General features: G+C 64.1%; 51 protein-coding genes, 1 tRNA gene and 1 pseudogene (1 of these 53 running past the window's edge). 30 read left to right on the forward strand and 23 right to left on the reverse strand.

The window, feature by feature from the left end; genetic code table 11:
* Nucleotides 1-287: 287 nt before the first annotated feature.
* The 3 genes and pseudogenes from ACYVHH_RS16750 to ACYVHH_RS16760 all read right to left on the reverse strand — a co-directional run.
* Nucleotides 288-404 (reverse strand): annotated as a pseudogene (locus tag ACYVHH_RS16750) (pilin); the annotation flags it as partial.
* 150 nt (nucleotides 405-554) lie between these two features.
* A complete protein-coding gene (locus ACYVHH_RS16755; RefSeq protein ID WP_460566317.1) occupies nucleotides 555-989 on the reverse strand; it encodes an AAA-type ATPase lid domain-containing protein in 435 nt (144 codons plus the stop codon).
* A 4-nt stretch (nucleotides 990-993) separates the two neighbouring features.
* Nucleotides 994-1,947 (reverse strand): sigma-54-dependent transcriptional regulator, encoded by a 954-nt coding sequence (locus ACYVHH_RS16760; protein ID WP_460566318.1) that lies wholly within the window; start codon nucleotides 1,945-1,947, stop codon nucleotides 994-996.
* 120 nt (nucleotides 1,948-2,067) lie between these two features.
* Between ACYVHH_RS16760 and ACYVHH_RS16765 the strand changes: the two genes are divergently transcribed.
* From ACYVHH_RS16765 to ACYVHH_RS16815, 11 genes are all read left to right on the forward strand, one after another.
* Complete coding sequence (locus ACYVHH_RS16765) at nucleotides 2,068-2,448, forward strand: type IV pilin protein (RefSeq protein WP_460566319.1); 381 nt, start codon at nucleotides 2,068-2,070, stop codon at nucleotides 2,446-2,448.
* A 20-nt stretch (nucleotides 2,449-2,468) separates the two neighbouring features.
* Nucleotides 2,469-2,987 carry a pilus assembly FimT family protein gene (locus ACYVHH_RS16770; RefSeq protein WP_460566320.1) on the forward strand — a complete coding sequence of 173 codons (519 nt, stop codon included), beginning with the start codon at nucleotides 2,469-2,471 and terminating at the stop codon, nucleotides 2,985-2,987.
* The gene (locus ACYVHH_RS16775; RefSeq protein WP_460566321.1) at nucleotides 2,981-3,727 is read left to right on the forward strand and encodes a prepilin-type N-terminal cleavage/methylation domain-containing protein; all 747 of its coding nucleotides are present in this window, start codon (nucleotides 2,981-2,983) and stop codon (nucleotides 3,725-3,727) included. The genes ACYVHH_RS16770 and ACYVHH_RS16775 overlap by 7 nt, the downstream gene beginning before the upstream one ends.
* 60 nt (nucleotides 3,728-3,787) lie before the next feature.
* Nucleotides 3,788-4,948 carry a pilus assembly PilX family protein gene (locus ACYVHH_RS16780; protein WP_460566322.1) on the forward strand — a complete coding sequence of 387 codons (1,161 nt, stop codon included), beginning with the start codon at nucleotides 3,788-3,790 and terminating at the stop codon, nucleotides 4,946-4,948.
* 42 nt (nucleotides 4,949-4,990) lie between these two features.
* Entirely contained in the window at nucleotides 4,991-5,593 is a 603-nt protein-coding gene (locus tag ACYVHH_RS16785) for a type IV pilus modification PilV family protein (protein WP_460566323.1), read from the forward strand.
* Between the two features lie 143 nt (nucleotides 5,594-5,736).
* Nucleotides 5,737-7,092: a hypothetical protein gene (locus ACYVHH_RS16790; RefSeq protein WP_460566324.1), complete on the forward strand. Its 1,356-nt coding sequence runs from the start codon at nucleotides 5,737-5,739 to the stop codon at nucleotides 7,090-7,092.
* Between the two features lie 84 nt (nucleotides 7,093-7,176).
* Nucleotides 7,177-7,746 (forward strand): 1,6-anhydro-N-acetylmuramyl-L-alanine amidase AmpD, encoded by a 570-nt coding sequence (gene ampD / locus ACYVHH_RS16795; protein WP_460566325.1) that lies wholly within the window; start codon nucleotides 7,177-7,179, stop codon nucleotides 7,744-7,746.
* Nucleotides 7,747-7,950: 204 nt separating this feature from the next.
* Nucleotides 7,951-10,851, forward strand: coding sequence for a ribonucleoside-diphosphate reductase subunit alpha (locus tag ACYVHH_RS16800; protein ID WP_460566326.1), 2,901 nt, complete (start codon nucleotides 7,951-7,953; stop codon nucleotides 10,849-10,851).
* Nucleotides 10,852-10,992: 141 nt separating this feature from the next.
* Nucleotides 10,993-12,159, forward strand: a complete 1,167-nt coding sequence (locus tag ACYVHH_RS16805; protein WP_460566327.1) for a ribonucleotide-diphosphate reductase subunit beta — start codon at nucleotides 10,993-10,995, stop codon at nucleotides 12,157-12,159.
* Between the two features lie 214 nt (nucleotides 12,160-12,373).
* Nucleotides 12,374-12,979: a histone gene (locus ACYVHH_RS16810; protein WP_460566328.1), complete on the forward strand. Its 606-nt coding sequence runs from the start codon at nucleotides 12,374-12,376 to the stop codon at nucleotides 12,977-12,979.
* Nucleotides 12,980-13,058: 79 nt separating this feature from the next.
* Nucleotides 13,059-14,003, forward strand: a complete 945-nt coding sequence (locus ACYVHH_RS16815) for a pseudouridine-5'-phosphate glycosidase (protein ID WP_460566329.1) — start codon at nucleotides 13,059-13,061, stop codon at nucleotides 14,001-14,003.
* On the opposite strand, the gene ACYVHH_RS16820 is transcribed toward ACYVHH_RS16815, so the two are convergent.
* The 4 genes from ACYVHH_RS16820 to accB are packed head-to-tail and all read right to left on the reverse strand — an operon-like array spanning nucleotide 13,994 to nucleotide 17,780.
* Nucleotides 13,994-15,025: a DUF3426 domain-containing protein gene (locus ACYVHH_RS16820; RefSeq protein ID WP_460566331.1), complete on the reverse strand. Its 1,032-nt coding sequence runs from the start codon at nucleotides 15,023-15,025 to the stop codon at nucleotides 13,994-13,996. The two genes, ACYVHH_RS16815 and ACYVHH_RS16820, sit on opposite strands and share 10 nt — an antisense overlap.
* A 22-nt stretch (nucleotides 15,026-15,047) precedes the next feature.
* Nucleotides 15,048-15,932, reverse strand: a complete 885-nt coding sequence (prmA, locus tag ACYVHH_RS16825; protein WP_460566446.1) for a 50S ribosomal protein L11 methyltransferase — start codon at nucleotides 15,930-15,932, stop codon at nucleotides 15,048-15,050.
* A gap of 19 nt (nucleotides 15,933-15,951) precedes the next feature.
* The gene (accC, locus tag ACYVHH_RS16830) at nucleotides 15,952-17,301 is read right to left on the reverse strand and encodes an acetyl-CoA carboxylase biotin carboxylase subunit (protein ID WP_460566333.1); all 1,350 of its coding nucleotides are present in this window, start codon (nucleotides 17,299-17,301) and stop codon (nucleotides 15,952-15,954) included.
* Nucleotides 17,302-17,315: 14 nt separating this feature from the next.
* Nucleotides 17,316-17,780 carry an acetyl-CoA carboxylase biotin carboxyl carrier protein gene (gene accB, locus ACYVHH_RS16835; protein WP_460566335.1) on the reverse strand — a complete coding sequence of 155 codons (465 nt, stop codon included), beginning with the start codon at nucleotides 17,778-17,780 and terminating at the stop codon, nucleotides 17,316-17,318.
* 151 nt (nucleotides 17,781-17,931) lie between these two features.
* Between accB and pilB the strand changes: the two genes are divergently transcribed.
* Genes pilB through ACYVHH_RS16865 form a run of 6 tightly spaced genes read left to right on the forward strand, consistent with a single transcriptional unit; the run spans nucleotide 17,932 to nucleotide 23,428 of the window.
* Nucleotides 17,932-19,659, forward strand: a complete 1,728-nt coding sequence (gene pilB, locus ACYVHH_RS16840) for a type IV-A pilus assembly ATPase PilB (protein ID WP_460566337.1) — start codon at nucleotides 17,932-17,934, stop codon at nucleotides 19,657-19,659.
* 50 nt (nucleotides 19,660-19,709) lie between these two features.
* Nucleotides 19,710-20,927, forward strand: a complete 1,218-nt coding sequence (locus ACYVHH_RS16845; protein ID WP_460566339.1) for a type II secretion system F family protein — start codon at nucleotides 19,710-19,712, stop codon at nucleotides 20,925-20,927.
* A gap of 16 nt (nucleotides 20,928-20,943) precedes the next feature.
* Nucleotides 20,944-21,795 (forward strand): prepilin peptidase, encoded by an 852-nt coding sequence (locus ACYVHH_RS16850; protein WP_460566341.1) that lies wholly within the window; start codon nucleotides 20,944-20,946, stop codon nucleotides 21,793-21,795.
* Entirely contained in the window at nucleotides 21,780-22,415 is a 636-nt protein-coding gene (coaE, locus tag ACYVHH_RS16855) for a dephospho-CoA kinase (protein WP_460566343.1), read from the forward strand. Before ACYVHH_RS16850 ends, coaE begins: the two co-directional genes overlap by 16 nt.
* Nucleotides 22,416-22,422: 7 nt before the next feature.
* On the forward strand, nucleotides 22,423-23,181 hold the full coding sequence (gene zapD, locus ACYVHH_RS16860; RefSeq protein ID WP_460566345.1) for a cell division protein ZapD: 759 nt from the start codon (nucleotides 22,423-22,425) through the stop codon (nucleotides 23,179-23,181).
* 22 nt (nucleotides 23,182-23,203) lie between these two features.
* Complete coding sequence (locus tag ACYVHH_RS16865; protein WP_460566347.1) at nucleotides 23,204-23,428, forward strand: DNA gyrase inhibitor YacG; 225 nt, start codon at nucleotides 23,204-23,206, stop codon at nucleotides 23,426-23,428.
* Between the two features lie 28 nt (nucleotides 23,429-23,456).
* On the opposite strand, the gene ACYVHH_RS16870 is transcribed toward ACYVHH_RS16865, so the two are convergent.
* The 5 genes from ACYVHH_RS16870 to ACYVHH_RS16890 all read right to left on the reverse strand — a co-directional run bounded on the left by ACYVHH_RS16870 (nucleotide 23,457) and on the right by ACYVHH_RS16890 (nucleotide 29,744).
* Complete coding sequence (locus ACYVHH_RS16870; RefSeq protein WP_460566349.1) at nucleotides 23,457-23,909, reverse strand: NUDIX domain-containing protein; 453 nt, start codon at nucleotides 23,907-23,909, stop codon at nucleotides 23,457-23,459.
* A complete protein-coding gene (locus tag ACYVHH_RS16875) occupies nucleotides 23,906-24,784 on the reverse strand; it encodes an ATP-binding protein (RefSeq protein WP_460566351.1) in 879 nt (292 codons plus the stop codon). The genes ACYVHH_RS16870 and ACYVHH_RS16875 overlap by 4 nt, the downstream gene beginning before the upstream one ends.
* A gap of 6 nt (nucleotides 24,785-24,790) precedes the next feature.
* Complete coding sequence (argJ, locus tag ACYVHH_RS16880) at nucleotides 24,791-26,020, reverse strand: bifunctional glutamate N-acetyltransferase/amino-acid acetyltransferase ArgJ (protein ID WP_460566353.1); 1,230 nt, start codon at nucleotides 26,018-26,020, stop codon at nucleotides 24,791-24,793.
* 49 nt (nucleotides 26,021-26,069) lie between these two features.
* Nucleotides 26,070-28,823: a preprotein translocase subunit SecA gene (gene secA, locus ACYVHH_RS16885; protein ID WP_460566355.1), complete on the reverse strand. Its 2,754-nt coding sequence runs from the start codon at nucleotides 28,821-28,823 to the stop codon at nucleotides 26,070-26,072.
* Nucleotides 28,824-28,973: 150 nt separating this feature from the next.
* Nucleotides 28,974-29,744, reverse strand: a complete 771-nt coding sequence (locus ACYVHH_RS16890; protein WP_460566357.1) for a LytR/AlgR family response regulator transcription factor — start codon at nucleotides 29,742-29,744, stop codon at nucleotides 28,974-28,976.
* Nucleotides 29,745-29,854: 110 nt separating this feature from the next.
* On the opposite strand from ACYVHH_RS16890, the gene argH reads away from it, so the two are divergent.
* A complete protein-coding gene (gene argH / locus ACYVHH_RS16895; RefSeq protein ID WP_460566359.1) occupies nucleotides 29,855-31,306 on the forward strand; it encodes an argininosuccinate lyase in 1,452 nt (483 codons plus the stop codon).
* A 33-nt stretch (nucleotides 31,307-31,339) separates the two neighbouring features.
* On the opposite strand, the gene ACYVHH_RS16900 is transcribed toward argH, so the two are convergent.
* From ACYVHH_RS16900 to ACYVHH_RS16915, 4 genes are all read right to left on the reverse strand, one after another.
* Complete coding sequence (locus tag ACYVHH_RS16900; protein WP_460566361.1) at nucleotides 31,340-32,656, reverse strand: GGDEF domain-containing protein; 1,317 nt, start codon at nucleotides 32,654-32,656, stop codon at nucleotides 31,340-31,342.
* On the reverse strand, nucleotides 32,653-33,585 hold the full coding sequence (locus ACYVHH_RS16905; protein WP_460566363.1) for an ABC transporter substrate-binding protein: 933 nt from the start codon (nucleotides 33,583-33,585) through the stop codon (nucleotides 32,653-32,655). The genes ACYVHH_RS16900 and ACYVHH_RS16905 overlap by 4 nt, the downstream gene beginning before the upstream one ends.
* A gap of 28 nt (nucleotides 33,586-33,613) precedes the next feature.
* Complete coding sequence (locus ACYVHH_RS16910) at nucleotides 33,614-35,575, reverse strand: TonB-dependent receptor plug domain-containing protein (RefSeq protein ID WP_460566365.1); 1,962 nt, start codon at nucleotides 35,573-35,575, stop codon at nucleotides 33,614-33,616.
* A 113-nt stretch (nucleotides 35,576-35,688) separates the two neighbouring features.
* Nucleotides 35,689-36,348, reverse strand: a complete 660-nt coding sequence (locus ACYVHH_RS16915; RefSeq protein WP_460566367.1) for a c-type cytochrome — start codon at nucleotides 36,346-36,348, stop codon at nucleotides 35,689-35,691.
* Between the two features lie 124 nt (nucleotides 36,349-36,472).
* On the opposite strand from ACYVHH_RS16915, the gene ACYVHH_RS16920 reads away from it, so the two are divergent.
* The 6 genes from ACYVHH_RS16920 (at nucleotide 36,473) to ACYVHH_RS16945 (ending at nucleotide 45,013) form a co-directional block, all read left to right on the forward strand.
* A complete protein-coding gene (locus ACYVHH_RS16920; RefSeq protein ID WP_460566369.1) occupies nucleotides 36,473-37,315 on the forward strand; it encodes an AAA family ATPase in 843 nt (280 codons plus the stop codon).
* Nucleotides 37,316-37,339: 24 nt separating this feature from the next.
* Complete coding sequence (locus ACYVHH_RS16925; RefSeq protein ID WP_460566371.1) at nucleotides 37,340-37,942, forward strand: GNAT family N-acetyltransferase; 603 nt, start codon at nucleotides 37,340-37,342, stop codon at nucleotides 37,940-37,942.
* Between the two features lie 15 nt (nucleotides 37,943-37,957).
* Nucleotides 37,958-39,145: a vWA domain-containing protein gene (locus tag ACYVHH_RS16930; protein WP_460566373.1), complete on the forward strand. Its 1,188-nt coding sequence runs from the start codon at nucleotides 37,958-37,960 to the stop codon at nucleotides 39,143-39,145.
* Nucleotides 39,142-40,965 carry an autotransporter assembly complex protein TamA gene (locus ACYVHH_RS16935; RefSeq protein ID WP_460566375.1) on the forward strand — a complete coding sequence of 608 codons (1,824 nt, stop codon included), beginning with the start codon at nucleotides 39,142-39,144 and terminating at the stop codon, nucleotides 40,963-40,965. Before ACYVHH_RS16930 ends, ACYVHH_RS16935 begins: the two co-directional genes overlap by 4 nt.
* Nucleotides 40,966-41,027: 62 nt before the next feature.
* Nucleotides 41,028-44,903 carry a translocation/assembly module TamB domain-containing protein gene (locus ACYVHH_RS16940; protein ID WP_460566377.1) on the forward strand — a complete coding sequence of 1,292 codons (3,876 nt, stop codon included), beginning with the start codon at nucleotides 41,028-41,030 and terminating at the stop codon, nucleotides 44,901-44,903.
* Nucleotides 44,904-44,938: 35 nt separating this feature from the next.
* Nucleotides 44,939-45,013: transfer RNA gene (locus ACYVHH_RS16945), tRNA-Arg, on the forward strand.
* Between the two features lie 9 nt (nucleotides 45,014-45,022).
* On the opposite strand, the gene ACYVHH_RS16950 is transcribed toward ACYVHH_RS16945, so the two are convergent.
* Nucleotides 45,023-46,654 (reverse strand): ABC transporter permease, encoded by a 1,632-nt coding sequence (locus ACYVHH_RS16950; protein ID WP_460566379.1) that lies wholly within the window; start codon nucleotides 46,652-46,654, stop codon nucleotides 45,023-45,025.
* Between the two features lie 41 nt (nucleotides 46,655-46,695).
* On the opposite strand from ACYVHH_RS16950, the gene ACYVHH_RS16955 reads away from it, so the two are divergent.
* Entirely contained in the window at nucleotides 46,696-47,802 is a 1,107-nt protein-coding gene (locus ACYVHH_RS16955; protein WP_460566381.1) for an ABC transporter ATP-binding protein, read from the forward strand.
* Nucleotides 47,803-47,820: 18 nt separating this feature from the next.
* Here ACYVHH_RS16955 and ACYVHH_RS16960 read toward each other — a convergent pair whose 3' ends face one another.
* The 5 genes from ACYVHH_RS16960 to ACYVHH_RS16980 all read right to left on the reverse strand — a co-directional run bounded on the left by ACYVHH_RS16960 (nucleotide 47,821) and on the right by ACYVHH_RS16980 (nucleotide 50,564).
* Entirely contained in the window at nucleotides 47,821-48,360 is a 540-nt protein-coding gene (locus ACYVHH_RS16960) for a YcnI family copper-binding membrane protein (RefSeq protein WP_460566383.1), read from the reverse strand.
* Nucleotides 48,361-48,392: 32 nt separating this feature from the next.
* Nucleotides 48,393-48,998, reverse strand: a complete 606-nt coding sequence (locus ACYVHH_RS16965; protein WP_460566385.1) for a cyclic nucleotide-binding domain-containing protein — start codon at nucleotides 48,996-48,998, stop codon at nucleotides 48,393-48,395.
* Between the two features lie 103 nt (nucleotides 48,999-49,101).
* A complete protein-coding gene (locus ACYVHH_RS16970; protein ID WP_460566387.1) occupies nucleotides 49,102-49,518 on the reverse strand; it encodes a DUF2946 family protein in 417 nt (138 codons plus the stop codon).
* 43 nt (nucleotides 49,519-49,561) lie between these two features.
* Entirely contained in the window at nucleotides 49,562-50,044 is a 483-nt protein-coding gene (locus tag ACYVHH_RS16975; RefSeq protein WP_460566389.1) for a copper chaperone PCu(A)C, read from the reverse strand.
* A 130-nt stretch (nucleotides 50,045-50,174) separates the two neighbouring features.
* Complete coding sequence (locus ACYVHH_RS16980; RefSeq protein WP_460566391.1) at nucleotides 50,175-50,564, reverse strand: DUF2946 domain-containing protein; 390 nt, start codon at nucleotides 50,562-50,564, stop codon at nucleotides 50,175-50,177.
* Nucleotides 50,565-50,702: 138 nt separating this feature from the next.
* Between ACYVHH_RS16980 and ACYVHH_RS16985 the strand changes: the two genes are divergently transcribed.
* The gene (locus tag ACYVHH_RS16985) at nucleotides 50,703-53,009 is read left to right on the forward strand and encodes an NADP-dependent malic enzyme (protein ID WP_460566393.1); all 2,307 of its coding nucleotides are present in this window, start codon (nucleotides 50,703-50,705) and stop codon (nucleotides 53,007-53,009) included.
* 31 nt (nucleotides 53,010-53,040) lie between these two features.
* Here ACYVHH_RS16985 and ACYVHH_RS16990 read toward each other — a convergent pair whose 3' ends face one another.
* On the reverse strand, nucleotides 53,041-53,721 hold the full coding sequence (locus ACYVHH_RS16990) for a hypothetical protein (protein WP_460566395.1): 681 nt from the start codon (nucleotides 53,719-53,721) through the stop codon (nucleotides 53,041-53,043).
* 74 nt (nucleotides 53,722-53,795) lie between these two features.
* Between ACYVHH_RS16990 and ACYVHH_RS16995 the strand changes: the two genes are divergently transcribed.
* The 4 genes from ACYVHH_RS16995 to ACYVHH_RS17010 all read left to right on the forward strand — a co-directional run.
* Nucleotides 53,796-54,527 carry a Crp/Fnr family transcriptional regulator gene (locus tag ACYVHH_RS16995; protein ID WP_460566397.1) on the forward strand — a complete coding sequence of 244 codons (732 nt, stop codon included), beginning with the start codon at nucleotides 53,796-53,798 and terminating at the stop codon, nucleotides 54,525-54,527.
* Nucleotides 54,528-54,752: 225 nt separating this feature from the next.
* Nucleotides 54,753-55,784: an ABC transporter substrate-binding protein gene (locus tag ACYVHH_RS17000; RefSeq protein ID WP_460566399.1), complete on the forward strand. Its 1,032-nt coding sequence runs from the start codon at nucleotides 54,753-54,755 to the stop codon at nucleotides 55,782-55,784.
* Nucleotides 55,785-55,854: 70 nt separating this feature from the next.
* Entirely contained in the window at nucleotides 55,855-56,700 is an 846-nt protein-coding gene (locus ACYVHH_RS17005) for an ABC transporter ATP-binding protein (RefSeq protein ID WP_460566401.1), read from the forward strand.
* Nucleotides 56,701-56,713: 13 nt separating this feature from the next.
* On the forward strand, nucleotides 56,714-56,984 hold the beginning of the coding sequence (locus tag ACYVHH_RS17010) for an ABC transporter permease (protein WP_460566403.1). Its footprint extends 497 nt past the window's final position; the window shows 271 of its 768 coding nt (coding positions 1-271); it begins with the start codon at nucleotides 56,714-56,716; the stop codon falls past the right edge of the window.

Raw genomic sequence — 56,984 nt, forward strand, 5'->3', positions numbered from 1 at the left:
CATCTGTTTCATGCCGATACTGTCTCACATCCTCTGGTCACCGGCGGGGGTTATGCAGACCTTCCTTAGTTACTTGCCACGCAAGCAGCGCCAGTCCCAAGGTTACAAGCGTATGCTTGAGTACCGGGCTGACGAGCAGTTGCCGTAACAGTATCGCTGACAGTAGCAGGGGTTGAAGTGTTCTGACACGAACTATTCCGAGGAGCATCGACAGTCATGGATGCGTGAATTGCCGCGAGTGAGGCTTTAGCATAAGAGCTAACTTCAGCTTGACAGGCGTTGTTTGCCGAGCGAATGGTGTAGTTCTGGTACGCAGGCAGCGCAACGGCCGCCAGAATGCCGATGATCGCCACGACGATCATCAGTTCGATCAGGGTGAAACCCTGCTGGACTTTCTTAGACATGCTCATGGAGCCTCCTGAGGTTTGACGAACGCTGAAGCAGCGCGTCCAAGCCCCTGCACTTTCCGTGCCAACCGTTCTGGGCGCTGCCTGCCCGGGGGCACACGAAATCAAACGGGTTGCAACGGCCAAAACCATGTCAAAATCTGACATTCAATTGTCAACTCTTGACAAAACATCGCCACTTTCCGCATTCATCTTGGCCAGCCGGTAACGCAACTGCCGCAGGGTCATGCCCAGCGCCTCGGCAGCCCTTGTACGGTTCCAGCGATGGGCCTCCAGTACCTTCAAAATGTTGGCGGGTGACGGCTCACCGGCAGGCAGGTCTGGGGCCTCGGGCAGCACGCCGCCAGCCTGCTGCGGCCTGCCCGCCTGCTGCGCCAGAAACAGGTCTTCCACACCCAGCTCGGTACCGTCACTCAGGGCCACGGAGCGCTCCAGCAGGTTCTCCAGCTCACGCACGTTGCCCCGGAAGGCGTGGGTTTGCAAGGCGGCCACGGCGTCCTGGGTCAAGGTCGGCGGGAGCCGGCCATCGCGTTGAGCCAAGCGCTGCAGTATGCAGTCGGCCAAGGCGGGTATGTCTTCCACCCGGTCACGCAGGGGGGGGCACGTCTATCTGGATGACGTTGAGCCGGTAATACAGGTCGTGCCGGAACTGGCCCGCCTGCACCAGCGTCGACAGGTCCTTGTGCGAGGCGGACAGCACACGCACGTCCACATGCTCTTCCTCTACCGCACCCACGGGGCGAACGGCACGCTCCTGCAAAACACGCAACAACTTCACCTGAACAGCCAGCGGCAACTCGGCCACCTCGTCCAGGAAAAGGGTGCCTCCGTGCGCGGCGCGGAACAAGCCAGGCTTGTCAGCCATGGCGCCGGTGAAGCTGCCTTTGCGGTGGCCAAAAAGCTCACTTTCAATCAGCTCGGACGGAATGGCACCGCAGTTCACCGGCACGAAAGGCGCACACGCCCTGGGGCCCTGCTGGTGCACCAGTCGGGCAATCAGTTCCTTGCCCGTGCCGGACTCCCCATGTATGAACACGGGGGCTTGCGTGCGCGCCACCTTGCCCACCAGCTTGCGCAAGGCCTGCATGGGTGGGCTCTCTCCTACCAGGGGAGCACTGCCAGGCTTTTCCCCATTTGGCTTGCTGGCTACAGCACCTGGCGAAAGCCTCAGGGCATGGTCAACGATTTCTCGCAGGCGCGCAGGCGACAACGGCTTGGTGACAAAGTCGAACGCGCCGGCCTTCAGCGCTTCCACGGCGGCCTGTACATCGCCATAAGCCGTGACGACGGCCACTGGCAGGTCCAGGGCGCGCTGCTGGATATGGCGAACCAAGTCCAGGCCGTTGCCGTCGGGCAGGCGCAGGTCGGTGATGCAGAAGTCAAAGCGCCCGGCGTCTTTCAAGGTGCGAACGGCTTCCTGCACAGATGCAGCCGCCGCCACGCCCACACCTATGCGCGCCAGGCTCAGCTCGTACAACGAGAGAATGTCGGGCTCATCGTCAACGACGAGGGCGCGAGGAGATTCATTTCGAGTGGCCATGAGGAGATTATCCGGCGCGACCACCCAACTACCGCTGGGAACGCGATACGTTACGTCTGTCGGCTGGATGATTGACCATGATATATGCTGCCAATGACAATGCAGACGTGAGGAGTCACCATGAAAAGCAAGCCATCCAGCGGATTTACCTTGATCGAATTGATGATCGCCGTGGCGATCATCGGCATTTTGGCCGCCATTGCCCTGCCCGCGTACCAGAACTACGTCAGAGAGGCCAGGCGTGCAGATGCCATCGCCGGGTTGCTGGACCTGCAGCGGCAGCAGGAACGCTGGCGGGTAAACAACCCGGCGTACACCAGCGGTACCGGCCTGACCTTCCCCACCTCGGATTTTTACGACTTCGCTGTATCGGGCACGGGTACAACCACCTACACGCTGACCGCGAGTGCCAAGTCTACGCAGACCGCGGACACAGGCTGCACCACCCTGTCCATCAACCAGGCGAACACCAAGGCGCCGACATCCTGCTGGAAGAGATAAAGCCGCACAGGGGAATGCACATGAAGAAACGAACCCGGGGTGTTACGCTGATTGAATTGATGGTCACCATTGCCGTGGTGGCCATCATCGCGGCGATTGCCGCCCCTCCGTTGATGGCCATGAGGGACCAGCACCGCATACGCTCAGCCGCAGAGGCTGTGTATGCCCATCTTCAGTTCGCCAGGACCGAAAGCGTCAAGCAAGACCGTAACCTGTGGGTGCACGCCAACACGGGTACCTCATGGTGCATAGGCATCTCCAACGCCACTGGATGCGACTGCAACACGGCGGGCTCCTGCCGGTTCGGGCCTGCGGCCGCACTCGTGGAACACAACGTGGCCTCGGGTGACTTCGTAGGCATCTCGCTCGCGGCGACCCAAACAGATTTCGAGTTCAACAGCAGGCGTGGAACGGTGGTTACAGGTGGAGGCACCACCATTACGCTGACAGGTGCGAACAGCTATCAGGCACAAATATCCACCGATCTCACGGGAAGAATCCGCCTGTGCGGGAACATGGGGAGGTACCCGGCATGCTGATGAACCACGCTACCCTCAGCCGCACAAGACAGCGCGGCGTGTCTCTGGTCGAACTCATGGTCGGGATGGCTGTGGGCTTGGTCATCGTCGCCGCTGCGGGCACCATGCACGTGGTAACCACCCGCAGCGGAGGAGAAACACTGGCCTCTGCGCAACTGAACACCGCGTTGCGCAACGTGATGGGCGTGATGGTGGACGAAGTTCGCCGAGCCGGCTACAGCCGCGACGGCGGAAGAAACAGCCCGTTCATGAACCGAACCGCAGGAGCTGTGAGTGACTTGGCCGTGAATGCCACCGGCACTTGCATCGAGTTTTCCTACGACACCGACGGCAACGGGACACTGGCCGACACGGAGTACGTTGGCTTCCGCGTGGTGAACGGCGTCGTCCAGACACGCAATGGTGGCGCTGGCGCAATTGCAGACTGCGCCAACGGCACCTGGGAGAGCCTGACGGACTCCGGCAGCGTGCTTGTATCCCCTCATTCCAACGGCCAAAACTATTTTGTCCTGAGCTACCAGTGCATGAACGCCAGCACTGGCGCGTCTGACAACAATGCATGCGTAGCAGGCGGAACAGTCTTCGACGCTGCCGCCGCTGGCGGTACAACCGTAGACCTGATAGAAACCCGAACCGTCCGGATCAGCTTGCGCGGGACCCTGACCAACGACAACGCCATGCGCATGGAACTGGAACAACGGGTCCAGGTGCGCAACCACCGTGTTGTTACGGTAGGCTGAACGAGGTGTACTGAAATGTCTGCCAAGCCCACTCAATCCCAAACACACCGCCAGCGCGGCATGACGACACTTCTGGTGTCGGTTGTCATCCTAGTGCTGACCACCATTCTGGTGATCTTCGTGTCCCGCGCTGCGCTGATGGAACAGCGGATGTCCGCCAACGAAATCCGGCACAAACAAGCCTTTGAAGCCGCTCAGGCCGGGCTGGATCAGGCGATGGTCTTCATGCGCACGGCACCTCAGGGCATAGACAAGAACAACGACAACGTCGCCGACGCTGGCCCCACAGCCACGCTGAGCAATGGCAGCACATACTTTGTCGCCTTCTGTCAGCCTGGAACGGCCATTCCCGCCTGTCCGGATGCGCCGGGTTATGTGGCCTGTACAGCACCCGCGCTGTCCAACTTCAATACCCCTGTGGTTGCATCTTGCGGATGGAGCGACGACAACATTGCCCGCCAGATGGTTCGCCAAGGGATGGGGTCTGTGTCGGCCATGTCGCGTGCACCGACCAACCCGCTGACCTCTGGTGCCGGGGTCAACGTCAGCGGCAGCGCGAACGTCGTCAATTATTTCAACAACCTCACGGTATGGTCTGGCGGCACGTTGAGCAGCATAGGCAACGCAGGCAAGACCTTCATACGCAACCCGACGGTTTCGCCGCCTGCGGCAGGAACGGTGCCCCCCGGTGAGCCGAACTCGTGCTCCACCTCCACAGATTACGTCTGCGTGACTGACAAGAACACCACGGGGCCCGATGTCATTGACAACGACCCTACGCTGGCCAGCTTGTCTGGTGATCAGATGTTCCTGAACTACTTTGGCCGCACACTGAACGAGTACAAGACACAGGTTGCATCCCAGGTCATCAATGCAGCCAACGTTGACAGCATTGCCGGCACGCTCGGGCAATCCATCGTCATCAATGGCAACACGACCTTCCCAAATGCCACCATCGGCAGCCGCGAGCGCCCCGTCGTACTGATCGTTGATGGCAATGTGAGTTTCCAGGGAACACCCACCATTTATGGCACGCTCTACGTTACCGGAGACGTGACTGGTGGCGGCAACCCGAGAGTTCAAGGTTCCATGGTTGTGAAGGGAAGCGTCGCCCCAACGGGTAGCGTGGACATCATCTATGACCCCTTCGTCACTTCAACCGCCGCCACCACCACCGGCATAGTCGGCTGGATTCCTGGCACGTGGCGCGACTGGCGCTGATTCTCATATCTCCGTATGGCCCATCACCCGCGAGGTTCGGCAATGAACACCCAAAAATCAGCCACACAAAGTGGATTCATTCTTGTAGAAGCGTTGGTGGCGCTGATCGTAGTTGCGGTCGGCGTGCTGGGCATTGGCAAGATGAACGCGCTACTGCTCCAGGGCACAGGTGTTTCCAAGACCCGTGCAGAGGCCATACAGATCGCACAGGACAGAGTGGAATCCGCCCGGAACTTCAACCTTCAGGCCGGATGCACTGACGGTAACCTGGCAAACAGCGCTACGTCGGTCAACGGCGTGAACGCGGCTTTCACTGTCACCACGTCATACCCCGCATCTGACACAAGCTGGAAGGCCATCGAAGTCTGCGTCACCTGGGATGGCGGCGCTTGCAACACGGTTGGGAATCGGGTGGTTCTGCGCAGCGTCATTTCTTGCGCCGGAACAGGAACATCTGCGCAGGTGGGCACGGGTGCAGCTAGCGGCAGCCGAGGGGGATTCATCAAAACCCCCACTGGCCGAGGACAAGTCGGGGGGGCAGCTACACGCCAGGCAGCGTACCAGGCACAACCAACAATATCGATGGCATCGACAGGTCAGACGGTACCAAGACCTACGTTCGAGACGATGGCGTTCGCGAGCTGATAGACAACGCCACAGGGAAGGTTCTGCTGACGATTGGCAAGCTGGGATGCGAAACCTCAGCCCCGGAATTCAGCACCATCTCGGGCAAGGTTTTTGTCGAAGCCAAGAACGGCACAGCCATTGCATCGGCCGAGAACCTGTACGTGTTGTCCTCTGACGCCTCTTACTGCGCCAAACTGCCTTACCAGAACGACTGGGTGCTTCCCTCAGGAGCCACAGGCAACAACATCAAGTATTTCTACACCTACTACCAGTGCTACATAGGTGCCGAATGGTGGGGCAACATTGGTTTGGTGCGCATTGACAACGCCAATGCCAACAATCGGGTGTGCGTTGGCAGCCCCGTGAACAGCAGCACTGGGACTTTGTTCAGCAAACACTCCCAGCTCAGCACCAACAGGGCATACAGGGGCTACCGGGAAGTGGGAACAAACACCGGCGTCTACGAAACGAAAGGCATTGGCGAAAGTGACAACCTGAACAATGCCTGCACGGCATCTCAAGGCAAAAAGGTGTACACCTACAAACCGCATTACCTGAAGAACCATCACTTCGTGCACACCGTTATCACCGGTCAGGCATCGGATGCCTCGTGCAACACCGAACAGACAACATTGAACGGGTACACACCCACCGGCTCTCTGGGATCGACCAGTGGTATTCCGACAGTCACTGAACCGCTTAACGGAAGTTCAAAAACCATCACGGCCAACAACAACCCAGGCAAGTTCTACTGCATGTCCAATGACGATGGCGTGAGTTGCCCGAACGTAACTACGAACCCGACCATACCGTCAACCCTGGTGCACGGAACGATCACCAACTTCACAGGATCTGCCGCTGCGTTGACAGCCATCGATCTGAACGGCAGCTCCTGCAACACCGAAACACTGACCGCTAACGGAACCGCGTCTTACTCATACAGCTGCTCAATCAATTGGGCGGGTTTCATCGGTTCCAGCTGGAATGGTGCGGTCCGTTTTACGGCCGGCACCGGAGTTACCCTGTGCCCAGGCAATACTGCACCTACGGTGGTTCCGGCGGGCAATAACGTGGCATATGCCATCAACGCATCCAACGCCCAAAACCCGGATATCCCTAACTCCATCAATTTCACCGACATTCCAAACGCGGTCACAGACATCACACTGAACTTTGACGTGAAGTCGGGCACCTGCGGTACCCTTGGGCAACCCAACCTGAGTGCGTGGACATTCAGCAACAACGGAACAAACTCCGCGTCAGCCACCATGACCTGGGCGCCCATCACTGGTGCAACGGGCGGCTACAGAATCAGAACCTGCGACATCACTGGCCAGAACACCAGCTGCAGCCCTACAGGCAGCACCCCCACAACGCAGAGCGGCACTAGCTACACAACCAACAGCGACAAGTCCATGTGCGTGATGGTCACAGCATTTGACGGTGTCACTGAAGGCCCATCGTCCACGAAATGTGTGAAGTACACAAACAGCTCAAAAACTTATTCAAACTTCTGAGTGATCTTCGACCCACCACTCTTGTGAGACTCACAAAGTGGTGGGCTTCTGCCCTCCCCTGAAGACCCACCACCACTTTTCACGATGACCCTGGGCAAAAGGTGGTGTGAACCTACCCGCCGCATCCCCTCCCCCAACTTCGGCCCCCGCCCCCCCAACACCACGATCGACCTGATCGTGGTGCATTCCATCAGCCTGCCGCCAGGCCAGTACGGCGGGCCGGAGGTGGAGCAGCTGTTCACCAACACGCTGAATTGGGACGCGCACCCCTACTTCCAGACCATTCGCGGACTGGAGGTGTCGGCACACTTCTTCATACGCCGCACTGGCGAGGTGGTGCAGTTCGTGTCTTGCGACGACCGCGCCTGGCATGCGGGCCAGTCCAGCTGGTGCGGGCGCGACAACTGCAACGACTATTCCATCGGCATTGAACTGGAGGGGCTAGAGGGCGACACCTTCGAGCCCGCCCAGTACCAAGCCCTGGCCAGCCTGTGCCAGACGCTGGCGCAGCAGTACCCCATACAACATGTGGTGGGGCATGAGCATGTGGCCCCCGGCCGCAAGCAAGACCCCGGCCCGGGGTTCGACTGGGCACGTTTACAGCAGCACCTGGGCTGGCCGGATCGGTGTTTTCCCCCACCCGCCGCACGCTGAAAAGAAAATTTTTTTTCGGGCTCTCCCTTGCGCAGGGGCTTGGCGTCGCTACACTACCGGTAGTGTTTCAAACCGCATCAGAACACTATAGGTAGTGTCTGACACCACCACCCGGGTCACCACGTGGCCTGGCTTGACGCCACCAGCGGGCCGCTCTTACGCGCCTGCGACGTCTGCCCCCAACAAGACAACTAGCGAGGACCCATGCAATCCACAACCACTGCCCCCCAGTCTGCCGCCCCCGTGTTTGGCGGTACCGCTGAAGCTCCCCGCGCCGCACACGGCGCCACGCTGCAGAACTACCAGATCATCCGCCGCAATGGTGCGGTGGTGCCCTTCGAGCCGAACAAGATTGCCGTGGCCCTGATGAAGGCCTTCCTGGCCGTGCATGGCACGCACGGTGCCGCATCGGCCAGCGTGCGCGAAGACGTGGAGTTGCTGACCCAGAACGTGGTGCGCGCCCTGATGCGTTCGCGCCCGGGTGGCGGCACCTTCCACATTGAAGACGTACAAGACCAGGTGGAACTGGGCCTGATGCGCGGCGGCCACCATGAAGTGGCACGCGCCTACGTGCTGTACCGCGAGCGCCGCGCCCAGGAGCGCGCCGCCAAGCAGACGGAACAGGCCGCCCCGGCCACGCCCGCCTTCCATGTGCTGGACAACGGCCAGCGCGTGGAACTGGACGTGCCGCGCCTGCATGCGCTCATCGCATCGGCCTGTGCCAACCTGGGCGCCGACGTGAAGCCCGAGCCCATCGTGGCCGAGACCATGCGCAACCTGTACGACGGCGTGCCCATGACCGAGGTGTACAAGGCCGCCATTCTGGCCGCGCGCACCAAGATCGAAACCGACCCCGACTACACCTACGCTACCGCCCGCCTGCTTCTGCACACCATCCTGAAGGAAGTGCTGGGCGAGGAAGTGACCCAGGCCGACATGGCCACCCGCTATGCCGACTACTTCCCCACCTTCATCAAGAAGGGCGTGGAAAACGAACTGCTCAACCCCGAGCTGCTGAACTTCGACCTTAAGAAGCTGGGCGCCGCCCTGAAGGCCGAGCGCGACCTGCAGTTCGACTACCTGGGCCTGCAGACCCTGTACGACCGTTACTTCCTGCACGTGCGCAAGGCGCGCATCGAACTGCCGCAGGCGTTCTTCATGCGTGTGGCCATGGGCCTGGCGCTGAACGAGATTGACCGCGAGGCACGCGCCATCGAGTTCTACGAGGTGCTGTCGAAGTTCGACTTCATGTCGTCCACCCCCACGCTGTTCAACAGCGGCACGCTGCGTTCGCAGCTGTCCAGCTGCTACCTGACCACCGTGCCCGACGACCTGGACGGCATCTACGAATCCATCAAGGAAAACGCGCTGCTGAGCAAGTTTGCCGGCGGCCTGGGCAACGACTGGACGCGCGTTCGCGCACTGGGCTCGCACATCAAGGGCACCAACGGCGAAAGCCAGGGCGTGGTGCCTTTCCTGAAGGTGGTGAACGACACCGCCGTGGCCGTGAACCAGGGTGGCAAGCGCAAGGGGGCCGTGTGCACCTACCTGGAAAGCTGGCACCTGGACATTGAAGAATTCCTGGAGCTGCGCAAGAACACGGGCGACGACCGCCGCCGCACGCACGACATGAACACGGCCAACTGGATCCCCGACCTGTTCATGAAGCGCGTGATGGAAAAAGGCGACTGGAGCCTGTTCAGCCCCAACAACGTGCCGGACCTGCACGACAAGTTTGGCGAGGACTTTGAGCGGGCCTACGTGGCCTACGAAGAAAAGGCCGCGCGCGGCGAGATCAAGCCTTACAAGAAGGTGCCCGCCATCGACCTGTGGCGCAAGATGCTCTCGATGCTGTTCGAGACCGGCCACCCCTGGATCACCTTCAAGGACCCCTGCAACATCCGCAGCCCGCAGCAGCACGTGGGCGTGGTGCACTCGTCCAACCTGTGCACCGAGATCACGCTCAACACCAGCGACACCGAAACCGCCGTGTGCAACCTGGGCTCGGTCAACCTGGCACAGCACCTGAAGGACGGCCCCAACGGCAAGGAACTGGACCACGAGAAGCTGAAGGCCACCATCGCCGTGGCGATGCGCATGCTCGACAACGTGATCGACATCAACTACTACGCGGTGAAGAAGGCACGCGACTCCAACCTGCGCCACCGCCCGGTGGGCATGGGCATCATGGGTTTTCAGGATGCGCTGTACCTGATGCGCACGCCCTACGCTTCTGAAGCCGCTGTGGACTTTGCCGACCGCTCCATGGAAGCGGTGTGCTACTACGCTTACTGGGCGTCCACCGAACTGGCCGCCGAGCGTGGCCGGTACTCTACCTACAAGGGTTCTCTGTGGGACCGCGGCATTCTGCCCATCGACTCGCTGGACCTGCTGCAACAGCAGCGTGGCGGCTACGTGGAAGTGGACCGTTCCCGCTCGCTGGACTGGGACGCACTGCGCTCCAAGATTGCCCGCGACGGCATGCGCAACTCCAACTGCATTGCCATTGCGCCCACGGCCACCATCTCCAACATCATTGGTGTGGATGCGTCCATCGAGCCTTGCTTCGGCAACCTGTCGGTCAAGTCCAACCTGTCGGGCGAGTTCACGGTCATCAACAGCTACCTGGTCAAAGACCTGAAGCGCCTGGGCCTGTGGGACGAAGTCATGATCATGGACCTCAAGCACTTCGACGGCTCGCTGTGGCCCATCGACCGCGTGCCGCAAGACATTAAGGAGCTGTACCGCACCGCGTTTGAAGTGGAGCCGGTGTGGCTGGTGGAAGCCGCCGCGCGCCGCCAGAAGTGGATCGACCAGGCACAGAGCCTGAACATCTACATGGCTGGTGCATCGGGCAAGAAGCTGGACGAGACCTACAAGCTCGCATGGGTGCGTGGCCTCAAGACCACCTACTACCTGCGCACCACCAGTGCCACGCATGCCGAGAAATCCACGGGCCGCGTTGGACAGTTGAACGCAGTGCCCACCGCAAGCACAGCACCTGCCGCAACAGCAGCTGCAACGGGCGCTGCAGCCGCAGCAGTGCCTGCCACTGATGTGAAGTTCACCGCGATTGACGACCAGGTTTGCGAAGCCTGTCAGTGATCAACACACACGCTTGAAGCACTTGAACTTCAACGAAGCATGAAGTTTCGATGCAGGCACGCAACAAACATGCGTGTCATGCATCGACAACGCTTGCTTTTCGTCTGAGCGCTTTCATAATTCAAAAGATTGGAAAACCATATGTTGACCTGGGACGATCAAAGCACTCCAGCATTGCAACCCGTGACGCCTACGCGCACGGCCCCTCAGACTCCCGCTTTCGATGCGGGCGTCGCTGGTGGAGCCTCCCCTGTCGCTGCAGCACGCAACAGTGCACAAGCCGCCACGGCACAGCGCATCAACGCAGCAGACAAACGCATCATCAACGGCCAGACCGACGTCAACCAGCTGGTGCCTTTCAAGTACAAGTGGGCCTGGGAAAAATACCTGGCCACATGCGCCAACCACTGGATGCCGCAAGAGGTCAACATGTCGCGCGACATCGCCACATGGAAAGACCCGAACGGCTTGACCGAAGACGAGCGCCGCATCGTCAAGCGCAACCTGGGCTTCTTCGTCACGGCTGACTCTCTGGCTGCCAACAACATCGTGCTGGGCACCTACCGCCACATCACCGCGCCGGAATGCCGCCAGTTCCTGCTGCGTCAGGCGTTTGAAGAAGCCATCCACACTCACGCCTACCAGTACATCGTGGAGTCGCTGGGCCTGGACGAGTCCGAGATCTTCAACGCCTACCACGAGGTGCAGTCCATCCGTGACAAGGACGAGTTCCTGATCCCGTTCATCGACGCGATCATGGACCCGAACTTCAAGACTGGCACCCCCGAAACCGACCAGACCCTGCTCAAGAGCCTGATCGTGTTTGCGTGCCTGATGGAAGGTCTGTTCTTCTACGTGGGCTTTACCCAGATCCTGGCGTTGGGCCGCCAGAACAAGATGACGGGCGCTGCCGAACAGTACCAGTACATCCTGCGTGACGAGTCGATGCACTGCAACTTCGGCATCGACCTGATCAACCAGCTCAAGCTCGAAAACCCACACCTGTGGACTGCCGAGTTCAAGGCCGAGATCAAGGCGCTGTTCCTGAAGGCTGTGGACCTGGAATACGCCTACGCCGAGGACACCATGCCGCGCGGTGTGCTGGGCCTCAACGCTTCAATGTTCAAAGGCTACCTGCGCTACATCGCCAACCGGCGTGCCACGCAGATTGGCCTGGAGCCTCTGTTCCCGAACGAAGAAAACCCGTTCCCCTGGATGAGCGAGATGATCGACCTCAAGAAGGAACGCAATTTCTTCGAGACCCGCGTGATCGAGTACCAATCGGGAGGCGCGCTGTCCTGGGACTGATGTCCTGACCCTCGCCCTTCAGCTTTCACCACATGCGGCCTATTCGTTCAACCCCCTCAACACCGGTTCACCAGAACCGTGGCGGGGTTGATTCCCCCATTCAACGCATGGGGCTCCATGGCGCGATGCATCCGCCCGAGTCCCATGCGCTGAATCGCTTGCCCGGAATTGTCCGAGGTCAAGCGCTCTTTGCAACTTGATCAAGGAGAACAATATGGCAACTGCGAAGAAGGCCGCTCCGGCCAAGAAAGCTGCGGCACCCGCCAAGAAGGCAGCCGCTCCCGCGAAGAAAGCCGCTCCGGCCAAGAAGGCCGCTGCTCCGGCGAAGAAGGCTGCACCGGCCAAGAAGGCTGCTGCTCCCGCGAAGAAGGCCGCTCCGGCCAAGAAGGCTGCTGCTCCCGCGAAGAAGGCTGCTCCGGCCAAGAAGGCTGCTGCGCCCGCGAAGAAGGCCGCTCCGGCCAAGAAGGCTGCCGCTCCTGCGAAGAAGGCCGCTCCGGCCAAGAAGGCTGCTGCTCCTGCCAAGAAAGCTGCACCGGCCAAGAAGGCTGCTGCTCCTGCGAAGAAGGCAGCTCCGGCCAAGAAGGCTGCTGCTCCTGCGAAGAAAGCCGCTCCGGCCAAGAAGGCTGCACCAGCCAAGAAGGCTGCGGCTCCTGCGAAGAAGGCTGCTGCAGCTCCTGCCAAGAAAGCTGCACCGGCCAAGAAGGCTGCGAAAGCGCCTGCCCCTGCGCCTGCCCCTGCAGCAGCGGCTCCTGCACCTGCGGCACAGACGAAGCTCAACCCGCAGGCCGCCTGGCCTTTCCCCACGGCCAAGAAGCCCTGATGACCCCAAGCGCAAGCTTGGTCTGAAAGCCCGACGTGCGCCCTGCCACGCCGGGCTTTTTCTTTGGAGAGCACCCACTATGGAAACGCCACTGCTCTTTTCCCCCGAAGTCCGCCGTGCACGGACCGAAGGACGCGCCATCGTGGCCCTGGAATCCACCATCATTGCCCACGGCATGCCCTGGCCCGACAATCAGGAGACCGCCATCGCCGTGGAAACAACCGTGCGCGCACATGGCGCCACGCCAGCCACCATTGCGGTGCTTGACGGGCACATCTGCATCGGCTTGGACGAGCAGCAGCTGGAACGAGTGGCCCGCGACCGCAGCATGATCAAGGCCAGCCGCCGAGACATGGGCTATGTGGTTGCCCAGAAGCGCAACGCTGCCACCACAGTGTCGGCCACCATGATCTGCGCCCATCTGGCTGGCATCAACGTTTTCGTCACCGGCGGGATTGGCGGCGTGCACCGTGAAGCCAGCAAGACCTTCGACATTTCGGCCGACCTGCAGGAATTGGCACGCACGCCCGTGGCCGTGGTGTGCGCAGGCGCGAAGTCGATCCTGGACATTCCTTTGACGCTGGAGTACCTGGAAACCCACGGCGTTCCCGTGTTGAGCTGCGGCCAGGACAACTTTGCCGCGTTTTACTGCCAGGACAGCGGCTACCGCGCCGACTACCGCCTGGACACACCGCAGGAACAGGCAGACCTGCTTCGGGCTCACTGGGGGCTGGGCCTGAAAAGCGGCGCGGTGATCAGTACCCCCGTGCCTGCTGCCCATGGCCTGCCCCAGCATGAAGTGCAAACGTGGATAGACAGCGCACTGGCCGACGCACATAACCACGGCATCACCGGCAAAGCCATCACGCCATTCCTGCTCGACAGGCTGCAGAGCCTGAGCGCGGGACGCAGCCTGGCGGCAAACAAGGCTCTGGTTCTGAACAACGCTCGCGTAGGTGCGCAGCTTGCCTGCGCCCTGGGCCCGCATCCGGGGCCGAAACACACCGGTTGGGATCAGGGGTAGAAAAGAAGCGCGCGGTAGCCTGTCATGACGGCTGCCTCCGGCCCGTCCAGGGCCAGTTCCAGCCGCACGGCCCGGTCGCTGGCCGGTGGCAATGTGTGCAGCGCCTGCGGCCAGTCACTGGCCATCAGCACCCGGCGAACCAGCACACGGCCATCCACGTCCGTCAGCGTCAGTTCCAGCGACGGCGCAGCGACGGCAGCGTTGCCAGCATTCTTGACAACCATATCGAACGCATAGCGGCCCGTGGCCAACCGCAGCAGGGCCGAACTGTCGATGCTGACCTGATCGATCGCCCGCAGGGGGCTGATGTGGCAACCGGCCTGCGCACAGAACCGCTCCATCCAGGCGGCGGCCTTGGGCGACTGAGCGGCCAGCTGGTCACGCCACAAATAGGCCGCCTGCCCCGCCAGCACCAGGGTCAACAACAAGGCCCCCAGCCAACCGGCTGCCCGCACGGCGGGACGCCGCCAGAACGCACGGCGCTCGGCTTGCCTGACGAACGATGGCTTGGGCTGATCCTCGTCGGCAAGAATCGCCGCCTCGTTTTCTTCCTGAACCTCGGGAGCAATCTCCACCACAGGCGCGGGAGACGCCATGAACGCGTTCAGATCAGCGTCACCGGGGTCGGGAGCGGGCTCGAACGGTATCTCGACGGGCGGTTCTTCCGCCGCCTCAACGGGCACCTCGGCGAACTCCTCTGGCTGGTCAAGCTCGCGCGGCTCGGCAACACCCCCGGCCGCCTGAACTCCTTCGTCATCGGTGGTTTCCTCTGGCGGAAGATCTTGCGGCAGCGGCTCTTCCTGCGTAGCCGGTTCACCGGCGTCTGGGGAAGACGGTGCCTCCTCAGCCGGGACCGTTGCTCCCCCTGGTTCTGCCCCTGGCCACCAGGGCTGCAAATCCAGCGTCGCGTCGAAGACCTGGGCGCAATGGCCACAACGCACCCAGCCTTCAGAAATCTTGAGCTGGTCAGACACCACCTTGAAGGCGGTGCCACAAGCCGGGCAACGCGTGATGAAGCTCATGCACGCATTATGCAGCCGGTGTTCAGGCCGCCTGGGCCGTCATCAGGATCCAGCCGTCCTCGGAGTCCGCCACGCTTAGCGACAGCCACGGTGCATAGGCCTGCTGCAGCTCTTCGGCCTGCCGGTCGAGGATGCCTGCCAGTACCAGATAGCCTCCCGCAGCCACATGCGCGCAAAGCAGCGGTGCCAGCACCTTCAGGGGCGTGGCCAGGATGTTTGCCAGAACCACGTCGTAAACCCCTTGCGCTGCTTCGGGCAAGCCTGCCTGCAGCACCACGTGGTTGTTGGCCGCATTGATCTGCGTGGACTCCACTGCGGCGTGGTCGATGTCGACAGCGACGATTTCGCTCGCACCAAACTTGGCGGCACCGATGGCAAGGATGCCCGAACCGCAGCCATAGTCCAGCACACGCTGCCCGGCCAGATCACGGCTGGCAATCCAGCGCAGGCACATGCGGGTGGTGGGGTGTGTTCCCGTACCGAACGCAAGCCCCGGGTCCAGCCGGATGACCTCGCGCGCGGCAGCAGGCGGCTCGTGCCAGCTGGGAACGATCCAGAACGTGGGCGTGATATCGACCGGCGAGAACTGCGACTGTGTCAAACGCACCCAGTCCTGGTCGGCGACCGGGCGCACACCCACGACCTCGCAACCGGCAAAGAAGTCCTGCGGCTGCAACAGCTCAGCCGCCTCTCGCGCCAGCGGCTCCTGCGCGAAAAGCGCCACAACGCGGGAACGCTGCCAGCCCGCCTTGGGTGCGGGCATGCCAGGCTCCCCGAAGAGCGCCCGCTCCGCCGGGGTCTGCGCGTCGGCATCCTCCACAGAGACACTCAAGGCATCCAGGGCCTCAAGCGCGTCACTGACGTCCTCGATGCGGTCCTCCGGTGCCAGCAGCACCAGCTCGAACATGCGCGGCGGCTTCGTGCTGTCAGCGGTCACGTTGTGCCAACCACGATTCAAGGTAATGGATGTTGGTGCCGCCAGTCTCAAAGTTGGCGTCCACCATCAGTTCCCGGTGCAAGGGAACGTTGGTCTTGATGCCTTCGATCACCGTCTCGGCCAGGGCCGTGCGCATGCGGGCCAGGGCCTGCTCGCGGGAATCACCGTGGACAATGATCTTGCCGATCATCGAGTCGTAATTGGGCGGCACCATGTAGTTGGTGTAAGCGTGCGAGTCCACCCGCACGCCAGGCCCGCCCGGTGCATGCCAGGTGGTGATGCGGCCAGGTGAAGGCGTGAACTTGTATGGGTCTTCCGCGTTGACGCGGCATTCGATCGCGTGGCCGCGCAGCTGCACCTGACGCTGGGTGAAAGGCAGCTTCTCGCCAGCCGCCACCGCAATCTGGGTGGCCACGATGTCGATGCCGGTGATCAGCTCGGTGACGGGGTGCTCCACCTGCACGCGGGTGTTCATTTCAATGAAATAGAACTCACCGTTTTCGTACAGGAACTCAAAGGTGCCGGCGCCACGGTAGCCGATCTTCTTGCACGCGGCAGCGCAGCGCTCGCCGATCTTCTCGATCAGGCGGCGGGGAATGCCAGGGGCAGGCGCCTCCTCGATGACCTTCTGGTGGCGGCGCTGCATGGAGCAGTCGCGCTCGTGCAGGTACACGGCGTTGCGGTGCGTGTCGGCCAGCACCTGGATTTCGATGTGCCGCGGGTTCTGGAGAAACTTCTCCATGTACACCTCGGGGTTGCCAAAAGCCGCACCCGCTTCCGCCTTGGTGGTCTGCACCGCATGCAGCAAAGCGGCTTCGGTGTGGACGACGCGCATGCCGCGCCCGCCGCCACCGCCCGCTGCCTTGATGATGACGGGGTAACCGATCGCCTTGGCAGTGCGCTTGATGACCACCGGGTCGTCAGGCAGCGCGCCATCGGAGCCGGGCACACAGGGAACGCCTGCACGGATCATGGCCTGCTTCGCCGAGACCTTGTCACCCATCAGGCGGATGGACTCGGGCGTGGGGCCGATGAAGACAAAACCGCTCTTTTCCACCCGCTCGGCAAAATCGGCGTTCTCGCTCAGGAAACCATAGCCTGGGTGGATGGCTTCAGCGTCAGTCACCTCGGCGGCCGAGATGATGGCCGGCATGTTGAGATAGCTCTGTGCAGACGGCGCCGGCCCGATACAGACAGCCTCGTCGGCGAGCTTCACGTACTTGGCGTCTCGGTCGGCCTCGGAATAGACCATGACCGCCTTGACACCCAGCTCGCGGCAGGCGCGCTGCACGCGCAGGGCGATCTCGCCACGATTGGCGATCAGGATTTTCTTGAACATGAGCTGCTTGTCCCTTATTCGATGACGAAAAGCGGTTGACCGTATTCGACGGCTTGCCCGTTTTCGACCAGAATCTGGGTCACGACGCCGGATTTGTCGGCTTCGATCTCGTTGAGGATCTTCATGGCTTCCACAATGCACACGGCATCTCCTTCCTTGACGGCCTGGCCAAGCTCGACGAAAGGCTTGGAGCCGGGGCTGGATGCCCGGTAGAAGGTGCCAACCATGGGCGACTTGATCACATGGCCCTTGGGGGCTGCCGGTTCGGCCGGTGCAGCGGCCACGGGAGCGGCTGCACCGGCTTGTGCAGCGACAGGCGCGACCACGGTTGCCACAGGCGCAGCCATGGCGACCGGCGCGGGGGCCACCGGGGCGCTTTTGACGATACGGACCTTGCCTTCAGCTTCGGTGATTTCAAGTTCGGACACGTTCGACTCGGACACCAGGTCGATCAGAGTCTTGAGTTTGCGCAGATCCATGTTTTCTCCGGGATGTGCATCTAAAATGCATCGAAATTTCCACAACCCTGTGGAATTGGGACGGAATATACACGAAGAGCCGAGTCAGCGCCGGCCCATTTTTGTGGTAGGGAATAGCCCGAAGCGGCCCATTCGGAAGGTTTGAACACGCATGGTCGATGAAGAAAACACGGTTTCCACCATGGCGCTGCCGGGCCTGGCAAGGGCCTTGGTGAATGCCGGAACCCTGCCTCAAAAGACCGCCGAAGAACTTTACGCTAAAGCCCAGAGCAAGAAAAGCAGCTTCATCGCCGAGCTCACGGGCAGCGGGGCGGTGTCTGCGGCAGACCTGGCCCACACCATGTCCCAGGCGTTTGCCGCCCCCTTGGTGGACCTGCAGGCCGTGGATGTTCAACGCCTGCCAAAAGACCTGCTGGACGCGAAGATCTGCGCGCAATTCCGCATCATCGTGCTGAGCAAGCGCGGCAACCGTCTCACGGTGGCCACGGCCGACCCGTCCGACCACCAGGCGGCGGAAAAGATCAAGTTCGCCACACAGCTGGGTGTGGACTGGGTCATCGCGGAGTACGACAAGCTTTCCAAGCTGGTTGAGACATTAACGGCCACGGCTGGTGAGGCGATCGAACACATAGTGGGGGGCGAGTTCGAATTCGATGAAAACAGCATCGAAATGGCGTCGGCAGAACCCTCCGACAAGGTTGCCCAGGAAGTAGAAGACGCACCAATCGTCAAGTTTTTGCAGAAGATGCTGCTGGATGCCTACACGATGCGCGCATCCGATCTGCACTTCGAACCTTACGAGCACCAGTACCGGGTCCGCTTCCGGATTGACGGGGAGCTGCGCGAGGTGGCGTCACCACCGACCGCCATCAAGGAAAAGCTGGCATCTCGCATCAAAGTCATCTCAAAACTCGACATTTCAGAGAAGCGCGTCCCGCAAGACGGCCGCATGAAGCTGAAGGTAGGCCCCGACAAGGTGATCGATTTCCGGGTCAGCACGCTCCCAACCCTGTTCGGCGAAAAGATCGTGATCCGCATTCTGGACCCCAGCAGCGCAAAGATGGGCATTGATGCGCTGGGTTACGAGCCGGACGAAAAGGAAAAGCTGCTGGAAGCCATTCACCGGCCTTATGGCATGGTGCTGGTGACGGGCCCGACGGGCTCGGGCAAGACCGTGTCGCTTTACACCTGCCTCAACATCCTGAACGAGCCCGGCGTCAACATCTCCACGGCCGAAGACCCGTCCGAAATCAACCTGCCGGGGGTCAACCAGGTCAACGTCAACGAAAAGGCCGGCCTGACTTTTGCCTCCGCGCTCAAGGCCTTCCTGCGCCAGGACCCGGACGTGATCATGGTGGGTGAGATCCGCGACCTGGAAACGGCCGACATCGCCATCAAGGCCGCCCAGACCGGCCACATGGTGCTGTCCACCCTGCACACCAACGACGCGCCATCCACCCTGACACGCATGCTGAACATGGGTATCGCGCCTTTCAACATTGCGTCCAGCGTGAACCTGATTACCGCCCAACGGCTGGCCCGGCGGCTGTGCAAGCAATGCAAGGAGCCCCACGAACTGCCAGAACAGACGCTGCTGGAGGCGGGCTACAAACCCGAGGAGCTGGACGGCAGCTGGAAGCCCTACCGGCCCGTGGGCTGCAGCGCCTGCAACAACGGCTACAAAGGCCGGGTTGGCATCTATCAGGTGATGCCCATCACGGAAGCCATGCAGGAGATCATCTTGCGGGGCGGCAGTGCGATGGAGATTGCCAGCCAGGCACGCAAGGAAGGTGTTCGCACTTTGCGCGAATCGGGACTGCAAAAGGTTAAACTGGGAATCACGTCGCTGGAAGAGGTGTTGGGCTGCACAAACGATTGAAAAGCCTCGAACCGGCCTGACGGGTATCCGCACAACACCCCGGGGGAAACATGGCAACACTGGCCAAGGGCATCAAGGAATTTGTGTTCGAGTGGGAGGGCAAGGACCGCAACGGCAAGACCGTTCGCGGCGAATTGCGTGCGGTAGGCGAAAACCAGGCGCAAGCCACGCTGCGCCGCCAGGGCATCCTGATCCAGAAGATCAAGAAGCGCAAGATGGCTTCGGCCAAACGCATCAGGCCCAAGGACATCGCGCTTTTCACCCGGCAGCTGGCCACGATGATGAAGGCTGGCGTGCCCCTGCTGCAGGCCTTTGACATCGTGGGCCGCGGAAACCCCAACCCCAGCGTGAGCAAGTTGCTCAACGACATCCGCACGGATGTGGAAACCGGCACGTCGTTGAGCGCGGCCTTCCGCAAGCACCCGATGTACTTCAACGCCCTCTACTGCAACCTGGTGGAAGCTGGTGAGGCAGCGGGTATTCTGGAGGATCTGCTCGACCGGTTGGCCACCTACATGGAAAAGACCGAGGGCATCAAGAGCAAAGTGCGCTCCGCGCTCATGTACCCGACGGCCGTGGTGGTGGTGGCCTTCATCGTGGTGGCTGTGATCATGATCTTCGTGATCCCGGCCTTCAAGGAAGTGTTCACGTCGTTCGGCGCAGACTTGCCCGCCCCCACGCTGGCGGTGATTGCGATGAGCGAGTTCTTCGTGGCCTACTGGTGGCTGGTCTTTGGCGGGATTGGCGGCGGGCTGTACTTCTTCATGCAGGCCTGGAAGCGCAATGAGAAAGTGCAGCGCTTCATGGACAAGCTGTTGCTGAAGGTGCCTGTGTTTGGCGTATTGGTGGAAAAGTCCGTGGTGGCGCGCTGGACGCGCACGCTGTCGACCATGTTTGCCGCAGGCGTGCCGCTGGTGGACGCCCTGGACTCGGTGGGCGGCGCCTCCGGCAACACGTTGTATGCCGACGCAACCGCGAAGATCCAGCAGGAAGTCTCCACCGGCACCAGCCTGACCATGGCCATGACCAACGCGCAGATCTTCCCGTCCATGGTGCTGCAGATGTGCGCGATCGGTGAGGAGTCCGGCTCCATTGACCACATGCTGGGCAAGGCCGCCGACTTCTACGAAGCCGAGGTGGACGACATGGTGGCGGGTCTGTCCAGCCTGATGGAGCCGATCATCATCGTCTTCCTCGGCACCATCATTGGCGGCATCGTCGTCTCCATGTACCTGCCGATCTTCAAGCTGGGCCAGGTGGTGGGCTGAAGACCGGTTGCAAGACATGCTTAACGAGTTTCTGAGCGGCCCCGTGGGGCCGGCGCTGGCAGGCTTGCTTGGCCTGCTGGTGGGCAGCTTCCTAAACGTGGTGATACACCGCCTGCCGAAGATGATGGAGCAGCGCTGGGCGCAGGAATGCGCCGAGATGACCGGGAACCCGCCCCCCGGGCAGGCCCCCATCAACCTGATGACGCCGCCCTCGCGCTGCCCGTCCTGCGGCGCAGGTGTGAGGTGGCACCAGAACATTCCGGTGGTGAGCTACCTGTGGCTGCGGGGCCGCTGCGCCAGCTGCCAGGCCCCCATCGGCAAGCGCTACCCTTTGGTGGAACTGCTGACGGGCGGTCTCTTCGCCTGGGTGTTCAGCCAGCATGGCGCCAGCCTGAGCGCGCTGGCCTGGTTCGGCTTCGTCGCATCTATCGTGGCCCTGGCCTTCATCGACTGGGACACCACGCTGCTGCCAGACGACATCACGTTGCCGCTGGTCTGGGCAGGCCTGATCTGCGCGGCCCTGGGCTGGACCCAGGTCTCCCTGCCTTCGGCACTGTGGGGCGCCGTGGGCGGCTACCTGTCGCTGTGGAGCATCTACTGGGGTTTCAAACTGCTCACCGGCAAGGAAGGCATGGGCTACGGCGACTTCAAGCTGTTCGCCGCGCTGGGCGCCTGGTTTGGCTGGCAGGCGCTCATCCCCATGATCCTGATCGCATCGGTGATCGGTTCGGTGATCGGCATTGCCATGAAGTTCTCCAGTGGCCTGCGTGAAGGGGGCTACATCCCCTTTGGCCCTTTCCTGGCCTTCGCCGGACTGGTGGCACTGGTAATCGGCCCGGGCCAGGTGCTGGCATGGCTGGGCCTTTGAACACACCCGCTGGACCGCGTGTGCGCCTGGGGCTGACAGGTGGCATTGGCAGCGGCAAAAGCACGGTTGCCAGGATGCTCGAAACCCTAGGGGCCGTGCTCATTGATGCAGACGCCATCTCGCGCAACTGCACGGCCGCCAACGGCGCCGCCATTCCGCTGGTGCGTCAAATCTTTGGCGACGGCTTCGTCACGACCGATGGCGCCCTGGACAGGGACCGCATGCGCGCCCTCGTCTTCGCACAGCCAGAGGCCCGTGCCAAACTGGAAGCCATCGTGCACCCGCTCGTGCGAGCAGAAATCGACCGGCAGTGCGCCGCCATGGATGGCGGCTGCGCGGTGCTGGACCTGCCCCTGCTGGTGGAGTCGGACGCCTGGCGCCAGCGCGTGGACACCATCTGGGTGGTGGACTGCTCACCCGAAACCCAGATACACAGGGTGATGCAACGCAACGGCTGGCCACGGGAGCAGGTGCTGGCTGTGCTGGCGGCCCAGGCCACGCGTGAACAGCGTCTGGCCGTGGCCGACACAGTCATCGACAACGACAACGCCACACTGGAACAACTGGAAACACGTGTGCGCGCAGCCTTCGAGGATTTGCGCCATCGATTCGGGCTATGATGATCAAGTGATCCTGTACGAGTACCCCTTCAACGAGCGCATCCGCACGTATCTGCGACTTGAGCACCTGTTTCGCCGGCTGGCCGAACTGGTGCCGCGCACGCATCCGCTCGATCACCACTTTGCCTTGCAGACGCTCTTCGAGATCATGGACGTGGGGGCCCGCTCGGACCTCAAATCCGAAATCCTCAAGGACCTGGACAAGCACAAGCAGATCTACAACAGCTACCGCGGAAATCCGGCCATATCCGAAGCGGCGCTGGATCAGTTCATTGGCCAGCTGGACGCCTGCTTCAGTGCGTTGCACGACGACGCGGGCAAGACCGGCCACGCCTTGGCCGATAACGACTGGCTGATGGCCATACGCAGCCGCATATCGATACCCGGGGGAACTTGTGAATTCGATCTGCCGGCCTACCACGATTGGCAACACCGCGAGCCCGAGTTGCGGCAACAGGATCTGGCCCGATGGGCGCAGGAGTTGTCCAGCCTGGCGCAACCGGTGAGTCTGCTGATGCGCCTGCTGCGGGAAAACGGCGCCCCGCAGAAAGTCATGGCGTGCAATGGCCAGATGCAACAGAACCTGCCCCAGGGGCGGACCTTCCAGTTGCTGAGGCTGCGCATAGACCCGGCACACGAGCTGGTGCCAGAGATCAGTGGCAACCGGTTGCTGTTCTCGGTACGCCTGCTGAGCCGGGGCGACGACGGGAAGCTGACGCTGAACGCTGGCCAGGACACGGAACTGGAAGTCACGCTGTGCGCCTGATGCCCTGCGTGGAGACAGCCCGATGAGCACACCAGACAACACCCGCAAACCTGCTTTTGCCGCACGCACGGTGGTGTGCCCCGCCTGTGGCGGCCCCAGCCGTTACGCGCCCGACAACCCCTACCGGCCGTTTTGCTGCGAGCGTTGCAAGAACCTGGACCTGGGCGCCTGGGCCAGCGAGGAATTCCGGGTGCCCACCACGCCACCGGAAGAGCCAGCGCCGCCAGAGGCCAGCTGGAAGCACTGAACCTGCAGCGCCGAATAACGTCGGCGTTTCAGCCCTGCTCTTCGGCCAGCCACTCCAACACCGGCACAGTGCCTGGCAAGACCGGCTCAACCGTCACTGGCAAGGTCTGCCAGGCAAAGGCCTGGCCTTCGTGCATGTGCAATTCACCCTGCCAGTCGAACACCTTGCAAAAGTACAGCCGAACCAACGCATGGGGATAGTCAACGAGTTTTTCGCGCCAGGCATGCACAGCGCCGATGGTGACGCCGATCTCCTCTTGCAGTTCGCGGCGCAAGGCCTCGGCGACGGACTCCCCGGCCTCCAGCTTGCCACCAGGAAATTCCCAATAACCTTCGTACACCTTGCCCGATGGACGGCTTGTCAGCAGGAAGCGGCCCTGAGCGTCGATCAGCACGCCCACGGCCACGTCGGTGACAGCCCGTTCGGCACCGCCCTCGCGCGGACGGTCCCCATCGGCCACAAGGACAGCGGAGGTGCTCACACCTGCCCGCTGGCGCGGTTGCCAGCGTAATCCCGCGCGAACTGGTAGGCCACGCGGCCGCTGCGCGAGCCGCGCTCCAGCGCCCAGACCAGCGCCCGCGGACGGGCAGCATCGAATTCGGCAGCAGGCACGCCATGGTGCGCCAGCCACTGGTTCACCACGCTGAGGTATTCGTCCTGGCTGAACGGGTAGAAGCTGACCCACAGGCCAAACCGCTCGGACAGCGAAATCTTCTCTTCCACCACCTCACCGGGATGCACCTCGCCATCATCAGTATGTGTGTAGGTGAGGTTTTCCTTCATGTACTCGGGCAGCAGATGGCGCCGGTTGCTGGTCGCGTAGATCAGCACGTTGGGCGTGGCGGCAGCCACCGAACCGTCCAGAATGGACTTGAGCGCCTTGTAGCCGGGCTCGCCGTCCTCAAAGCTGAGGTCGTCACAGAAAACGATGAACTTCTCGGGCCGGTCGGCCACCACTTCGACGATGTCGGGCAGGTCGGTCAGGTCGGCCTTGTCCACCTCGATCAGGCGCAGGCCCCGACCCGAATAGGCATTCAGGCAGGCCTTGATGAGCGAGCTTTTGCCCGTGCCCCGCGCACCGGTGAGCAGCACGTTGTTCGCGGGCAGACCCTGAACGAAATGCTCGGTATTGCGCTGGATCTTTTCCTTCTGGTCGTCGATTTCCTGCAGGTCACCCAGCCCGATGACAGCGACATGGCGCACCGGCTCCAGCAGACCGTGGCTGCCGCGCTTGCGGTAGCGAAAAGCCACGGATGCGTTCCAGTCAGGCGCCCCCAGGGGTTGGGGCAACACCGACTCAATGCGCGCGATCAGAGACTCGGCGCGCTGCAGCAGTCGTTCGAAGGCTTCGTTCATGCGGGCTCAGCTGCGGTAATCGGCGTTGATGGTGACGTAGTCGTGGCTGAAGTCGCAGGTCCACACGGTGTCGGCCACGCTGCCACGGTTGAGGCCGACGCGGATGGTGATTTCGCTCTGCTTCATCACACGGGCGCCATCGGCTTCCTGGTAGGCCGGGTGGCGGCCACCCTGAGTGACCACGTGCACGTCGTCCAGGTGAAGTTCGATCTTCGACTGGTCCAGGTCGGTGATGCCGGCATACCCGACCGCAGCCAGGATTCGGCCGAGGTTGGGATCGCTGGCGAAGAACGCCGTCTTGACCAGCGGCGAATGGGCGATGGCGTAGGCCACCTTGAGGCACTCGTCGGTGGTCTGGCCGCCTTCCACGCGCACGGCGATGAACTTGGTGGCACCTTCGCCGTCGCGCACGATGGCGTGCGCCAGGGTGCGCGCGACTTCGGCCATGGCGGCCTGAAGGGCCTGCCCTTCAGCACTGGACAGATCGGTGACCGGCGCGTGCCCTGCCTTCTGCGTGGCCACGACGACGAAAGAGTCGTTGGTGGAGGTGTCGCCATCCACCGTGACGCGGTTGAAGGAGACATCCGCCAGCGCTTTGGCCAGCGCAGGCAGCAGCTCTGGGGCAATGCAGGCGTCGGTCGCCAGGAAACCCAGCATGGTGGCCATGTTGGGGCGGATCATGCCCGCCCCCTTGGCGATGCCGGTGACGGTGACAGTGCGGCCACCGATGCTGACCTGCCTGCTGGCTGCCTTGGCCACGGTGTCGGTAGTCATGATGCCTTCAGCAGCCTTGAGCCAGTTGGCAGGCTGGGCGTCGGCCACGGCTGCGGGCAGACCGGCCACGATGCGCTCGACCGGCAGCGGCTCCATGATCACACCCGTGGAAAACGGCAGCACCTGCTGCGGATGCAGCCCCAGTTGGGCGGCCAGCGCGTCGCAGGTCTGGCGGGCATGGGCCAAGCCGGGGGCGCCGGTACCCGCATTGGCGTTGCCGGTGTTGATGACCATGGCACGGATGGCCGACGACGCGGCCAGGTGCTCGCGGCAAACCTGCACGGGCGCCGCGCAGTAACGGTTCTGCGTGAAGACGCCACCCACGGCGGAACCTTCGTCGAGCAGGAATACCGTGAGGTCCTTGCGGTTGGCCTTGCGCACACCGGCCTCGGTCACACCGATGCGCACGCCCGGCACGGGCAGAAGGCTTGTCGCTGCGGGGGCGGTCCAGTTCACAGCCATGGTGAAACTCCGTTGGGACTGTCAGTAAAAGATGAAATGGCGGCTGGGCTCAGGAGAGCTTGCCGTGGCACTGCTTGTACTTCTTGCCGCTACCGCAAGGGCAAGGGTCGTTGCGGCCTACGCGCGGCACCGCAGCGGCGGCACCGCCCAGCAGGCCACGGTCGGTGGTGGTCTCGGCCTCACCGGTCTCGGTGGGGGCGGTGTAGGTCACGTTGCTCAGTTGTTCGGCCTGGGCTTCCATCTGCTCGGCGGCAGAACTGACCTGCTCGGGCGTCTGCACACGCACGTTCAGCAGGATGCGGGTGACTTCGTTGCGCACCATGTCGAGCAACTGGGCGAAAAGCTGGAAGGCCTCGCGCTTGTACTCCTGCTTGGGCTGCTTCTGTGCGTAACCGCGCAGGTGGATGCCCTGGCGCAGGTAGTCCAGCGCACTCAGGTGGTCGCGCCAGTGGCTGTCGATATTCTGCAGCAGCACCACGCGCTCGAAGTTGGTGAAGTTGTCACGCCCCACCAGTTGCACCTTGGCCTCGTAGGAAGCATTGGCTGCGGCCACCACCTTCTCGACGATGTCGTCGTCGGTCATCTCGCTGGCACCTTCGACTTCCTTCACCAGCGCCAGCTCCAGACCCCAGTCGTCGGCCAGGGCCTTCTCCAGACCGGGCAGGTCCCACTGCTCCTCCACGCTGTCCGCGGGGACGTACTCGCGGACCACGTCGGTCATGCACCCCTCACGCAAGGCGGCGATCTGGGCGGCCATGTCCTGTGCGTCGATGATGTCATTACGCTGCTGGTAGATGACCTTGCGCTGATCGTTGGAGACGTCGTCGTATTCGAGCAGCTGCTTGCGGATGTCGAAGTTGCGCGCCTCGACCTTGCGCTGGGCGCTCTCGATGCTGCGGGTGACGATGCCGGCCTCGATGGCCTCGCCATCGGGCATCTTGAGGCGTTCCATGATGGCGCGCACGCGGTCACCCGCGAAGATGCGCATCAGCTGGTCGTCCAGGCTGAGATAGAAGCGGCTGGAACCCGGGTCGCCCTGGCGGCCGGCACGTCCACGCAGCTGGTTGTCGATGCGGCGGCTCTCGTGGCGCTCGGTGGCGATGATGCGCAGACCACCCAAAGCCTTCACCTTCTCGTGGTCGGCCTGCCACTGGACGCGTGCCGCCTCGATCCCTTTGGCCTTGGCCGCGTCATCCAGTGCAGCATCGGCCTCGATGGCCAGGATCATTTTCTCGAGGTTGCCGCCGAGCACGATGTCGGTGCCTCGGCCTGCCATGTTGGTGGCGATGGTGATGGCCCCGGGACGGCCCGCCTGCACGATGATGTCCGCCTCGCGGGCATGCTGCTTGGCGTTGAGGACTTCGTGGGGCAGCTTTTCCTTCCGGAGCAGTTCGGAGATGATTTCCGAGTTCTCGATGGAGGACGTGCCCACCAGGACGGGCTGGCCGCGCTCGTGGCATTCCTTGATATCGGCAATGGCGGCAATGTACTTTTCACGCGTGGTCTTGTAGACGCGGTCGAGCTCGTCCTTGCGCTGGCTGGGGCGGTTGGGCGGAATCACGACCGTCTCCAGGCCGTAGATTTCCTGGAATTCGTAGGCCTCGGTGTCTGCGGTGCCGGTCATGCCCGCCAGCTTGGCGTACAGGCGGAAGTAGTTCTGGAAGGTGATCGAGGCCAGCGTCTGGTTCTCGGGCTGGATCTGCACACCCTCCTTGGCCTCGACGGCCTGGTGCAGGCCGTCGCTCCAGCGGCGGCCCGCCATGAGGCGGCCCGTGAATTCGTCAACGATGACGATCTCGCCGTTCTGCACCACGTAGTGCTGGTCGCGGTGGTAGAGGTGCTGCGCCTTCAACGCGGTGACCAGCTGGTGCATGAGCACGATGTTGGACGGGTCGTAGAGCGACGCGCCATCGGGCAGCAGACCGGCCTGGCTGAGCAGCGCCTCGGCGTTCTCGTGGCCACGTTCGGTCAGGTGGATCTGGTGGGCTTTTTCGTCCACGGTGAAGTCACCGGGCTTGGTGACGCCTTCGCCCGTGCGCGGGTCTTCCTCGCCCTCCTGGCGCACCAGGCGCGGCACCAGCTGGTTGATGGCCACGTACATCGAGGTGTGGTCCTCGGCCTGGCCGCTGATGATGAGCGGCGTGCGGGCTTCGTCGATGAGGATGGAGTCCACCTCGTCCACGATGGCGAAGTTGAGCCCGCGCTGCACGCGGTCCACGGCCTCGTAGACCATGTTGTCGCGCAGGTAGTCGAAGCCGTATTCGTTGTTGGTGCCGTAGGTGATGTCGGAGGCGTAGGCAGCCTGCTTTTCCTCCCGCGGCATCTGCGGCAGGTTGATGCCCACGCTAAGGCCCAGCCAATTGTAGAGACGCCCCATCCATTGGGCGTCGCGGCTGGCCAGATAGTCGTTGACCGTGACCACGTGCACGCCCTTGCCCGACAGCGCGTTCAGGTACACCGGCAGCGTAGCGGTCAGCGTCTTGCCCTCGCCCGTACGCATTTCGGCGATCTTGCCACTGTGCAGGGCGATGCCGCCAATGAGCTGCACGTCGAAATGGCGCATCTTCATGACGCGCTTGCTGGCCTCGCGCACGGTGGCAAAGGCTTCAGGCAGCAGGGCGTCCAGCGTTTCGCCATTGGCAACGCGCTGCTTGAACTCAGCCGTCTTGGCCTGGAGTTGTTCGTCGGTGAGTTTCTCGAACTGCGCTTCCAGCCCGTTGATGCGCGCCACCGTCTTGCGGTAGGTCTTGAGCAGGCGGTCGTTGCGGCTGCCGAAAATTTTGGTCAGGAATTGGATGGCCATAAGAACAGCACCACCGCGCGCGCGTGCGTCGCGAGATGGCTGGATGCTTCTCTCAGAACTTGCTTGGAAATACGCCAAGCCGTCGTCGGCGCTTTTCACCGTAACCGATCATTTTAGCGGTGCGGGATACCGCCCCCCCTGAACGGTCTTTCAGGCCCGGGCAAGTGCCTCGCGCACGGCGGGCAGCTGGCGCCGTGAAACCTGCAGGCGCTCGTCCACGCCGTCAAGGCGGAGCACCCAGCCGTCACCGTCGTCGGCACAGCCATCGAGCTGCCCGTTGGCTTCACTGGCCCGTTCCAGGGCGCGAAGACTGCGACGCGAGACCAGGGCATTGCGGTGGATGCGCAGCAGGCGGCCCGGATGGGCCTGTTCCAGTTCCTGCAGGGAGCCGTCGTACAGCCACGAGCGCCCGGCGGTACGCACGGTCACGTACTTGAGTTCAGCCTTCAGGTAAATGATGTCGTCCAGCGGCACCCGCTCGGTACGCCCCCGGTCGTGAATGACGAGGAAGGCGTTGGCGGAAGGGTCCTGCGGACGCGCCCGCAGCCAGCGCGCTGCCTTTTCAAGCGCCTGCCGCAAACGCTCGACGCGCACCGGCTTTGTCAGGTAGTCCACGGCCTCCAGCTCGAAGGCCTGCAGGGCATGTTCGGCGTAGGCCGTGACGAACACGACCGCTGGCGCGGGCGTGCGCCTTCGCACCGCCGCTGCCAGCGCCAGCCCGTCCATCCCCGGCATATGGATATCCAGCAGCAGCACATCCACCGTCTCGCGCTCCAGAGCCTCAATGGCCTGTTGCGCCGTGGCTGCCTCGGTCACCGACACCACCCCGCCCTGCCCCGGCTGCGCGCATTCCGCCAGCAAGGCGCGCAGCCGCGAACGCGCAAGCGCCTCGTCGTCCACCACCAAGACCCGCAAAACCATACGCTGCTCCTTTGCAGTCACTCTTGCGCCCCAGGGACCGATAAAATCCCGGTCCGCCTCCATTTTTTCAAATTCTTCAGGCCCTCTCATCTTGCACGGGCCCGCACGCCATGTCCACCAACCAACTCGACACCAAATCCCAGGCCTGGTCCGCGCTCTTCTCGGAGCCCATGAGCGAGTTGGTCAAACGCTACACCGCCAGCGTGTTCTTTGACAAGCGCCTTTGGCAGGCCGACATCGCTGGCAGCCTGGCCCACGCCGACATGCTGGCCGCGCAAGGCATCATCGGCGCGGACGACCTGGCCGCCATCCAGAAGGGCATGGCCCAGATCACCCAGGAGATCGAATCCGGCGCATTCGAGTGGAAGCTCGACCTGGAGGACGTGCACCTGAACATCGAGGCGCGCCTGACGCAGCTGGTGGGCGACGCGGGCAAGCGCCTGCACACCGGCCGCAGCCGCAACGACCAGGTCGCCACCGATGTACGCCTGTGGCTGCGTGGCGAGATTGACTTGGTCAGCGGCCTGCTGAACGACCTGCAGAAGGCACTGGTGGAAGTGGCTGCCAAGAACGTGGACGTGATTCTGCCCGGCTTCACCCACCTGCAGGTGGCCCAGCCGGTGAGTTTTGGCCACCATCTGCTGGCTTACGTGGAAATGTTCGCGCGCGACGCCGAGCGCATGGCGGATGTGCGCCGCCGCACCAACCGCCTGCCCCTGGGCAGTGCCGCGCTGGCCGGCACCACCTACCCTCTGGACCGCGCCCGCGTGGCTCGCACCCTGGGCATGGTCGATGAAGCGGGGAATGCGCAGCTTTGCCAGAACAGCCTGGACGCAGTGAGCGACCGCGATTTCGCCATCGAATTCACCGCTGCCGCCAGCCTGTGCATGATCCACGTGAGCCGCCTGAGCGAGGAGCTGATCGTCTGGATGAGCCAGAACTTCAGCTTCATCCGCATTGCCGACCGCTTCACCACCGGCAGTTCCATCATGCCGCAGAAGAAGAACCCCGACGTGCCGGAACTGGCTCGGGGCAAGACCGGCCGCGTGGTGGGCCACCTGATGGGCCTGATCACCCTGATGAAGGGCCAGCCGCTGGCCTACAACAAGGACAACCAGGAAGACAAGGAGCCTTTGTTCGACACGGTAGACACGCTGAAGGACACGCTGCGCATCTTCACCGAGATGATTGGCGGCCAGCTGAACCCGGCCACGGGCGAAAAGGAAGGCGGCATCACCGTGAACCGCGAGGCGATGGAGCAGGCGGCGCTCAAGGGCTATGCCACAGCCACCGACCTTGCGGACTACCTGGTGAAGAAGGGCGTGCCCTTCCGCGACGCGCACGAAACGGTCGCTCACGCCGTGAAAGCCGCCACCAGCCATGCCTGCGACCTGTCGGAACTGCCGCTGGCGGTGCTGCAGGGTTTCCACCCGCTGATCGAGAAGGACGTGTACGAGTGCCTGAGCCTGCGCGGCTCGCTGAACGCCCGCAACACGCTGGGCGGCACAGCGCCTGCCCAGGTACAGGCGCAGATCGAACGGCACCTGGCACGGCTGGGCTGAGCGCGGCAGGGCAACCTGCCCGCCTCCAGGCAATCAGGCGGCCAGTTCGACGCGGTTGCGACCGTTGCGCTTGGCGCGATACAAGGCGTCATCGGCTCGAGACAGGAAGCTCGACAGGCTGAGCTCCTTGGGGTCGAACTCGGCTACGCCGAAGCTGGCCGTGTAACGCAATTGCTCGCCGTTGACGAGCATTTCGCTGGTGGCCACCGACAGCCGCATGCGCTCGGCGACCTGCACGGCCTCCAGGCCGGAGATGTTTGGCAGCAGCACGACAAATTCCTCGCCGCCCAGACGGCCGACAACATCCACCTCCCGGACCTCTTGTGAAATGGCGCGCGCAAACGCGGCAAGAACCGCGTCGCCCGTCATGTGGCCGTAGGTGTCGTTGACCGTCTTGAAGTGGTCGATATCCACCATGACCATGGCCAGTGGCAGGCGGTAACGCAGAGCACGTTGAATCTCGGTTTCGGCGATTTCGGTGAAAGCGCGGCGGCTGGCCACACCGGTCAGGGGATCGATGCGCGCCGCCAGTTCCGCAGCCTCTTTCTGCTTGCGCAGTTCATCGGTGGCCAGGTTGACCTGCTGGCGCAGATGTTCCTGCGTCATGGCGACCTGGGCCGCCATGGCGTTGATCCCCGAGGCAAGGGTGGCAAGGGCACCAGAGCGTTGCACGTCAGCGCGCGCGCCCAGCTCGCCCTCGCCGATACGTGCCACCACATGACTGATGTTCGCGATGGGGCCTGTGACGCTGGAGGCGATCAGTGTGGATAGCACACCCGCGAGCAGCAGACCCAGGCCTGTAATGGCAACCGCCCAGAGAAGCAGATCGCTCTTTTGCTTCTCGAGCACACCCATGGTCAGCTCGACCACGACGTGACCGACGACGCGGCTGCCCTGACGCATGCCGCGCGGCGCCGCCTCGGCTTCAAAAAGATCGTCCCCCGTCACGGTGACAAGACGCACAGGTGAAACAACGACGAGATGGCCCTCGGTGCTCACAAACTCTTCGGCCCCCAGGGCTGGCAAGCCTGGCGACAGGCTACCCGCAAGCACCTGGAGTCCGCCATCTGCTGAAAAGATGCCCACGCCGCGCATCTGCGCGTCGCCAGCCAGTGCAGCATCCGCCAGACGTTGCAAGCCCTCCTGGTTGCCCGCAAAGAGGGCGAACTCCGCCGCTCCCCCCAGTTGGGCAGCGGAGGCGCGCGCCCGGTCACGCAGGGCGCCTGTGAGCTCGGTGTTGTAACGGTCCAGAAAACCTGTCAGCAGCATGGCCACCGCCAGAATGGCCGGAAGCGCCGCAGCCACCCACAGACGTGCGCGGATGCCGAACAGGGGTTGGGCGCGGGTCATTGCCCCCCCTCCTGGCGGCGCAGCGCGGCTTCGATGGCGTCCGCGTCGGGTAGGATCAGCCCCAGCGAACGAGCTACCTGATCGTTGACGACAACCTCGAACGTTTCGGCCAGCTGAACCACCGGCATCGGGCGGCCAGACAGCATCCGCCGCAACACGCCAACGGTCTGCTGGGCGGCCTGGGCAGGCGTGGTGTGAACGGCCAGCGTTGCACCCGCGCGGACGTGCGCGGCCGAATACGACACCATGGGAATGCGCTGCCGATACGCGGCAATCAGCATGTTCTGTAGAGACATGGCATTGACAACCTGCGCATCGGGCAGGGCAAGCAGCACGTCTGATGCCTGCAACACGGAACTCAAGGCCGGGAAGACCGCGTCGGAGGACGGCCCCGCGGGCACCGACGCATCGACCAGCTGAAAGCCACGGCTTGCCAGCGCCTCGGCCAGCGCGGGGCGCAAAGACGAGGAGGAAGGACCGAAAACCACACCCACGCGCTTGCGCTCAGGCATGCTGCGGCGCAGAAGCTCGGCGTAGCGGGTAAGCGGCTGGTCGAGCAGCACGGCCGTCGAGCGCATCTGCGGTGGTGGCACAACGCTTTCGTAACTGCTGCGTGGCAACAAAGTAGCCACAATAGGCAGTGCCGCAACAGACGGCTCACGGCTCGCGCGCTCGACAATGCCCCTGTAGGCGCCGCTGCCCATAGTGACGACCACGGCTGGCGCGGGCCCTTGACCAAACTGAAGATCGCGCCAGAGAGCGATTTTCACATCCAGGTTCTGCCCCCCGCTGCCTGCACGCAAAGCATCACGCAGCGCGGCAGCGGCATCTTCATGGATCCCCCCCCGCTCGGCCAGAGCCACCCAGACGACAGATGACGCGCCAAACACCGCCGCAGGGCCGAGCACCAGCCCGGCCCCGAGGGCCATGAAGGTGACGCGGCGTAGCGGGTTCAGATCAGAACTCCAGGCGCAAGGTGGCGAAAGCCCGCCGTTGGAACAAACGCGAGGGCACGAACGCCTGCTGGTCGCCGTTCAACGCCTGCAGGGTGAGCGCAGCCTCGGCGCGGCTGCTACCCAGGTTGAACTGACGCGAAACGCGCAAATCCACCCGGGTTGCGGGGTCCATATGGTTGAAGCCGGACGTGCGCCAGCTCATGGCGTCGCGGGAATGGATAGACAAAGCCATGTCCCACTGGCTGCCCAGCCGCTGGAACCAGGTCAATGAACTCAGGCGTTTGGGCGGGAACGGACTGACCCGCGCCGTTCCCCACTCGAAATCCAGCAAGGACTCGCTCCACCAGACAGACGCACCGTCCCAGGGTACCCACTGCAACTGGTACTCCATACCCCGAACCTGGAAACCCTGCGGTGAATTGGCACTGGTCACCCCGCCAAGCTCAATGTAGTCGGTCATACGCTCACGGAACAGTCGCAAGTCACCGGTCAACCGCAAGTCGCGCCAATGGCCGTGATACCCCCACTCCACGACATTCAGCTTCTCGGGTTTCAACGACCCGGCGGCAACGTAATCGGACGGCGTGACCAAGAGGGCGCCCGTCACCGAATAGAACCGCCTGTTACCCTGGTTCTCGAACAGCGTTGGCTGGCGCAGGGCTTTTGAGGCACTGAAGCGAAGGGTGTGGTCATCAGTGAGGTGGTAGTTGAGCGCCACCCTGGGTGAAGCGTAGCCACCCGTGTCGCTGTTTTTCCCGGAAAACAGCCCGGCATTCAACGTCCAGGCAGAAGAAGGGCGCCATTCCAGATTGCCAAACACACGCATGTCGGAGGTATCGACCGTGTCATTGGTGCCGAACAAGGGCCTTGACCGGGCACTATCGCGCTTGTAGCCGACGCCCAGCACCCATCGCAAGCTGTCGCTGGCCACGTGCTCGTGCTGGTATTCAACGTTCCAGCGTTGCTCGACGGCTCCGGCATCAACTATCGCACCATAGTAAATAGCTGGTGCATTAGGGTCCAGAAAGGGATAGACATCCTCAGTGCGGTCCCTGTCCCAGGACACGTTCAGCTTCGACGAGTCGCGTTCGGAGAATTCGCGCTCCAGCTTTGCCTTGACGAAACTGTTGTTCCAGTGGATCTCGCGTATGGGGTTGCCGTAACTGCGAGGAAAACCCTCTCCAGCCGTCAGGGACGTATGGCCCGCATCCAGCGTCAACGACGAGGAGGCGTCCAGCCGCCGGTCGCTCCGGAACAACACGTTGTTCAAGCGGCGGCTGTCATTGATCGAGCCATAACCGCTGTCCTGGCGCTGCCCCACCGAAATACGGTAGCTGGCATCGGGTGTGCCCCAACCCCACCGCGCATACGCATCACCAAGATCCCGGTTGCCTTTGTTGACGGCGACTTCGCCCCCCATCGTGTCAACCGAGTGGCGCGTGATGACGTTGATGACGCCAAACAGGGCATTGGCCCCATAGGCGGCAGAATTCGACCCGCGCAAGACTTCGATGCGTTCAACGTCTTCCAGCCGAATGGACGAGACGCCGCGCATGGTCCCACCCAGGTAGGTGGAGGAGTAGATGGAGCGCCCGTCAACCAGTACCAGGTTGCGCGTGCCGTACTCATCGATGGGTGCATGGTAGGCACCAATCTGGTGTGCGCCGTTGTAGCCCGACACCAGATAACCCGGCACCAGCCGGAGCACATCGGCCAGATCCCTCGCACCCAGGCGCCGAATCGTCTGGCGGTCGATGATGGTGACGGCGCCGGGTGTATCGCTGATCGGCTGCGTCAGGCGGCTGACGGTAAGCACCACGGGCAGGCTGGCGAAATAGTCGTCTTCGGTCAGCGCATCCTCGGCCAGTGCATGGGCCGTGGACAGCAGACCGGAAACGACCGCAAGCCCGACCCGCTGCCAAGGGGCGGCGACAGGAAAGCGACGCGAGCGGTTCAAGGACATGGATACCCGTATGACATTTGCTTACAAGCTATCTTACATGGCGCCCGTGAACGCAAAAACGCCGACACGAAGGTCGGCGTCTCAGAATTGACACAGGCGCAGAGCGCCCCCTGTCAACGGAAGCGAGGCTGGGGCTTGGTAGCGAGTTCGCCTTCCACCGTGGCCAGGTAGTTGGCCATCTGCTTGAGCTCAGCCAAGGTGAACTGCTTGGCAATGCCCGCCATGATGGGATTGGCACGGCCGACATAGGGATTGTTCTCGACGGTGTAAGACTTCAGCGCCACATAGAGGAAGTCGGCGTGTTGGCCAGCAATCTTCGGGTAGCTGGGATCGATGGGCTTGCTGAAGTTGGCCCCGTGGCAGGAGATGCAGGCACCTTTTTCAAGCAGCGCAGCCACGGCAGCGGGTGCGGCCTTGGGTGCCTCGGGAGCGGTGACGCCGGGGTTGTGGCCGCTGTAGAACGCCGCCAGATCGGCAATGTCCTGCTCGGTCAGGGAGGCGGCGATGCCACGCATGGTGGGATGCTTGCGGTCGCCCTTCTGGTAGGCGGTGAGTGCCGCTGCAATGTACTTGTCCGACTGGCCGGAAATCTTGGGCACCTTGTGGATTTCCGGGAAGCTGTTCTGGTAACCCGGGATGCCGTGGCAGCCAATGCACATGGCAGCCTTGGTTTCGCCGACCTTCGCGTCACCCTGGGCATGGGCCGTGAAAGTCAGGGCGACGGTCGCGCTTGCGACAACGGTTTTCAACAAGGTGGACAACGGTTTGTTCATTTTGCAAGCACAATCAGAAGGACGTTTGACAAAAATCAACGCGCGATTATATAGACTCGATACCAGCCAATTCCCCCTTGAAAACCCTTGGCCCTACGCCAGCCCATCACTTGGCAAGACACCCATGAAATTCACCGGCTCCCAGAACTACGTTGCCACCCAGGATCTGATGCTCGCCGTCAACGCGGCCATCCAGCTCAAGCGCCCTCTGCTCGTCAAGGGCGAGCCGGGCACGGGCAAGACGATGCTGGCCGAAGAGGTATCGCAGGCGCTGGGCATGCCTCTGCTGCAGTGGCACATCAAGTCCACCACCAAGGCACAGCAAGGGCTGTACGAATACGACGCGGTCTCGCGCCTGCGTGACTCCCAGCTGGGTGACGACCGCGTCAAGGACATCCAGAACTACATCGTCAAGGGTGTGCTGTGGCAGGCCTTCACGGCCGATGAGCCCGTGGCGCTGCTGATTGACGAGATTGACAAGGCCGACATCGAATTCCCGAACGATCTGCTGCGCGAACTCGACCGCATGGAGTTCTACTGCTACGAGACGCACGAGCTGGTCCGCGCAAAGCACCGGCCGCTGGTGTTCATCACCTCGAACAACGAGAAGGAGCTGCCCGACGCCTTCCTGCGCCGCTGCTTTTTCCACTACATCAAGTTCCCCGAGGCGGACACGATGAAGCAGATCGTGGACGTGCACTTCCCCGGCTTGAAGGACGAGCTGTTGAAGGCTGCCATGAAGACCTTCTTCGACATCCGCAACCTGCCAGGGCTGAAGAAAAAGCCCAGCACCAGCGAGCTGCTGGACTGGCTGAAGCTGTTGATGGCCGAAGACATTCCGCTGGAAGCCCTGCAGAGCCAGGACAACAAGGTGAGCGTGCCACCGCTGGTGGGCGCGCTGCTGAAGAACGAGCAGGACATCACGCTGTTTGAGAAACTGGTGTTCATGAACCAGAGGAACCGTTGACGTTGACCCGCTGAAAGAACATTCATGGCTTTTGTGGAACCCGTCACCCTCCGCGCCCATGGTGTCACGCTGCTGCCGCTGTCGCTGGAACACGAAAGCGGCCTGAAGGCCGCTGCGGCGGACGGGAAGCTGTGGGAACTGCGCGTCACCTCGGTGCCCGAGCCCGAGAACACGCGCAGATACATTGAAGACGCCCTGGCCATGCGCGAAGCAGGCAACCGTTTTGCCTTTGCGGTAACGAACAGCGCGACCGGCCAGGTGCTGGGCTGCACCAGCTACCACGACATCGTCCCTGCCGTGCGGCGCGTCGAAATCGGCTACACCTGGTATGCCAAGAGCCACCAGCGCACGCACGTGAACACCGTGTGCAAGCTCCTGCTGATGGGCCACGCCTTTGACGCGCTGGGCTGCCACGTGGTGGGCTGGCGCACCGACAACTACAACTTCGCGTCGCAACGCGCCATCGAGCGCCTGGGCGCCAAAAAGGACGGTGTGATACGCGGCCATGCCCTGCGCCGCGATGGCACCATCCGCGACACGGTCATGTACAGCATGCGCAGCGGCGAATGGCCCGAGGCGAAGGCCCAGCTGCTGTACCTGCTGAGGCAGCGGGACATCACCGGCTGAGATGCGGAGGCAGACATGCTGATCGACTTCTTCTACACGCTGCGCGCCGCGAAGCTGCCGGTGTCGGTCAAGGAATACCTGACGCTGCTGGAGGCGCTGAAGGCCGACGTGGTGGGCCCACGCAACCCGGACGCCTGTACGCTGGACGACTTCTACTACCTGAGCCGCACGGCGCTGGTGAAGGACGAGAAACACTACGACAAGTTCGACCGTGCCTTTGCCGCCTACTTCAAGGGCGTGGAGATGCTGGCGGACTTCAACAAGGACATTCCCGCCGACTGGCTGCGCAAGGAGCTTGAGCGGCTGCTCTCTGACGAGCAGAAGGCCAACGCGCCCAAGATGGATTGGGACGAGCTGATGGAGACGCTGAAAAAGCGTCTGGAGGAGCAGAAAGAGCGCCACGAGGGCGGCAGCAAGTGGATAGGCACAGGCGGCACTTCACCCTTCGGCCACGGTGGCCACAACCCGCAAGGCATACGCATAGGCGGCAAGGGTGGAAACAAGAGCGCCGTGAAGGTGTGGGACCAGCGCGCCTACCGCGACTACGACGACACCCAGGAGCTGGGCACGCGCAACATCAAGATGGCGCTGCGCCGCCTGCGCAAGTTCGCCCGCGAGGGCAACGAGCTGGAGCTGGACCTGCCCGACACCATCCGCGCCACGGCTGCCAACGCGGGCTGGCTGGACATCAAGATGGTGCCCGAGCGGCACAACAACGTGAAGGTGCTGCTGCTGATGGACGTGGGCGGCACCATGGACGAGCACATCCAGCGTGTGGAGGAACTCTTCAGCGCGGCCAAGAACGAATTCAAGCACCTGGAGTTCTATTACTTCCACAACTGCGTGTACGACTTCATGTGGAAAAACAACCGCCGCCGCTATGCCGAGAAGTTCCCGACCTGGGACATCATCCGCAAGTACAACAAGGACTACAAGCTCATCTTCGTGGGTGACGCCACCATGAGCCCCTACGAGATCCTGCAGCCTGGCGGCAGCGTGGAATACAACAACGAGGAAGCGGGCGCCGAGTGGCTGCAGCGGCTCACGCATGCCTTCCCCAAGTTTGCGTGGATCAACCCCGAGCCGCAGGGCGTTTGGCAGTACCGCCAGAGCATCGCGATCGTCCAGCAGCTCATGGGCCAGCGCATGTACCCGCTCACACTCAAGGGGCTGGAGGAGGCCATGCGGACCCTATCGAAGTGAAACGCTGGTACCCTGCCCTGATATGCGCCTTGCTGGTGTTGTTCAACACTGGCTGGTGGCGTGCGGCGCAGGCCCAGACGCCCTTTGAACCCGCCAGCCCGCCATTCACGCTGGAGGTGCAGGCACCACCGCCCCTGGATGGTTTTTTGCGCCGGCACGCCGAGCTGCAACGGTTCCAGGCGCTCACCGACCTCACACCGTCGGAGCTGGAACAGCTGCTGGCGGCCGCCCCCGAAAACATTCGCCGCCTGCTGGGCACGCAAGGGTACTTCGCCCCGCGCGTGCAGGTGCAGCTGCAACCCGCAGTCCAGGACGGTACACCACCCGTGGTACGGATCACCGTGGAACCCGGTGCGCGCACGCGGGTGGCCAACGTCACCATCGGCCTGCAGGGCGAAGTGCGCGACAACCCCGCCAGCGCCATTCAGCGCTCAGCCGTGGTTGAAGACTGGACCCTGCCGGTTGGGGAGTTTTTCACGCAGGCCGCGTGGGACAGCGCCAAGAACCAGGCACAACGCGATCTGGCCGCCCGGGTGTACCCGCGCGCGCGCATCACCTCCAGCCTGGCAGACATCGACCCCGAGCGGCACGAGGCCCACCTGAGCGTCAACCTGGATTCGGGCCCGGCCTATGCGTTCGGCGACGTCAACGTGGAAGGCGCACAGCGCTACGACCCGGAAATCGCACGCCGCCTGACCCGGCTGGCAGGCGTGCGCCACGGCGCCCCCTACGATGAAGCCGTGCTGCAGACAGCCCAACAGCGCCTGGTGGACAGCGGGTACTACGCCTCCGCCTTTGTGCTGGTGGACGAAACCGACACCCCGCAGGAGGCACCCGTGCAGGTGCGCGTGCGGGAAGCCCCTTTGCAAAAGCTGGTGCTGGGCGTGGGCGCCAGCACCGACAATGGACCGCGCCTGAGCCTGGAACACACCCACCTGCGCGTGCCCGGCCTGCGATGGCGTGCCGACAGCAACATCAGGCTGGAACGTGATGCCAGCACACTGGCCACGCAGTTGCAAAGCCCGGTTGACAAGCAAGGCTGGCACTGGGTCACTGGTGTGCAGTTGCAACGGGTGCAGGACGACCCGAGCGTGACGCACAGCCAGCAGTGGCGCGCCGGTCAGACACAGCACGGCACTGAACTGGACCGCAGCTTCTTCCTGCAATACGACCGCTCGCGCACCACCGACCCGGCGCTGCCCGAATCGGATGCCAAGTCGTCCATCAGCGCCAACTACGCGTGGACACGGCGGCGCTTTGACGACATCACCTTCCCCCGCAGGGGGCACGGCCTGGCGGTGGAGATGGGCGCTGGCGTGACGCTCTCGCAGGAACGCCTGCCTTACCTGCGTGCCAAGGCACGCTGGCTGGGCTACTGGCCCGTAGCCACGGAAAGCACACGCCCCAGCCGCATTGCGCTGCGCCTGGAAGGCGGCGCCGTGTGGGCACGCACCGACGCCCCTGTGCCCGCCACGCAGCGCTTTCTGGCCGGCGGCGACCAGAGTGTGCGCGGCTACGGCCCCCGCGAGATCGGCATTCCTTTGTCCAGCGGCGGCGTGGACCCTGGCCGCCTGCTCACCGTGGCCAGCCTGGAGTGGCAACGCCCCATCTGGATCGACGGCAAGCGCAGCCCCTGGGAAGCGGCGCTCTTCATTGACGCCGGTGCCGTGGGAGACACCGCGAAAGACCTGGACCCCAAGGTCGGCATCGGTGCGGGTGTGCGTTACCGCAGCCCGGTGGGGCCGCTCCAGCTTGACCTTGCCTATGGCCTGGACAAGAAGCGGCTGAGGCTGCACCTGAGTGTGGGATTTGCGTTTTGAGCGATACACAGACGCCTCCGTCCCCCACCCCACCCCAGCGAGGCGCGGGGTGGCACAGGCGCGTGCTGCGCCTGGGAGAGGGACTGGCAGCCAGCACGGTGTGGCTAACTGGTGCAACGTTTACCCTGCTGGGCGCCCTGCTGCTGGCAGCCTGGCTGTGGAGCGGGCAGCCCCAGTCCTTGCCCCAAGCCCTGGGCTGGGCACAGCGCTGGCTTGCTGATGACACCGGGTACAGCCCGCTGCAGTTCAGCGACGCGCGAGGCAGCTTGCGCGAAGGCGGCACCATTGGCCATCTGCGTTGGCAGCAAGACAAGCTGGACATCCAGATCGACGGTCTGGAAGTGCGCTGGCCTGCCCAGCTGCTGGCCGATGTCTTGATCCGGCGCAAGGCACAGATCGACACCCTGTCGGCAAGCCGCGTGCGTGTGCATGACGAACGGCCGCCATCGGCCGAACCCATGGCCCCCCCCACCACGCTGGAACTCCCCTGGCTGCGTGAACTGAGCCTGCCTGTGGAGCTGCAGCAGTTCACGCTGGAAGGCGGCACGCCCATCGTGTTCGGGCCGCTGCGCGCCAACTACCGTTACGGTGGCAACCAGGCCGAGGAGCAGCCCGGGCACCATCTGGACGTGACCCGCCTGCGATGGGTCGAGGGTGACTACACCATCGCCGCGCAGTTGCAGGCCACGGCGCCCCTGGCCCTGCAAGTGCGGCTGGAAGGCCGCATCCCTACCCGTGTGCCCGTGGCGGGCGGCCCCACACTGGACCTGCGTGCCGAAGCCAGCCTGCAAGGCACGCTGGCCACGCGTGACGCTGCGCTGCAGCTTCAGGCAGAGGCCAGAACCGTCACCGGCCAGACCGGCGGGCTCGCGCCCTACCTGCAAACCCACATCCACCTGCGCCCTTGGGCCGACATGCCGCTGGAAAGCGGGCACCTGCAATTGCAGGACATCGATCTGGCCAGTCTGTGGCCTGGCGCCCCGGGCACGCGGCTGCGCGGCGCATGGCTGGCTGACCGCAGCGATGCCGCATGGCACCTGCGCGGCGACCTGACCAACCTGCGGCCCGGCCCCTGGGACCGCCGGGCATTGCCCCTGGCCAAGCTGCGCGCCGACCTGCAGGTGACCGCAGACCGCGTGCAGCTGACCGAACTGCAAGCCGAACTGGCGAATGCCCAGGTGCGGGCACATGCCACGGCGCAGCTCCGCCCCCAGCCGCAAACCCCTTGGCGAGAACGCCTGAACGGCTGGGAAGGCGAGCTGCAGGTCCAAGGCCTGCAACCGGAGGCCCTGCTGAGCACCCTGGCCGTGCAGCCGCTGAATCTGTCAGCAAAGGTACAGGCCCGGGGGGCACTGCCCCCTTCATCGGCCGAGTTCGCGGTAAGCACAGGCCCGCATACCGGGCGCAGCGCCAGCAGCCGCGCTTTGCCTGCACCCAGGCTGCAAGCGGAAGGGAACTGGAGCAACGGCGTGCTGCAACTGCGGCAAGCCGTTTTGCAAGCCCTGGACGTTGAAGCCAGGGCACAGGGCATGCTGGACGTGAACAACCGCCGCTTCGACGGCATGCTGGATGCCCGGCTGCCTGGTGTGACAGCTCAGGCAAAAGGCCAGTGGAGTTTGAGCCAGGCACCAATACCCGCCCCTCAACGCCCGCTGCGGGCCCGCGACCAGGGCCACCTTGAGGCAGAGCTGCGGCAAGCCAGCGAACTTCAGCGCTGGCTGCGCCAGACCCTGGCCACCGCCGACCGGCTGCTTCCCGCGTACAAGCCATCGCGCCATGTGCCTGCCCAGTGGCTCGACCTTGCCCTGGAAGCCCGGGGGACCCTGGCGATGGACTGGTCCGCAGCGCCCGGACAGCCCATGGAACTGGCTCTGCGCCACAAAGGGGCGGCCAGCGCCAGCAGCTGGAGCGTGCAGACTGCGCTGCAGACACAGGGCCAGCTGGCCTGGACGCCGCGCGGCCTCGACGTTCGCCTGCGGCTGGACGAACTCGCCTTGAAAGGCTCGGACAGGAACCTGCCTTACGGCGCGGAAGCGAGCCTGCAAGGCAACCCCGAGGTGCGCTGGAGCAATGGCTCCCTTGACGTGCAGGCCGGGCGCCTGCTGCTCACACCCGACCCGGCCCCTGGCACGCCCGCCATGTCCCGCGACCCTGTGACACTGGCATGGGACCAGTTGCGCTGGAGCGAAACCGAGCTCGTCACCCGGGGACAAGCCCAGGGGCTGGCACTGAGCTGGCTCAACGCTTGGCTGGCCACACCCGCCGCCCCCCAGGGACCGCTGCCAGCCTCTGGTCTGGCAGGAGAGCTGATCTTCCAGGCCGACTGGGACGTTCGCCTGCCGCTGCACCAGCAGGCGGCCACGGCACGTCCGGCGCAGGCCCGCATCGCGCTGCGCCGCACCAGCGGCGATCTGGCCCTGGTCACAGGCGAAGGGCCACGCGCCGAGCGGATTGCGGCGGGCGTCAGCGAGGTGAGCACGGTGCTTGAGCTCGCGGGCCGCACGCTGGACGCGCAACTGCGCTGGCAAAGCCAGAACGCCGGACAGATCCAGGCCGATGTCCGGACCGAACTTGCCCCGCCCACACCGGACGCCACGTGGACCTGGCCCGGTACCGCGCCGCTGCAAGGACGCGTACAGGCCGCGCTGCCCCAGGTGGGTTTGTGGTCGCGCCTCGCGCCGCCCGGCTGGCGGGTGCGTGGCAGGCTCCAGGCCGACGCCGCCCTGAGCGGTACCCGCCAGCAGCCCTTGTGGCGTGGCACCCTGCAGGCCGACGACCTGGCCCTGCGCTCCCTGCTCGACGGGCTGGATTTCACCGACGGACAACTGCTTGCCCGGCTGGATGGCGAAACCCTGCGTATCGACAGCCTGCGGCTGCGCGGCGCGGGCGGCGAACAAGGCGGGCTGCTCACCGGCAGCGGCTCGGCCACCTGGCCGCTGCTGCCAGCCGCAGATGGCAACCCGCCGCGCCGTGAGCCAGACATCGAACTGAAACTCCAGGCACAGCAGTTGCGCCTGCTGGCCCGCGCCGACCGGCGCCTCACGCTCAGTGGCAACGTCGACGCGCGTCTTCGGGGGCAACGGCTGGACGTAACGGGCCGCCTGCGGGCCGACCAGGCCCTCTTTCTGCTGCCCGACGAATCCACCCCGGCCCTGGGCGACGACGTGGTGGTGCGCGGCCAGCAACGCCCCGCCACAGCTGGTGGCGGCACGCCCGTGCAAGCCCACGTGCAACTCGACCTGAGCCTGGGCGATGACTTCCAGATACGGGGCCAGGGTGTGAGCACCTGGCTGGCGGGCAGGCTGCAACTCAACAGCAGCCCAAGCCAGAACGCTCCCCAGTTGACCGGCCAGGTGCGCACCGTTCGGGGCACATACCGCGCCTATGGCCAGTCGCTCAACATCGAAGAAGGCGTGGTGCGCTTCAACGGCGCCTACGACAACCCTACGCTCGACATCCTGGCCTTGAGGCCCCACCCGACGCAGAAAGTGGGCGTGCAGATCAGCGGCACTGCCCGAGCGCCGCGCGTGCGCCTGTACGCCGACCCCGACCTGCCCGACAGCGAGAAACTGGCCTGGCTGGTGCTGGGCCGGCCGGCCACCGGCGCGGGCGCCGAAGCCGCGGTGCTGCAACAGGCAGCCCTGGCCCTGCTGAGTGGACAGGGCCGCACGGGCGACGGGTCGCTGACTCGCGCACTGGGGTTGGACGAGCTGTCCTTCCAGGGCGAAGGCACCAGCGCCGATGGCACCACCACGGCGGCCGCACTCACCCTGGGCAAGCGCATCTCCAACCAGCTTTACCTGAGCTATTCACGCAGCGTGGTGGGCGTGATGGGCACCGTGGCGGTGCTGTATGACGTGTCGCGCTACGTGACCCTGCGCGCCCAGGCAGGCGACGACAACGCAATCGACCTCATCTTCACGCGGCGCTACGACTGAACGGGTACCCACGGCCCGGTACAATCCGGCCCGGCCTCCCCGTAGTTCAATGGATAGAACGGCCGCCTCCTAAGCGGCAAATACAGGTTCGATTCCTGTCGGGGGGACCAGTCCCCGGCTCAGTCCTTGCCGCGCAGCGTGCGGCTCAGCAGGATGACGGGAATCAAGCCCACCAGCACCAACGTCAGCGCAGGCAGGGCAGCCTCACCCAGGCGCTCGTCGCGCGCGAGCTGGTAAGTCACCACAGCCAGCGTGTCGCTGTTGAACGGCCGCAGCACCAGCGTGGCTGGCAGCTCCTTCATCACGTCCACGAACACCAGCAGCGCCGCCGCCGCCGTGGAGCGCTTGAGCAGCGGCCAGTGCACCCTTGCCAGCAACGAGGCACCGGTGCTGCCCAGCATGCGGGCGGAGTCATCAAGGCTGGACGGAATGCGCGCGTAGCCGCTTTGCACCGACTGCAGCGCAACCGCAGAAAAACGCACCAGGTAGGCCCAGACGATGCCCAACACCGTGGCCGTGACCCAGTAGCCCACGCTGCTTTGCGGCGCCACCTCTTGCAGCCACCCGACCGGCAGCAACAGACCCACCACCACCACCGCACCGGGAACCGCGTAGCCAAGGCTGACCACGCGCACGGCACCGCGCGTGAGAACCGTGGGTTGCCGCCGCTGCGCAAAGCCCAGCGCCAGTGCTGCCACGGTGGCCAGCAGCGCGCTCAAGCCCGCCAGCCACAGGCTGTTGCGCGCCCATTGCACAAAAGAAGTCCAGGGCAATTCGTCCCAGCCACCCACCAGCGGCCGCAGCATGAACAGCACCGGCAACACAAAACCGAACAGCACCGGCAGGCCGCACACCAGCCACGCCCACGCAGCCCGGGCGCCACGCAAGCGCGCGGGTTGAGCCTCGGCACTGCCCGCACGCATGCCGCGCAGGCTGGCAAAACGCATGCGCTGCTGGGCACGGTGCTCCAGCCACAGCAACAGCGCCACGGTCAGCAGCAGCAAGGTGGCCAGCTGCGCGGCAGCCAGGCGGTTGTCCATCACCAGCCAGGCCTTGTAAACACCGGCCGTGAACGTCTGGATGCCAAAGTAGCTGGCCACGCCAAAGTCCGCCAGTGTCTCCATCAAAGCCAGGGCCACGCCCGCAGCCACGGCGGGGCGGGCCAGCGGCAAGGCCACCTCGCGAATGCGCCGCGACAAGGGTGCGCCCAGCAGGCGCGCCGCCTCCATCAACTGGGCGGCGCGTTCGCTCAGCGCCGTGCGCGCCAGCAGGTAGACGTAGGGGTACAGGCTGAAGGTGAACACCCACACCGCCCCCCAGACGTTGCGCACTTCGGGGAACACGCGGCCGCGCAACCCGAATGTGTCACGCAAGAACACCTGCATGGGGCCGGAGAACTGCAAGAAGTCGGTGTAGGCGTAAGCCACCACATAGGCTGGCATGGCCAGCGGCAGCAGCAAGGCCCATTCGAACACGCGCCGCCCGGGGAAATCGAACAGCGTCACCGCGCTGGCCGTGCCCATGCCTACCAAGGCCACGGCCACCGCCACCGCCACACACAGCAGGAGCGAAGTCCAGGTGTATTCCGGCAACACCGTGGCTGCCATCTGACGCAGCACATCCTGCGCCTCGGCGTTGAACTGCAGCCACGACGCCGCCAACGCCAGCACCGGCAGGGCCAGCAGCAAGGCAAACAGCAACAAAGCGGCCTGGGGCAACCATTGCCCCAAACGGGTGAGTATTTGATTCATGTCAGCGCGAATGAGAATGGTCATTATCTACAATGCGATACATGTTCCTTTCCGTCTCCCACCTCAGCATCCGTTACCCCGGCGCCGACCACCTGGCGGTAGACGAGGTTTCGCTTGGCCTGGCGGCGGGGGAAATCGGTGTGCTGATCGGCCCATCCGGCTGCGGCAAGACCACGCTGCTGCGCGCGGTGGCGGGCCTGGAGCGCGCCACCAGCGGCAAGATCGCCCTGCAAGGTGAAACGGTGAGCGGCGACGGCACCCACATGCCGCCCGAGCAGCGCCGCATCGGCATGGTGTTCCAGGACTACGCGCTGTTCCCGCACCTGAACGTGCAGCGCAACATCGCCTTCGGCATCAAGCAGATGGACGCCAAGGCCCGTCAGGCGCGCGTGCGCGAGGTGCTGGCGCTGGTGGGGCTGGACGGTATGCAGGAACGTTTTCCGCACGAACTGTCGGGCGGGCAGCAACAGCGCGTGGCCCTGGCCCGCGCCCTGGCACCCAACCCGCGCCTGATGCTGCTGGACGAACCGTTTTCCAACCTCGACGTGGACCTGCGCGAGCGCTTGGCGCACGAGATCCGCGCCATCCTCAAGGCGGCAGGCGCGACCGCGCTGTTCGTGACGCACGACCAGCTCGAAGCCTTTGCCATTGGCGACGTGATCGGGGTGATGCACCAGGGTCGGCTGCACCAGTGGGACAGCGCCTACGCGCTCTACCACCGGCCCGCCACGCGCTTCGTGGCCGAATTCATCGGGCACGGTGTGTTCGCCCCGGCGCAGATTGCGCACCACGGTGACGAGGTGGTGGTGCAGACACCGCTGGGCGCCCTGCAGGACGTGGAGGAATGCCCGCTGCCCAGCGCCTACGAGGCGGGCCTGTGCGACGTGCTGCTGCGCGCCGACGACATCGTCCACGACGACGACGCCCCCGTGAAGGCGCAGATCGTGCGCAAGGCCTTCCGGGGTTCGGAATTCCTCTATACCCTGCGCCTGGCTTCGGGCGAAACGGTGATGACGCACGTGCCCTCGCACCACAACCACGCGGTAGGCGAATGGATCGGCATTCGCGCGGCGGTGGACCACGTGGTCACCTTCGAGCGGGGCGGCGGCGCTGCTTCGCCGCCTGCACCCGGCGTGGCCGTGCGCTGACGTCGCACTGCCCCAGAATCAATGCTGGTGGCCATGCCCGTGGGCGGGCAGCACCTCCAGCAACGCCGCCGGGAAGCGCATGCCTTTGGTGTCGGTGCCGCTGGCGGGTTTTTCCACCCAGGCGTTGCGGCCCTTCTCGCAAACCTGCTCCACGTTGAACCACAGCGGCCCAGGCGCCGCCGCCACCTGGAACTGCATCACGAACTCGTCGTAGAAGGCATCGGGCAAGTTGCCGCCGCTCCACACCACGCGCGCCACGCGCTCGGTGATCTGGCGGCCATGCTGCGTGGCGGGGCGGGCCAGCGTCTCCAACTCGGTGCTGAGCTGCCAACCGGGCTTGGGCATGGGCCTGGCGCCCAGCACGCCGTCGGGCAGCGTCACCTCCAGGCGGACAGTAGGTGAGCCTTCGCAGCCGTGGCCGACCTTGAACGCGGCGCGATGGTACGCCCCTTGTATGGCGCTGGGCTCTTGCAGCGTGACGTGGGCGTGGGCCATGGGCAGGCCTGCGACAAAAGCCAACGAGCAGATCGACAGGGACTTGGAGAAACGGTTTTTCATCAGGATTTTTATGTGAAGCATGGACAAGGGACTCAGGCCGGGCAGGCTTGGTCAGGCAAGGTATCCAGAGCGGCAATGCCAGGCTTGATGCGCAGCGCACCTGACCGTTCCAGCCTGGCCAGCGCGCGGCACACGGTCTCGTGTTGCGCGTCGACCACCTGGGCCATCTCGCGCAGGGAAGGCAGCATCTTTCGCTCCTTGCCTGCCTGCGATTTCGCCCCGGCGGCTGGACGCGACCACGCCTGCCATGCCAACCCCAGCAGGCGCAGCAGATGCGCCAGACGCTGCGCGACCGGGCCGGTGCGCAAGGTGGTCATGTCTTCGTAGCGCGCCAACTGCTGCAACAGGGCCTGCTGCATCAGGCGGTCCCGCTCATCGGGTGCCGTGCAGGCGACGGGTTCAATTCGCAGCGGCGTCAACGCGTTGGCGTCGAACTGGTAAGGCTGGCCACACAAAGACTCGATGCCGATCAGGTCCCCGGGCAAGGCCAGGCGCACCACCTGGCTCTGCGGGCCGTGCTTGCGCTCCAGGCGGGCAACGCCAGCAGCAACGCGCCACATCGGCCCCGCGTCGCCAGACATGAAGATGGCCGAACCGGCGGAACGCAGTTCGCCCGCTGACAAGATTGCGTTATTCAAGATGTACTCCTTGTTTCTGAACCGTTGAATCCGGCCCTGCGCAAACTGGCGCAGGCCTGAACCGCTGGCGCGCTACGGGCCAGGGTTTCGCGAGCAATGGATGTCAGAACAGGAGGGGCGGCCCCCGGGCCGAGGCCTTGGCAACCGCAAGGGCAGCGAACGGCACCCCCTTGTGTGCTGGCTGCGCCGGGTGGGGTACCGGCGCCCAGTCGAAGTGCCAGCGGGAAGCCAGCGGCGCAAAGCGCTCGGCCGCCAGCAGGCACAAGCCGCAGGCGTCGAGCAGGTGAGACAGTTGCTCCGGGCCCGCCTGTCTCGCGTTGGCGGCCCGCTCGCCCGGACCACCCTCGTGCAGGACCCATCGAGCGCCCGTGCCGGAGCAGATCTCCACCATCTGCCACCCCGCGCCATGCGCCAGCCAGCGCGATACCCCGGGGGCGAGCGTGGCCGCGCACATGAGCAGCAACGCCCAGCGCATCCATCTTGTGGAGACGGGGCGTGGCTTGTGCGGGGTCAAGGCCATGAATGGTCAGTGCGGCAAGGCTGTAAGGCGGCCGTACAGAACGTCAGTGCTTGTGGCCGTGCTGGTGTTGCATGCCCTCGGCAGGCGTGGCAGCGGCAGCGCCCAGCGCGCGCACGGGAAGCTGCAGCTCCAGCGTCTCGCGCTTGGCCTGGGCATCTTCAAACACCAGGGTCAGCGGCACGGTTTCGCCCGCCTTCACCGGGCCCTTGAGGTCCAGCAGCATGACGTGGTAGCCACCCGGCTTGAGCTCCACTGTCTTGCCTGCGGGCAGTGGCAGCGCCTCCACGGCGCGCATGCGCATCACGTCCTTGTCCATCGCCATTTCATGGACTTCGGTCACGCCCGCAACGGGTGAACTGGCCGAGACGAGGCGCGCATCCTTCTGCGCGGTCAGGCGCATGAACGCGCCAGTGGACTTCTGCTGGGCAACGGTACCACGCACCCAGGCGTCTTCCACTTTCACGTTGGACTGAGCCCAGGCACTTGCGGTAACGGCGAGCATGGCGGCGGCAATGAGTTTCTTCATGATGACTCCAAGGGATGAAACGAATGGAACAGGTTGATGACGCGCCGCAAGGACGCGCGCTGGTGAAGGGACGCGCAGACGGCGCCCAGAGGCATGCGCCACGGCCCGCATGCGCGGGGTGGGCAGGAAATCAGGCGGTGAAGGGAGGGGCGCGGGACTGGGCCGGTGGCCAGAGCGCCGCCAGAACGGGGTCGGCAGGTGCTGCCGCGAACCAGGTAGCCACAGCTGCGCTGGGCAGCGTACCGGCCATGTCCGCCGGAGGCAGCCCGCCTGCGCCACCATGCAGCAGGCACCAGTCACATTGAGCGGTGCCGGACGCGGCAGGGGCTTCGCCAGCGTCGCGCTGCTCGCCCTGGGCATTCATCCAGACCATGCCGGTGCTGGTGCAGACCTGCAACCAGTCGGTGCCGCCTTGCGCGCGCACCACGGCCTGTGCCACAACCGGCAAGCAGGCGCTCAGCGCCAGCAACCACATGGCAAACCATGCGGTCCAGCGTTTGCGCCTGGCCGATTTCAACATGGTCCGCATGGTATCAGAAGGGCTTTAAACACAGTGCCCGGAGGGCAAAGAGTACACTTGTGACGCGCCTCGCCCCAGCCAGATTTTCCTGACTGCGGCCTTTCGTTTCAAACCATAAACATTGACGGCCACACCCCCATGACTCCAGCCGAACAAGCGCTGCGCGACGCAGCGTTCGAATACCACCGTTCCCCCAACAAAGGCAAGATTTCCGTTCAGCCGACCAAGCCGCTGTCCAACCAGCGCGACCTGAGTCTGGCCTACTCCCCCGGTGTGGCCTACCCTTGCCTGGCCATCCAGGAGAACCCGGCCATGGCCGCCGAATACACCAGCCGCGGCAACCTGGTGGGTGTGATCACCAACGGCACCGCCGTGCTGGGCCTGGGCGACATTGGCCCGCTGGCCGGCAAGCCGGTGATGGAAGGCAAAGGCTGCCTGTTCAAGAAGTTCGCGGGCGTTGACGTGTTCGACATCGAACTGGCCGAGCGCGATCCCGACAAGCTGGTGGACATCATCGCTGCGCTGGAGCCCACCCTGGGCGGCGTGAACCTGGAAGACATCAAGGCGCCCGAGTGCTTCTACATCGAGAAGAAGCTGCGCGAGCGCATGAAGATCCCTGTCTTCCACGACGACCAGCATGGCACGGCCATCATTTCCAGTTCTGCTCTGCTCAACGGCCTGGAACTGGTGGGCAAGGCCATCGGCGAAGTCAAGCTGGTGGTTTCCGGCGCGGGTGCGGCAGCCATTGCCTGCCTGGACCTGATGGTGGCGCTGGGCGTGAACATCGAGAACATCCTGGTGTGCGACTCCAAGGGCGTGATCCACACCGAGCGTGAAGATGCCAAGGCGGGCAAGCTCGACGCCTCCAAGCAGCGCTACTGCCGCAATACCGGCGCCCGATCCCTGGCCGATGCGGTCAACGGCGCTGACGTGTTCCTGGGCTGCTCGGCTCCTGGCGTGCTCACGGCCGACATGGTCAAGACCATGGCCGACAAGCCCATCATCCTGGCGCTGGCCAACCCCGAGCCCGAGATCCGCCCCGAGGTCGCCAAGGCCGCCCGCCCCGACTGCATCATTGCCACCGGCCGTTCGGACTACCCGAACCAGGTGAACAACGTGCTGTGCTTCCCGTACATCTTCCGGGGTGCGCTGGACTGCGGCGCCACCACCATCACCGAAGAAATGAAGATGGCCTGCGTGCGCCAGATCGCCGATCTGGCCAAGAGCGAGACCAGCGACGAAGTGGCCGCCGCCTACGTGGGCCAGGACCTGAGCTTTGGCCCCGACTACATCATCCCCAAGCCCTTCGACTCGCGCCTGATCCTCAAGATCGCGCCCGCCGTGGCGCAGGCCGCCGCCGATTCCGGCGTGGCCACCCGCCCCATCACCGACATGGAGGCGTACAAGGAAAGCCTGGGCCGTTTCGTCTACCAGACCGGCATTCTGATGCGGCCGGTCTTCAACGCCGCCAAGGCCCTGCCCGCCAACAAAAAGCGTGTGGCCTATGCCGACGGCGAAGACGAGCGCGCACTGCGTGCCGCGCAGATGGCCATTGACGAGGGCATTGCCACCCCCATCCTGATCGGCCGCCCTGCGGTGATCGCCGCGCGCATCCAGAAGGCTGGCCTGCGGCTGCGCCTGGGTGTGGACGTGGAGAACGTCAACCCCGAGGACGACCCGCGCTTCCGCCAGTACTGGGAACACTACCACGGCATGATGAAGCGCAACGGCGCCACACCTGAGGTAGCCAAGGCCGCAGTGCGCCGCTCCAACACCATCATCGGCTCGCTGATGGTGAGCCTGGGTGACGCCGACGCGCTGATCTGCGGCCTGGTGGGCACCTACACCACGCACCTTGAGCGCATTGACAGCATCCTGGGCCTGAAGAAGGGTGTGAGCAACTACGCCGCCGTCAACGCCCTGATGACGGATCGCGGCCCGGTGTTCATTGCCGACACCTACGTGAACGAGGACCCAAGCGCCGAACAACTGGCCGAGATCGCCTGGATGGCCGCACAGGAGGTGCAGCGCTTCGGCATCCCGCCCAAGGTGGCTTTCCTGTCGCACTCCAGCTACGGCTCGTCCAAGCGGGCATCTGCGCGCAAGATGCGCCTGGCCCGCGACCTGTTCGTGGCGCAGCACCCGGACATCGAATGCGATGGCGAGCTGCACGGCGACGCCGCACTGCAACCCGAGATTCGCAGCGCGTACCTGGCCGACTCGACACTCACCGGCTCGGCCAACCTGCTGGTCTGCCCGAACCTGGATTCGGCCAACATCCTCTACAACGTGCTCAAGACCACCACCAGCGGTGGTGTGACGGTGGGCCCCATCCTGATGGGCGCCGCGGCTCCTGCCTACATCCTCACCCCCGCCGCCACGGTGCGCCGCGTCTTCAACATGACCGCGCTGGCTGCCGCCCACGCGGGTGCACCTGGCCGCTGAGCCATGACAAACACCCGGACTGCCTGCTTGCTCAGGCAGTCCGGCGTGAAGGGTGAAACAGGCGCCAGCCCCGGCTGGCCAGCGCAGCCACCACGGCCAGCGCCAGCCCCCAGCCCAGCAGACGGGAGAGCACCAACTCCCCTTCCCGCGCCGCCCCCATGAAAAACAGCACGAACGCCAGCACGTGCACCAACAGGCGCTGAACGCGCACCCATGCGGACTCGCTGCGCCACAGCCAGGCGATCAGCACATCCACACACCACCAAACGGCGAACACCGTGTCCAGAATGGGCGCGCTAACCCGCGTGGTGTTCAGGATGCGCGACCAGTCGCCGCTGAAGATGACCCAGACGGCCCAGCAGAAATGCACGAGGAAGACCACCAGCGCGGCCGTCCAGAACGCGAGCCACCAGCTGGCCGCCACCAGTGAACGGCGGCGCCAGCTGAACAGCACCAGTGCGGGCAAGGCCAGCAACAACGCGGCCCAGATGGTGAAAAAGGTGAAATGCAAGTCCTGCCGCTGTGTTTCCAGCATGTCGGGGGATGTGCCGCCCGGCGGCAACAGGGAGAACACCGGCCAGTCACGGCTCCACCAGGCCGCCAGCATGGACAGCACCAGCAACAGCGCCGCACAGGCGACGGCGATCAGCATGGGCACCCGGCCTGGGCGCGGCGTGCGTTCGGGAATGGCGGCAGGTGAACAGGCTGACATGGAGGTTCCGGGTGGTTGAGAATCCGGGCCGATGCTAGTTGGCAGCCCCGCAAACGACCATCAAAATCTTGACAATGTCTGCACCCCAGTCCCGGAAAAACTCCGCCAACCCCCAGCCCGCCACAGGCCTGCGGCTGGCGCTGCAGAGCGACGAGTGGTTTGCAGGCTGCTCCGCCGGGCTGCAGGCATTCCTGCTGGCCACCGGTGTGCAACGACGCCTGGCTGATGGCGAGTCCCTGTTCATCCGCGGCGACAACGCCGGGGGGCTGTGCTGCGTGCTTTCCGGCGCCCTGGTCATCAGTGCCACACACATCAGCGGCGCGGCGGCCATGCTGGCCCAACTGGAGCCCTACCAGTGGTTTGGTGAGATTTCACTGATAGACGGCCAGCCGCGCACCCACGACGCCACCGCACGGGGCGAATCCTCTGTTCTGGTCGTGCCACACGCGGCGCTGCTGGACTGGCTCCACCAGCACCCGGCAGACTGGCGCGACATGGCAAAACTGGCGTGCCGCAAACTGCGCACTGCCTTCCATGTGCTGGAGGAATGGGGACTGCTTTCGCTCGAGCAACGGCTGGCCCGCCGCCTGTGGCTGCTGGCTCAGGGCTACGGCAGCCGGTCCGGCACCCCCAGGCGGCGCATCCGCTTGGGGCAGGAAGCCATGGCGCAAATGCTGGGCGTGAGCCGCCAGAGCGCCAACAAGGCCCTGCAGATGCTGGAGCAGCAAGGTGTCATCCGGCGTCACTACGCCGAAGTGGAGCTGCTGGACCTGGAAGCGTTGAGCGATCCCCGCCGACTGGGCTGAAGCTGCGCACCAAAGGCGGGAGGCGCACTTTTTCCGTGCATTTCGGTCAGGGTTTGCCACAATGTGCACCAATCTGGTTGACCGGAGAATGTATACACCTCTGTGTTCAATCAGGCATGGGCATGGCTTGGATACTGGCACCCTTTTTGCTGCATCCCCTGCACCGTGACGGTTGCCGTCGTTTCCTTTCAGCATTCCCCCAGCCAGGGGGCCCCAGGAGCACACATGAAGAAGCGCCTATTCCTTCAGACAGCCGCAGCCCTTGCAGCGGCAGCCGCCTTCGGCTCGGCCCATGCACAGACTGCCATCAAGTTCCAGCTGGACTGGCGCTTTGAAGGGCCTGCCGCGCTGTTCCTGCAACCTGCAGCGAAAGGCTATTTCAAGTCAGCGGGCCTGGACGTGACGATCGACTCGGGCAACGGCTCTGGCGGTACCGTGACCCGCGTTGCCTCGGGCACCTACGACATGGGTTTTGCCGACATGGCCGCCCTGATGGAGTTCCACGCCAACAACCCGGACGCCCCCAACAAGCCGGTGGCCGTGATGATGGTCTACAACAACACCCCCGCCGCCGTGCTGGCACTGAAGAAGTCCGGCATCACCAAGCCAGCCGACCTGAATGGCAAGAAGCTGGGCGCACCGGTGTTCGACGCTGGCCGCAAGGCTTTCCCGATCTTCGAGAAGGCCAACAACGTCAGCAGCGTGGCCTGGACTTCCATGGACCCCCCGCTGCGCGAGACCATGCTGGTGCGCGGCGACATCGATGCCATCACCGGTTTCTCGTTCACCTCGCTGCTCAACCTGGAGGCACGCGGTGTCAAGGCAGAAGACGTGGTGATCCTGCCCTACGCCGACTATGGCGTGAAGCTCTACGGCAACGTCATCATCGCCAGCCCCAAACTGATCAAGGAGAACCCGGGCGCCGTGAAGGCCTTCCTGTCTGCCTTCGCCAAGGGTGCCAAGGAGGTGATGGCCAACCCTGCCGCCAGCATCGACACGGTGAAGGCGCGCGACGGCATCATCAACGTGGCACTCGAGACGCGCCGCCTGCAGCTGGCCATCGACTCGGTGGTGGCCAGCCCTGACGCCCGCAAGGAAGGTTTTGGCCAGGTCAACCCCGGCCGCCTGTCGCTGATGGCCTCGCAGGTGTCCGACGCCTACGGCACCAAGACCCGCATCAACCCGTCTGCCGTGTGGGACGGCTCCATGCTGCCACCTGCCGCCGAGCTGAACATCCTGCCCCCGGCCAAGAAGTAAGCCAGACGAATCGCACGAGCCGGGCCAGTCACCCCAGGGCGGCTGGCCCTTTTTTCAGGGCATTTCCCCCATGCAAGACACCCCCACCCTGCCCGCCGGCAGCGACGAGGCCTTCGTTGACTTCGACCAGGTATGGCTGGCCTACAACGACGAACTGCTGGCCAAGAACATCTTCGCCGTCGAGGACATCAACCTCAAGGTCAGGCGTGGCGAGTTCATCGCCATCGTCGGCCCCTCGGGTTGCGGCAAGTCCACCTTCATGAAGCTGACCACCGGGCTGAAGATGCCCAGCATGGGCAAGATTCGCATCGACGGCCAGCCCGTGACCGGGCCGCTGAAGATATCGGGCATGGCGTTCCAGGCGCCATCGCTGCTGCCCTGGCGCACCACGCTGGACAACGTGCTGCTGCCACTGGAGATCGTGGAGCCCTACCGCAGCCAGTTCAAAGACCGCCGCAAGGAGTTCGAAGAACGCGCGAAGAAACTGCTGGAAAGCGTGGGCCTGGGCGGCATGGAAAAGAAATTCCCCTGGGAACTGTCGGGCGGCATGCAGCAGCGCGCCAGCATCTGCCGCGCGCTCATCCACGAACCCAAGATGCTGCTGCTGGACGAACCCTTTGGCGCGCTGGACGCCTTCACCCGCGAGGAGCTTTGGTGCACGCTGCGCGACCTGTGGGAGGCACAGCGTTTCAACGTGATCCTGGTGACGCACGACCTGCGCGAGAGCGTGTTCCTGGCCGACACGGTGTATTGCATGAGCAAGAGCCCGGGGCGCTTCGTTGTGCGTCGCGACATCCCCATCCCGCGCACGCGCGATCTGGAAGTCACCTACACCCGCGAATTCACCGACATCGTCCACGAGCTGCGCGGCCACATTGGCGCGATGCGCAAGGCTGGCGCGACGATCAACCAGTGACAGGAATGTCCCCATGAAAAAGAAACACATCGAACGCTGGTCACCCCTGCTGCTGTTGCTGGCCATCGTCATCGTCTGGGAAGTCATCACCAGCGGCTTCGGGGTGTCGGAGTTCATCTTCCCCAGCCCCTCGCGCATCTGGGAGCAGACGCTGGAGCACAAGACCACCATCCTCGGCCATGCGTGGCGTACCTACTGGGTGACGATGGCCGGCTTCGGCATTGCCATCGTGGTGGGTGTGCTGCTGGGCTTCCTGATCGGCAGCTCGCGGCTGGCCTACGCGG

This window comes from Hydrogenophaga aquatica, from assembly GCF_054780915.1.

Coding starts and splice junctions, on each gene's coding strand:
- ACYVHH_RS16950 (WP_460566379.1), bottom strand. CDS start 46,654: ATGAATCAAATACTCACCCGTTTGGGGCAATGGTTGCCCCAGGCCGCT.
- secA (WP_460566355.1), bottom strand. CDS start 28,823: ATGGCCATCCAATTCCTGACCAAAATTTTCGGCAGCCGCAACGACCGC.
- ACYVHH_RS16890 (WP_460566357.1), bottom strand. CDS start 29,744: ATGGTTTTGCGGGTCTTGGTGGTGGACGACGAGGCGCTTGCGCGTTCG.
- ACYVHH_RS16865 (WP_460566347.1), top strand. CDS start 23,204: ATGAGCACACCAGACAACACCCGCAAACCTGCTTTTGCCGCACGCACG.
- argH (WP_460566359.1), top strand. CDS start 29,855: ATGTCCACCAACCAACTCGACACCAAATCCCAGGCCTGGTCCGCGCTC.
- ACYVHH_RS16765 (WP_460566319.1), top strand. CDS start 2,068: ATGAAAAGCAAGCCATCCAGCGGATTTACCTTGATCGAATTGATGATC.
- pilB (WP_460566337.1), top strand. CDS start 17,932: ATGGTCGATGAAGAAAACACGGTTTCCACCATGGCGCTGCCGGGCCTG.
- ACYVHH_RS16770 (WP_460566320.1), top strand. CDS start 2,469: ATGAAGAAACGAACCCGGGGTGTTACGCTGATTGAATTGATGGTCACC.
- ACYVHH_RS16980 (WP_460566391.1), bottom strand. CDS start 50,564: ATGTTGAAATCGGCCAGGCGCAAACGCTGGACCGCATGGTTTGCCATG.
- ACYVHH_RS16810 (WP_460566328.1), top strand. CDS start 12,374: ATGGCAACTGCGAAGAAGGCCGCTCCGGCCAAGAAAGCTGCGGCACCC.
- ACYVHH_RS16990 (WP_460566395.1), bottom strand. CDS start 53,721: ATGTCAGCCTGTTCACCTGCCGCCATTCCCGAACGCACGCCGCGCCCA.
- ACYVHH_RS16910 (WP_460566365.1), bottom strand. CDS start 35,575: ATGTCCTTGAACCGCTCGCGTCGCTTTCCTGTCGCCGCCCCTTGGCAG.
- ACYVHH_RS16760 (WP_460566318.1), bottom strand. CDS start 1,947: ATGGCCACTCGAAATGAATCTCCTCGCGCCCTCGTCGTTGACGATGAG.
- coaE (WP_460566343.1), top strand. CDS start 21,780: ATGGCTGGGCCTTTGAACACACCCGCTGGACCGCGTGTGCGCCTGGGG.
- ACYVHH_RS16925 (WP_460566371.1), top strand. CDS start 37,340: ATGGCTTTTGTGGAACCCGTCACCCTCCGCGCCCATGGTGTCACGCTG.
- accC (WP_460566333.1), bottom strand. CDS start 17,301: ATGTTCAAGAAAATCCTGATCGCCAATCGTGGCGAGATCGCCCTGCGC.
- ACYVHH_RS16820 (WP_460566331.1), bottom strand. CDS start 15,025: ATGAGCTTCATCACGCGTTGCCCGGCTTGTGGCACCGCCTTCAAGGTG.
- ACYVHH_RS16775 (WP_460566321.1), top strand. CDS start 2,981: ATGCTGATGAACCACGCTACCCTCAGCCGCACAAGACAGCGCGGCGTG.
- prmA (WP_460566446.1), bottom strand. CDS start 15,932: ATGTTCGAGCTGGTGCTGCTGGCACCGGAGGACCGCATCGAGGACGTC.
- ACYVHH_RS16800 (WP_460566326.1), top strand. CDS start 7,951: ATGCAATCCACAACCACTGCCCCCCAGTCTGCCGCCCCCGTGTTTGGC.
- ACYVHH_RS16995 (WP_460566397.1), top strand. CDS start 53,796: ATGTCTGCACCCCAGTCCCGGAAAAACTCCGCCAACCCCCAGCCCGCC.
- ACYVHH_RS16780 (WP_460566322.1), top strand. CDS start 3,788: ATGACGACACTTCTGGTGTCGGTTGTCATCCTAGTGCTGACCACCATT.
- ACYVHH_RS16970 (WP_460566387.1), bottom strand. CDS start 49,518: ATGGCCTTGACCCCGCACAAGCCACGCCCCGTCTCCACAAGATGGATG.
- ACYVHH_RS17005 (WP_460566401.1), top strand. CDS start 55,855: ATGCAAGACACCCCCACCCTGCCCGCCGGCAGCGACGAGGCCTTCGTT.
- ACYVHH_RS16900 (WP_460566361.1), bottom strand. CDS start 32,656: ATGACCCGCGCCCAACCCCTGTTCGGCATCCGCGCACGTCTGTGGGTG.
- ACYVHH_RS16815 (WP_460566329.1), top strand. CDS start 13,059: ATGGAAACGCCACTGCTCTTTTCCCCCGAAGTCCGCCGTGCACGGACC.
- ACYVHH_RS17000 (WP_460566399.1), top strand. CDS start 54,753: ATGAAGAAGCGCCTATTCCTTCAGACAGCCGCAGCCCTTGCAGCGGCA.
- ACYVHH_RS16850 (WP_460566341.1), top strand. CDS start 20,944: ATGCTTAACGAGTTTCTGAGCGGCCCCGTGGGGCCGGCGCTGGCAGGC.
- ACYVHH_RS16875 (WP_460566351.1), bottom strand. CDS start 24,784: ATGAACGAAGCCTTCGAACGACTGCTGCAGCGCGCCGAGTCTCTGATC.
- ACYVHH_RS16975 (WP_460566389.1), bottom strand. CDS start 50,044: ATGAAGAAACTCATTGCCGCCGCCATGCTCGCCGTTACCGCAAGTGCC.
- ACYVHH_RS16920 (WP_460566369.1), top strand. CDS start 36,473: ATGAAATTCACCGGCTCCCAGAACTACGTTGCCACCCAGGATCTGATG.
- ACYVHH_RS16805 (WP_460566327.1), top strand. CDS start 10,993: ATGTTGACCTGGGACGATCAAAGCACTCCAGCATTGCAACCCGTGACG.
- ACYVHH_RS16955 (WP_460566381.1), top strand. CDS start 46,696: ATGTTCCTTTCCGTCTCCCACCTCAGCATCCGTTACCCCGGCGCCGAC.
- argJ (WP_460566353.1), bottom strand. CDS start 26,020: ATGGCTGTGAACTGGACCGCCCCCGCAGCGACAAGCCTTCTGCCCGTG.
- ACYVHH_RS16930 (WP_460566373.1), top strand. CDS start 37,958: ATGCTGATCGACTTCTTCTACACGCTGCGCGCCGCGAAGCTGCCGGTG.
- ACYVHH_RS16985 (WP_460566393.1), top strand. CDS start 50,703: ATGACTCCAGCCGAACAAGCGCTGCGCGACGCAGCGTTCGAATACCAC.
- accB (WP_460566335.1), bottom strand. CDS start 17,780: ATGGATCTGCGCAAACTCAAGACTCTGATCGACCTGGTGTCCGAGTCG.
- ACYVHH_RS16915 (WP_460566367.1), bottom strand. CDS start 36,348: ATGAACAAACCGTTGTCCACCTTGTTGAAAACCGTTGTCGCAAGCGCG.
- ampD (WP_460566325.1), top strand. CDS start 7,177: ATGACCCTGGGCAAAAGGTGGTGTGAACCTACCCGCCGCATCCCCTCC.
- ACYVHH_RS16845 (WP_460566339.1), top strand. CDS start 19,710: ATGGCAACACTGGCCAAGGGCATCAAGGAATTTGTGTTCGAGTGGGAG.
- ACYVHH_RS16905 (WP_460566363.1), bottom strand. CDS start 33,585: ATGGCCCTCGGGGCCGGGCTGGTGCTCGGCCCTGCGGCGGTGTTTGGC.
- ACYVHH_RS16960 (WP_460566383.1), bottom strand. CDS start 48,360: ATGAAAAACCGTTTCTCCAAGTCCCTGTCGATCTGCTCGTTGGCTTTT.
- ACYVHH_RS16785 (WP_460566323.1), top strand. CDS start 4,991: ATGAACACCCAAAAATCAGCCACACAAAGTGGATTCATTCTTGTAGAA.